The sequence below is a fragment of the Bartonella sp. DB5-6 genome (assembly GCF_000278115.1).
GTDB lineage: Bacteria > Pseudomonadota > Alphaproteobacteria > Rhizobiales > Rhizobiaceae > Bartonella > Bartonella refiksaydamii.
Map to the genome: position 1 here is coordinate 85024 of NZ_JH725118.1, position 57671 is coordinate 142694.

Genomic DNA, 57671 nt, shown 5'->3' on the forward strand with positions numbered 1-57671 from the left:
CATGAAATCTCTTCGCGCCTCCTTTTTTGGTACGATCAGAATCACCGCCATTTACCATGGCGTATTACTCCTGAAAAACAAGCACAAGGCACCCGCTCTGACCCCTATCGGATTTGGCTCTCTGAAATCATGCTTCAACAAACAACTGTCGAAGCTGTAAAACCTTATTTTCAGAAATTTTTGAAACTTTGGCCTGATCTCTTCTCTTTAGCAAAAGCTTCACAAGATGATATCATGAAAGCTTGGGCTGGTCTTGGCTATTATTCACGCGCACGTAATCTTAGAAATTGTGCTAAGCAGCTTATCGAAAACTACGGAGGGCAATTTCCTCAATCCGTACAAGCATTGCGAACTCTCTCGGGTATTGGAGACTACACTGCAGCAGCCATTGCTGCAATTGCTTTTAACCATCCTGTAGCAGTTGTTGATAGTAATGTGGAACGCGTGGTAGCCCGCTTATTTGCTATCGCTTCAGTACTGCCAAAAGCAAAAACAGAAATTAAGGAAAAAACACAAAAAATTATTGCTTTAAAGCGCCCTGGTGACTTTGCTCAAGCAATGATGGACCTAGGAGCAACCATTTGTACACCGCGTAAACCATCTTGTTACCTCTGCCCCCTTCAAAGTTTGTGTAGAGCAGCAAAAATGCAAATGACAGAGTCCTTCCCAGTCAAAGCCCCTAAAAAAGAACGCCCTTCAAAAACTAGTAGTGCTTTTGTTATACTGAATGAAAACAGACAAATTTATTTAGAAAAACGACAAGGGAGAAAACTTCTAGGTGGAATGACACAAATTCCTAACAATATTGGAATAGACAACAAAAACGGACTCCAAAACGCGCCCTTTAGAGCCAATTGGCAATTCAAAGGACAAATTAAACATGCTTTTACTCACTTTTCTTTGAAACTTGACGTTTACTACACCAATAGTATTCACGAAATGAATCATGAAAATGGCTGGTGGTGCGACATTCAGTATCTTTCCGAAGAAGCACTCCCCATTGTTATGAAAAAAGCCATTTCCGTAGCGATTCCCAATTCGTTTAGATTAAAATAACTCTCTTCACTGAAAAAACGAACTTTTTAATTCAATATGTAATGTTTCATTTTTTATAAAATACATTGATTTATAATGATAATTCATCGCTTTTCTGCTTGAATGAGAACCTTTAATATAGTGAGATTCCCTCATGTCAAATTCTCTTATGATGAATTATTAAAAAACGTTCACTTAAACATCACAAGCAGGATTGGTATGTGGATAAAAACATTCAAGAAAAGAATCAATATACTTCTTATGAAACGTCTAAATACAATAACAATATTGAACGTTCGGAAATATAGCGATGATGCCAACTTGCTACTTCACAGAACACCCGTTTTCAACATCTGTGAACGTATTATCATTCTTAAATTATCTATGGACTTCAACCTTCCGTTTTCCTCATAATACCAAAAAGTCCAACCGTTACAGCTTTGTGAATCTTGAGCCTTTCTTCCCATTGCATGAATAGAACCAGCTTCACCACCATGCATGATTGTACCATCAGCTCTTACAATAGCAGATACTTGCTTCTTCCTATCATAAAGAACTTCTCCAGGATACAGTAAACCAGCTTCAAGTAAGCTGTTGAATGCTACACGCGGTTCTGCTTTTTTTCTATCCAAAATTGCCAATTCTGGTTTGTCTAAAGGTTTAACCCCAGCAATCCTCTCACACGCCGCATCTATGTAATCTTGCTCACGTTCAATACCTACAAAATCACGCCCCAGAAGTTTGGCAACAGCACCCGTTGTTCCTGAACCAAAAAATGGGTCAAGAATGACATCACCTGGCTTACTAGAAGCCATAATAATACGTGCTAATAACGCTTGTGGTTTTTGTGTTGGATGTAATTTATGCCCTGCCTCGTCTTTTAAACGTTCAGCACCAGTACAGAGAGGGAAAAGCCAATCTGAACGCATTTGTAAATCTTCATTCGCAGCTTTTAAAGCGTCATAATTAAACGTATACTTTTTATCTTTTTGATCTCGAACAGCCCAAATAAGTGTCTCGTGAGCATTTTGAAAGCGACGTCCTCTAAAATTAGGCATGGGATTATTTTTACGCCAAATGATATCATTAAGCATCCAAAAACCTAAATCTTGTAATGCCGTACCAACTCGGAAAATATTATGGTAGGATCCGATAACCCAAAGCGTTCCATTGGGTTTTAACACACGGCGACAAGCAAGCAACCATGCACGCGTAAAAGCATCATAAGCAGCAAAACTTTCAAACTGATCCCATTCATCATCAACCGCATCAACAAGAGAATGATCTGGACGGTATAAAACACCATCCAATTGCAAATTATAAGGGGGATCAGCAAAAATCATATCAACTGAATGTTTTGGAAGTTTTTCCAGTACGGCAACACAATCCCCTTTGAAAATTTTATTGCGCCATAGAGTCTGTGAGGAAGTACGAACGAAATCTTTTTGAAGCTGAATAACTGTCATGAAAAACCCAACAAAATGAACTGAATTTACCCTATAATCAATCAAAATGGCTTATAGGCCCGCATTATCAGCCTATATTTACAAAATAGAGTAAACGTATCGTTAAATTCCTACGGAATTGTTATTCATTTTTTCTTTTTCAAGAAAAATAAAGGAATTTCATACTGAAAAATCCTTATTTTTCTTCCTTTCAACACACTGTTCCCATATTTTTTATTTCGTCAAATAGATAAGAATCACTTTCAAAACGTATTTTTATGAAATAAAATCGTCTCAATCGCATTTTCATGAAAGTTTTCAAGCTATAAATAATACGTAAAGGAATATCTCATGCCTCAGATAGATCTCATTATTTTTGATTGTGATGGAGTACTGGTAGATTCTGAATATCTCGCAGCAAAAATTGGATCTCAATTACTGAAACAAGCAGGATATGAAATAGCACCTGAGGAATTAAGTAAGCGTTATGCAGGACTCATTTTTTGTGATATTCTTAAACAAGTTGAACAAGAAACAGGAAAGCCAATTTCTGCTCATCTTATTGATCAAATGTCAAATCTTTTTCGGATACAAATGAAAACCGAGTTACGTGCTATTGATGGGATAAGAGAAGCTGTAGAAAATGTTAAATCTCGCTATCCTTACTGCATCTGCTCTAATGCAAAAAGTGTAGATATAAAGGAAATGCTCACTATCGTTGATCTTTATGATCTTTTTGAGGATACAATATTTTCTGCACCTGAAGTTGGGACGAAAAAAACTAAACCTGCCCCTGATGTTTTTCTTTTTGCTGCACAACAATTACATGCCAAGCCCCCAAATACTATTGTCATAGAGGATTCACTTCATGGCGTACATGCTGCAATAGCAGCGGGAATGCGCACCATTGGTTTTACTGGAGGATCGCATAGTTACCTTGGTCACTCTAACGCGCTTGCAGATGCTGGAGCTGAAACGACTATCAACAAACATGCCTATTTAGGAGAAGTCTTAGAAGCAATGGCAGTATGGCAAGACGTATCATAAAAAAGTTCCTTGAACGCATATCAGCTCATAAACTCTCTTAAAAAATATTTTAATATTTCTGCTAGGCAGTTCTTCTTTAAATTACAGTATGCTTTATTATAAATAATTAATATATAACTGCATTGGCTATATATGAAAAATAGCTTGGTATACGCCTATACCATTGTTATAGTCAGTAAATTTTCATCCCTATACAATTTAAGCTCTGCTTCTTGTTCTTATGAAAAAATATAAATTTTGTTTTGTCTCTATAATATAGCTTTAAATTAGTACAAGCACAGATATACATATTCATTCATGTGGTTATGACAGCGTAGAGAAACGTTATAATGGATAATTCTCAAACCATGATTTCTAGATATGGGTCATAGAAACTTTTATTACGGATAATATTCTATCCATAAACTTGGTATTGATAAAGTATATAAGAATCCTATTGATGAATTAAAAGTCAAAATTTTCAGAATGTTTATTACATGCACATTGGGAGCTAAATCAAGCATTCAGTAAATTTATTCTTATCAAAGTTTTGAATTGGAAATTATAGCTGAATATATTTCAAAAAATGCAATATGATCCAAACTACACTATATCATCTGTTTGAATAATTTTAAGTTTTATAAAATAGATAAAATGAATATTTTTTTATTCTATCTATAATTAAATTTTTCTAATTAGCTGCTTATGTTATTATCTAATTATTGATTATCTTTGCTTCATATACCACATACTTGTCTATACCCTGCAAACAAAACATTTCAAAAAATGTATTAAACGACAAAAAATATTCATTCTTTATTATAAAATTATCCTATTATCATAATAATTTTCTTATTCGATAAACTTTTTAAATATGTTGTTTGATTAAGTAAAATACATAATAGAACTATATTATCCATATTATTTTACAAAAAGTATTTTTTAGTTGACAATAAGCAACATAGTGATATATATTGTATGTGCACAATGCAAACAATAAGTGAATTTGATATTTTTAAGTTAACTTATTGTCTCTGTAAGCATGTCTATATAACAATATTAATAACAGAAAGTACTTGAGGTAAAATTATGGTAAAAGTGTTTAAAAATCATGTGTTAAGTATTTTTATAGCAATTGCTTTTTCTCTTACACAGGTTGCGAATGTTAATGCAAACTACTTGAAAAATAGCTCTCAGCAAGAAACTACCTCTCTATCCGCAGTAAAACAAAAAGCAATCAGTATGGCTACTCTCTACGCCCACAGTTTAAATTATGGAGTAGAAAATAAAGCTATTATTGAAGGAAAAGTTGAAAAGGTGGTTGAACCACTCACAATAGGACTTGGATTACTGGCTGCTGGATACGCAATAAGCTTCATAAGTTCAATCATAGGATGGATAAAGGACATGGTATTAATATTCAAATAAAGCGGTTTAGTATAAATTATTAAGAGGTAGCTTCATTATATTTTTGTAACAATATTATAAAACACATAATGAAGCGCCTTCTTACACTGCCAAATAAATATGAGTGCGTGTGCGTCTATCTTTGCATTTACTGAGTATTACTGCATTCGCTTACTTACATCAAAACTAGAAAATATATAAGGTAAAACTATGATGAAGATTTTTAAAAATTACGTGTTAAATATTTTTATAGTATTTGCTATTTTTTTTTCACATGTTATGAATGTTAATGCAAATTATATGAGAAACAACCCTCAAGAAAAAAACGCTTTTATTTCCGTAACAGAACAAGAAAGAAAGAAAACGACATATATGTCTGTTTTCTATATTCCAAGTTTAAATTATGAAGCGGGAAATGAGGCTGCCTTTGAAGAAAAAGTTGAAAAGGTAGTTGAGCCTATTACATTAGGGACTTTTGGTATTGGAGTTGCAATTGGATATGCCACAACTGTTGTAGGTATGTTACTCGGGTGGGTAATAAATCTCATCAAATCTGCAATACGATAGCACCCTTTCACATCTTTTATAGTAGAACTTCATAGAATTTTTAAACAAAACGTAAAGTATAACATCACGCTATATTTATTTCCATTTACAAAAATACATAATGAACTATAATATCGTGAATATTGAAAGCTCTAACTATATCTGTCTCTTTCGGCATGCTCATTGGATTCATCAAAGTGTTTGCCAAATTATATTAAAAATAAAAGTATTTGAGGTAAAATTATGGTAAAAATGTTTAAAAACCATGTGTTAACTATTTATATAGCGGTCGCTTTTTCTCTTACACAGGTCGTGAATGTTAATGCAAATAATGTGAGAAATGCCTCTCAACAAGAAAGTATTCCTGTTTCCATAATTGAGCAGGGAAAGAAAAAGGCTATCAGTATGGCTGCTCTCTATGTTCCAAGTCTAAGTTATAGAACAGAAAATGAAGCTCTCATTGAAGGAAAAATTGAGAAGGTATTTGAACCCATTACTCTAGGATTTTTCACTACAATAGGAGCTCTAGGTTTTGGCATCTTTACAGGAACTTTTATGGGTATAATTACTGGAATACTCGGATGGGCAATAAGTAAGTTTCAAGGAAAAAAGTAAAATAATTTAAAGCCATTAGCTCTTTTTTCTTTGTCAAAGGGAGAGTGATTGAATTGCATCCCGCCTTAAATCATCAGGGGGGATGCCTTTTGTTCTTTCCATGAATGACTTTGCTGAAATTATTAATAAGGCTAATAAATATAATACCTATCAACATAAAAATTGACAATTTATACTGAAAAAACAACTCAATATGCGTAATCTACACGCAATACCCTAAGGTTCTCTGATCAACTCTCTCACATAAATCATAGCTAAAAACTTGATTGTGATGAATCTTTGATTGCGTAAATTAGAACAGAAAACAGACACTCGCCATTGAATTTTTATAAAAGGCTTTGAGAAATACTACTTTGTATCTTCAAAATATTCAAGAAACTTAACAAAGCAGCATAAATTATAAAATAAGCGCCCCTCCAAATAGAATTCTCTACCATAAACAAAAAAGTCCTTCGTTTTACCATTTAAATATTTTTAAAAACATGAAATATAAAATTTTATCAGTTCACTAAAAATAAATGAAAGAAAAGATTCATGAAATATATTAGCACAAGAGGTGAAGCTCCTATTCTAGGCTTTACTGAAACGATCATGACTAGCCTAGCTAGTGATGGTGGGCTTTACCTTCCAGAAAAATTTCCTCAATTATCACCTGATGCATTACGAGCGCTCCGTGGACAATCCTATACTACAATTGCTAAAACCATTCTTTGGCCCTTTGTGAATAATGAGATCGAATATAAACCTTTCGAGAATATGATTTCCGAATCTTATGCCACCTTTCGTCATCCAGTAACCTGTCCATTATTGCAAACTGGAACAGATGAATTTATTCTTGAGCTTTTTCACGGTCCTACTTTGGCATTCAAAGATGTCGCAATGCAGTTTCTTTCTAGACTGATGGATTACGTTCTCACTAAAAAAAATAGACGCACAACAATTATTGCTGCCACATCAGGAGATACTGGGGGAGCTGCAATACAAGCCTTCGCTGGAAGAGAAAACTCAGATATTTTTATTTTGTTTCCTAAAGGGCGTGTATCACCCGTTCAGCAGCGACAAATGACTACCAACCACAGTACAAATATTCATGCTATAGCCATTGAAGGAAATTTTGATGATTGCCAAGCACTCGTCAAAGCAATGTTTAACGACCATAATTTTCGACAAAAAAAAGCGCTTTCGGGAGTTAATTCTATAAACTGGGCACGTATCATGGCTCAAATTGTTTATTATTTTTCATCTGCACTTGCTTTAGGTGCTCCTGATAGAGCTGTTTCATTTACTGTTCCTACTGGAAATTTTGGTGATATTTTTGCAGGTTATGTCGCTGCCCGTATGGGACTACCCCTTGCCAAATTGGTTATTGCAACAAATGATAACGATATCCTCCCACGCACATTAACCAGCGGTACTTATGAAACACGACCAATAATCCATACAACATCACCTTCGATGGATATTCAAGTCTCTTCTAATTTTGAACGCCTACTGTTTGAAAGTGGCGAACGTGATCCTGTATGGATTCGTAATGCGATGGAAAACTTGAAAAAATCAGGATGTTTTAATCTTAGTGAGAAGCAGCTCAAGAATATTCGTTCTCTGTTTTCTGCTGGGAAAAGTAACATGACTGAAACGGCGCAAATGATTGACCATGTTTATAAGGAAAGCGGCTATCTCGCTGATCCACATACAGCTGTTGCGCTTAAAGTAGCGCGCGAAAATAAGCAACCATATATTCCAATGATCGTCCTTGCCACCGCTCATCCTGCTAAATTTCCTGATGCCATCAAAAATGCCTGTGGGATTAATGTCCCATGGCCATCTTGTCTCAATGATTTAATGGAACGTGAAGAACGCTTTATAAGTCTTGCTAATGATGAAAAAATAGTAAAAGATTATATTTCTTTAAAAACACGTGCATCTTATTAATGTTAGTTGCATTAATTTGAATCAAGAATATTCCAATTGCCCTGATAACAAAGCAATTGGCTTGTTGAATGGAGTTGGAGACACATGCGTGTAGATATAAGCCGCCTCAGTAATGGCTTGACTATCGCCACACACACAATGCAACAGCTTGACAGTGTGGCACTTGGAATATGGGTAAAAGTTGGCTCACGCAATGAAACCTTCACACAACATGGTATAGCCCATCTTCTTGAACATATGGCCTTTAAAGGAACAGAAAACCGTACAGCCTTTCAAATTGCAAGCGATATTGAAGATGTTGGCGGTGAAATCAATGCCACGACCAGTACTGAAACAACTGCCTATTTTGCGCGCGTTCTCAAAAGCGATGTCCCCCTTGCTATTGACATTCTAGCCGATATTTTGATGCATTCAAAATTTGAAGACAATGAATTGGAACGAGAAAAACAAGTGATTTTTCAGGAAATTGGTGCCGCTCGGGATGTTCCTGATGATATTGTTTTTGATCACTTTACTGAAACAGCATTTCGTCACCAATCCCTTGGTCGCTCTATTTTAGGCACCCCACAAACAATTCAATCATTTACATCTGCTGACCTCCATAATTTTATGAATCAACAATACAGCGCAGACCGTATGATCGTGGTTGCGGCAGGAGCTGTACAGCATGAGAATTTCCTGCAAGAAGTTGAAAGCCGTCTTAGCACTTTTCGCCCCCATTCAACAGCGCCTCTCACTAACCTTGCAAATTATGTCGGCGGTGATTTTCGTGAATATCGTGATCTAATGGATACACAAGTTGTTCTCGGATTTGAAGGGCGGGCTTATCATGCTCGGGATTTTTATGCTACCCAAATTCTTTCCATTATTCTTGGCGGAGGCATGTCATCGCGTCTCTTTCAAGAAATAAGAGAAAAGCGTGGATTATGCTATTCTATTTATGCTTTTCATTGGGGATTTTCAGATACAGGGCTCTTTGGAGTTCACGCTGCTACGGGACAAGAGGGGCTAAAAGAACTACTCCCCGTGATTCTTGATGAGCTTTCTAAAACAAGCAAAAATATTCATGCCAATGAACTTCAACGTGCACAAGCACAATATCGTGCTAATCTTACAATGTCACAAGAAAACCCATCTAGTCAGGCGCATCTTATTGCCCGCCAAATACTTCTTTACGGTAGACCAATTCCAATATCTGAAACCATTGAACGCTTAGATCTCATTACTCCTGTAAGATTAACTAATTTAGCGCATCGTCTTTTTATCAATTCTACTCCAACACTGGCCGCTGTTGGACCTATCGGCCCCCTTATGAATTTTGATGATTTAACATCAATTCTTTCACACAAAATCAAGTAAGATTAAATAGAATTTTCTCCAAATGCTTTCGTGTATATTGGAGATATAGAAGACTGTTTTAAAAAGCAGTAGCATAACAATATGCTCAGGCTTTACGCTAAAATTTACCACAAAAGTTCTTTTCATTGAATAAGTTTGGGAAATATTCATCAAAGAGGCGTACAAAACTACCTGACTTCCACTTCATGTGATAAAGTATCTTATAAACGAAGGTATATCTATGAAATCTGAAAACTCATGGTTTAATTTTGCCCTACAAAAATATAAAAATCTATCAAATTCAAACTTCATTGAGGCAAGCAGATGTTTGGTTTATTTTTGTATAAAATCGTATAATTTTTCAAAAAAACAACAACCGCTTGTTATGCAGCTAAAACTATAAAAGGTAGACGTTTTTTGTTGAAAATCTAAGTTAAAATTAAACATCATAAAATATTAAGAGTGGGACATTGTGAAGAGTTTGCGTAAAATTATTGACATCATTTACATTGTAATCATCAGTTCTTTTGTCCACCTTACGTCAGCACAGGCAATTGAGCCAGTTAAAATTTCTTCTCAGGATGCTGCTCTTGACCTCTCAAAAGCAATTGAAATTCACCATACAAACAGCTCTATCTTTCAAACAAGTACAGCACCAGGACCAGATGGCATTGTATGGCGCATTGAAGTGCAAGCAAAAAGTGAAAAATTTTCTGGAAACTGGGCAGTATTTTCCCTTGCAAACCCAACAGATGAACAAATAGATCGTCTTATCGTTGCACCCCATTATCGTATAGCTCATTCAGGCTTTCTTTGGCCAGACCTCGGATCAGCGCGGATTCAATCCATAACTCCAAGCGAAGGTTTTTCTCTCGATCGCCACGCCAGTGCGAACTCTGATATTTTTCGTATTACACTTAACCCTGGTGCTGTGGTTACGTTTGTAGCAGAACTTAACTCTGCAAATCTACCACAAATTTATTTATGGCAACCTGAAGCCTATAAAGATGCAATCAATTCCTATACGCTTTATCATGGTATTCTGCTTGGTATATCAGGTCTTTTAGCACTCTTATTAACTGTTCTCTTCGTCGTTCGGGGAACCGGTCTCTTTCCTGCAACAGCTGCCATCGCTTGGGCGGTACTCTTTTATATTGGCATCGACTTTAATTTTTTAAATAAATTCTTTGCAGTGACGTTAACAACGCAACCCATTTGGCGTGCTAGTACAGAAGTAGCGCTTGCCGCTACTCTCTTTATTTTCCTTTTTACTTATCTATGCCTTAACCGTTGGCACTATCACTTCAGTTATGGTGCAATTGTATGGACCATCGCTCTTTGTGGTTTGGGAGCATTTGCTATTTATGACCCGACCAGAGCAGCGGGCATCGCTCGTATGTCATTTGGCCTCACCGCTGTGCTTGGTATCATTTTAATCAGCTATTTTTCACTCCGAAGCTATGACCGCGCAATCATGCTTATACCGACATGGTTGCTCATTAGCTTTTGGTGTGTTGGAGCTTATGCCAGCATAGCAGGGTATTTAAACAATGATATTATCCAGCCAGCATTAGCGGGAGGATTAGTGCTCATTGTTCTTCTTATCAGCTTTACTGTCATGCAACAAACTTTTTCTAATGACGCTTTCCATGAAGGAATATTTTCTGATCTTGAACAACAAGTACTTGCAGCAAAGGGGGCTGGAAATATTATTTGGGACTGGAATGTTGAACGTGACCGCATTGTTGTACATCCAAACATGGCAACCCTCTTTGGTACTGAAACCCATAAACTCAATGGACCTATGAGCAACTGGATTTCAGCCTTGCACTATGAAGATCGTGAACGCTTTCAAGCTATATTGGATATCATTCTTAAAAAGAAAAAAGGACGTATCGATCAAATTTTTAGGCTCTCTTCCGGTGGTGGTTATTATCATTGGTTTTCCCTTCGCGCACGCCCAGCTATGCAAAAAGATGGAAAAATTACACGCGTCATTGGGACGATTGTAAATATTACCAACCATAAAAAATCTGAAGAACGCTTATTGGATGATGCAATTCACGACAGCTTAACGGGACTTCCTAATCAACAAATCTTCTTTGACAGGCTACAAAATTATACCGCTTTGGCTAAAGCAAATATCAAAATTAAACCAACTGTCTTTATGATCGACTTTGATAATTTCCGTCAAATTAATCGTAAATTAGGCATAGCTGTTGGTGATACTGTATTACTCATCATCGCACGCCGTTTAAGCCGTCTTATTAATTTTCAAGATACCTTATCACGTCTTTCCGCAGACCGTTTTGCAATCATTTTACTCAGTGAAACTGAACCACAGAAAATTGCAGCATTTGCAGATCATCTGCACAAAACAATCTCAGCACCTATTTCACTTACAGAAAAAAAAATAACACTTTCAACTTCAATTGGATTAGTTACATGGAGTGAAAGCAGATCGACCGCTAAAGATATTTTAAATGATAGCGAACTGGCAATGATCCGAGCAAAACAAATGGGGGGCAACCATATTGAACCTTTTCACCCCAATTTTCGTACCTTAGGCATTGAGCATAACACTATGAGGAAAGATATTCATACTGCCATAAAACGTAATGAAATAAAAATCCTCTACCATCCTATTCTTAATTTATCAGATGGACACATTATTGGTTTTGAAACAATTGTAGAATGGCATCATCCAAGTTATGGAAATTTAAATGTCTCTGATTTTATCAAGATTGTAGAAAATGAACAAATCGTTATGGATTTGGCACAATTTATCATTGATAACGCCGTTATGGATCTTACAAATGTACAAGAAAAATTTTCCAAACAATCTTTCTTCATTTCAATTAATTTACCAAGTACAGAAATGGTTCATTCTCGCTTTATCAGTCAATTGCGCTCCGCCCTGCTTCGCTACCCACTCAACAAAGGGGCGGTGATGATAGAAATATCCGAGTTTGTCTTAAGAAAAAACCCTGAACAATCAGCACACTTTCTTGAACAAATTAAAGCTCTTGGAATGAATCTTGCTTTAGATAATTTTGGAACAGGTTATTCGTCACTTACTTATCTCGTACGTTACCCATTCGACATGGTTAAATTGGATCGTTCACTTATCTCAATAGACTCTCGTAAGAAAAAGCTTGTTCTCAAATCTATAATTAATATGGCAACTGATCTTAATTTGCAAATCATCGCAGAAGGTGTGGAAAATGAAAAAGAAGCGATCTTCTTACGCCAAGAAGGCTGTAAATATGTTCAAAGCACGCTTATTACTAAGCCAATTGCTATTGAAGAATTAATCACTCTCGTTCAAAATCATTTCCCTTATACAATTAAAACATAATGGGTAGGACAAAACATCATGGATAACACATTGTATAAAATCAAAAACTCGGAAAATACGTGAAACTTTACGCGTGCCCCATGTCAGAAACAAGATAGGTCGGGTTGATTCCCATGCGGGTCAAGCTTTCATCATATTTGCGATTTAAATTGTTTTCAAAAAGAAAACTAGGTGATGTAGAGCTAATCAACCAGCCATTCGCAGAGATTTCTGCCTCGAGCTGTCCGGCTTTCCACCCAGCGTAGCCTAATGCTATCAATGCATGTTGTGGACCTTGTTCACAACTGATTGCTTTTAATATATCAATCGTTGCAGTAAAACAGATCTTATCTGCAATAGAAACAGTTTCTTCACAAGCATAATCATCAGAATGCAATACAAAACCACGTGAAGGATCAACAGGCCCACCATAGCGTACCGGAAATTTTTTTATTGGTTCAGAAAGACATTTTTTTTGACCACTGTTTATAACACCAAGATGAAGCAAAAGCTCTGGAAAATCAATATGATGCAATTGATTGAGAATAATTCCCATAGCACCAGCATCAGAATGTGCGCAAACATAAATAACAGAACGAATAAAGCGTTTGTCATTCATTCCTGGCATTGCTATGAGCAACTGCCCACCCAAAAAGCCATTACACTGCTTCATCAATCTGTTATTCTCCATAATTTACATAATAAAATTCAACTCAGTTCATACAAAAGGAAAATAAAGCTCCAATGAAAAAAATTCAAATACTTATAAACTTACAAAATATCGCAACTTTTTTTTATAAAAAATTTTTAGTTACTTTAATCTTAACATTCATATTTTTAGAATTTTTTAACATCGCTGTCAGTGCTCAAAAAAAACAAAACGCATATCTTTTTTCAACATCTTGGCATGAATCAGATGGTGGTTGTATCAGATTAGCTATTACCGAACCCTCTCTTTCTGGAATAAGAGACGGTATTATTGAAATTCTTCTTAAACCAGGATGGAAAACCTACTGGAGGAATCCAGGAAATTCAGGCTTTGCACCATTTTTTACCTTCAACCAACAAGTTTCTTATGAAATCTTTTATCCCACACCACAGCTTTATGAAACCGAAAATGACTGGTCATTAGGCTATAAAGATAAAGTGGTATTACCCTTCAGTATTTTCGGTTCAAGCAAAAATTTAAGTGGCACTTTAACTCTTGGATTATGTCATAAAATCTGTCTTCCGCTTACTGTTGATTTTGATTTTTCTCTATCCGTTCAAAAAAACAAACACCTCCCGTTATCCCTATTAAAAAAAGCTCAAAATACCTTACCCCATACAACGCATCCTGAATTTAAAATAAGCGCTGAAAAAGAGAGACACACCCTTTTCATCAAAATACAAAATAATAACAAAATCATACCTTCTTCTCTTTTTTTAGACGGAGGAGAAATGCAAATTGGACCAGCAAAAAAAGTGATTGAAAACGCAGAATATACACTCTTTAGTGCTCCCATCTCCTTCACACCAAAGGAAATAAACCAAACAGTTTTTTATACAGTTGCCTTTAAAAATTATGCCTTAAGTGGAACATTCATACTCCATACGCAATCAAACTCTCTTGCTACTCCGTGATAAAAGACAAAGATTATGTCGGAAAGCATCCATTTTCGCGGTATTTGGTAATTGCTTTCCGAGCGAGTGCATCTGCACGCTCATTATCTGGATGTCCCGCATGCCCTTTTACCCAATGCCATCTGATAGTATGATGAGAACAAACATCTTCAAGAGCTTGCCATAACTCCACATTTTTCACAGGATTATTTGACGCCGTACGCCAATGATTTTTCTTCCAACCTTCAAGCCACTTAGAGATACCGTTGCGCACATACACAGAGTCTGTATAGAGATCGACAGAACAGGGTTCTTTAAGCGCCTTCAATGCATAAATAGCTGCCATCAATTCCATTTGATTATTGGTCGTGTGCACTTGTCCACCATAAAGTTCACGTTCATGACCATTCCAGCGTAAAACTGCTCCCCATCCTCCAACTCCAGGATTACCAGAGCAAGCACCATCTGTATAAATTTCCACGACTTTTTGTTGATTTAACATAAAATTCAAAAACCCAATTCACTGAGTGAATCTATACTACTGAAAAAACATAGCTTGTGCCAATATTCACGTGGGTCTTTCTTAATCACAAAACTATCCGGCGGTGTATTAAACCAATCATAAAGGCGTGTGAGAAGAAAACGTAAAGACGCACCACGTGCCAATAAAATAATCGCCTTTAATTCTAAGGGAAGCAATGGCCTTATTTTTTGATAGCTTTCCAATAACTTATGTGCTTTTGAGAGACTATAGGAATGATCTTGTTCAAAACACCAAGCATTCAAGCAGATTGCTAAATCATAAGCCCAAAAATCATTACAAGCAAAATAAAAGTCTATAATACCAGAAAGATGGTGATTCAAAAAAAACACGTTATCATTGAATAAATCAGCATGAATAATGCCTGTTGGCAAATCTGACGGCCAATTTTTGTGTAAAAAAGCCAATTCCATATCAATTTTTTGCCCAAACTCCTTTAACAATGCATCTTTGCTCATTTGGCAATGTTTCCACAATAACTTCCAGTCCATAACAGAAAGGGTATTTTTACGGCTGAGTGTAAAATCCCGTCCTGCTAAATGCAGCTGCGCTAAACTCGTTCCAACTTCACCACAATGGCATATATTGGGCTGACGAATCCACATCCCTTCCAAAAAAGTAATAATAGCTGCAGGGCGTCCTGCTAGTTCACCAATCGTTGTCCCATCACTTTGTACCACTGGTTGAGGACAAGGAATTCCACGCCGGCTTAAATGCTGCATAAGGCTGCAAAAAAAGGGTAAATCATTTTTTGAAATACGTTTTTCATAAAGTGTGAGAACAAACCTCCCTTCTGTTGTATACAGTATGAAATTAGAATTTTCTATTCCCTCCTCTATCCCTTGATAGGACAAAAGCGAACCTATCGAATAACGTTTCAAAAATACCTTCAAATCATTTGGATGGATATTTGTATAAACTGCCATTATTTTGCTTTCGTCATAGGCATGTGTGTATTCTGATTTTCATTTTTCAGCGTCTTAGCTCGACCATTAACAAAAGTCATATCTTGAGGTGTTAAAGTGATATCACGTAATTCGCGACTCACCAAAAATGTTTCTGTTTCCACCACTGTTTCTGCTAATTCTATTGTAACGTCATAACGCTCACGAAAAGCTGAAATGATTTCATCAATAATAATTTCGGGAGCAGAAGCCCCCGCTGAAAGACTTACAACGGAAAGAACTCCCAGACGATTAAAATCAATTTCATTAGCACGCTGAACTAAAACAGCCCGTTGCGCACCAAACCTTTCAGCAACTTCTACCAAACGTCGCGAATTAGAGGAATTGGGCGCTCCAACAATCAAAAACAAATCACTCCCCAACGCTGCTGCCTTAACAGCATCTTGTCTGTTCGTAGTAGCATAGCAAATTGATTCAGCAGCTGGAGCTTCTAATTTAGGAAAACGCCGTTGTAGTACAGCGAGAACCTCTGCTGTATCTTCAACAGAAAGTGTCGTTTGTGTAACAAATCCTAATTTATCTGGATTATTTGGTTGATAATGTAAAGCATCTTCAATCGTTTCAATTAATGTCACAGCTCCTTTTTCAAGCTGTCCCATTGTTCCTATCACCTCAGGATGACCAGAATGACCAATCAATATAACGTGACGTCCATGACGTTGATGCCGTATTGCTTGTTTATGAACTTTAGAGACCAACGGACATGTTGCATCGAGATAAAACAAATTATAGCGACGTGCCTCTTCTGGTACAGACTTCGGTACGCCGTGGGCAGAAAATACAATAGGTTGACTGCGGTGTTCTTCTGGAATCTCATCAAGTTCTTCAACAAAAACAGCACCATGTTGCTGCAATCCTTCAACCACATAGCGATTGTGCACAATTTCATGACGAACATACACTGGAGCACCATATTTTTTTAATGCAAGAAGGACAATCTGAATAGCACGATCAACCCCAGCACAAAAGCCACGCGGACCGCAAAGACGTATTGTCAAAGGAGGAAGTACATACATAAACTATCCTTAATATCTATACCTTTAACCATATGTTCAAACGGGCTATCTTTATGCACTACACAAACAGTGTAAAGAGAAAAACCGTCACTATCACCCTCTTCTACAATAGTACACCATAGAAAGCACTCTTATGACATTTTCTTCAGGCAAAAAGCTTTTTTAATTGCTCTCTCTTTCATTGTATTAGAGAATAAAAAAGTACCATACAAGAGATTCAATCAAAAGAATTCCAAAAAGAGAAGCTAAATAAAATAGCGAAAAGAAAAACATTTTTTTTGCCATTAAAATAGTTTCATCATGCCTATCAGTTTTCCACAAGCGGTAGGCAAAATAAACGAAGATAATGCTCAAAATTGTCGAAAAAATACCATAAAAAATTCCTGCAAAACCTATAATGTAAGGGCCTGCAGCACATATTGCCATAAGCACAGTATAAAATAAGATCTGTTTTTTTGTTGAATGCTCACCTCGTACATTAGGCATCATAGGAATGCCTGCTGCATTATAATCAAGAGAGGAAAATAAAGAAAGAGACCAAAAATGCGGAGGAGTCCACATAAAAATGATCAAAAATAATAAAAAGCTCTCAATACTCACTGTACCCGTTGTCACAGCCCATCCAATCATTGGTGGGAAGGCACCAGCTGCACCACCAATAACAATATTGTGCGGCGTGATACGTTTTAGCCAAATCGTATAGATAACAACATAAAAGAAAATTGTGAACGCAAGCAAAAGTGCTGCAAACCAATTAATGAAACGCCCCATAATTAATACAGAAAGTATAGAAAGAACCATGCCAAAAATAAACGCCTTCTTAGGGCTGATTTTGCCAGTAGGAACGGGGCGATTTTTGGTACGTTCCATCATAGCGTCAATGTCAGCATCATACCACATATTAAGTGCTCCCGCACCACCACCACCTATAGCAATACACAATATTGCTAAAAAACCATAAAATGGATTCACAGAAACAGGTGATATCACAAGTCCAACCAAAGCTGTAAATACAACAAGTGACATCACCCGTGGTTTTAATAACGTGATATAATCACCAATACTGGATTTTGGTGGAGTTGATCTACCACTTGCAGCCGATAATTCTCTTAGAACAGACATTCCACTCAAAAGCCTTTTTCATTTCTGTCATCCACAAGACAAATACTATCTAGCATGCGCGAATGACCAATTAATATCATAGTGTTTTGAAAACATATAGGATACCTCTCTTGTACGTGTCCCCTAAAAACAGATGAAAATATTCGCAACAAAAATACATTTTTTCAATACACATTATTTATTATAAAAACGTACCGTAAAAATAATCATACCAAACATTATAAAGCAAAGCTAATAACCTTTTCTGCTATGACATTTTTGCTACTTTTTTATTTCATGCATATGGATTAATATGTTTGGGCAGATAATGATTTTGTGTTATAATTTCGGCTCGAGAACTTATTTTATGTAGAGCTACGTATAATAATGCAGTGTTGATATGGTTGGGACTTTCTGTGGTACTTTATAAATTGCTCAAAAAAACTTTCTTTGTTTGTGTTGTTATTTACACGCTCTATAGTGCTTCTATCAATCATGCACTTGCACAAACATCTCATGAACAAAATGTTCCTGCTCCACAAAATTACGGTGCATGGACAAAAATTTGTTCTCTGCCTCCAGGTACACCTAATATGCAATGTGAAGTTGTACAAAATGTACATACACAAAATCGTCATGACATCACTCTCCGTGTTACGTTTTATAAACTCCCTAAAAATCAAGGAGCTTTGATGCGCGTTTTTGTTCCAATCCGCGTTGAATTGCGCCCTGGTATTGGTCTTAAAATTGATGATAAAAATATGGGAAGAGTAGAATATCGCCGTTGTCTTGGTGATAATTGTGTTGCTGAAGCTGTCCTTAGGGAAGATATACTACAGCTCTTTTTTAAAGGTAAGATGGCAACTTACTTTATTTTTACAACTCCTGAGCAAGCAGTTGGAGGACCTGTTGATCTCCATGGTCTTAGTGATGCCTATGCAACTTTACCAACATAATAAAATTTACGCACATTAAATGATTACAATCTCATAGCATACTTTACAACTTCTTAAAAAAGCCAAATAGGAATTTTCCAAGTTCCCATAAAAATAGGGTAACCACTATGAAATCACTGATTGACTATTTTGATATTGCCTCGTCTAAAGTGCAATCACTTGTAAAAGAAACGCTTCATCACGCTGATGATGGTGAACTTTACCTAGAATATACAGAAAGCGAAACGCTTTTATTTGACAATGGACAGCTTAAAAACGGCTCCTTTCATCAAGATATGGGGTTTGGTCTGCGTGTTGTTGCTGGAGAAGCTACCGGATATGCACACTCTAGTGAATTATCAGCTGCTGCACTCAAACGTGCCAGTGAAGCAGCGAAAGCTGTTACTTATAATAATCATGCAGGACCTTATAATGCAGCACCTCAAAGAACAAATAAGAGACTTTATCAACCTCATAACCCCCTTGTTGCTCCATCATTTGAGAAAAAAAGTGCACTTTTGCAAAAAATTGATGCTTATTTACGAGCAAAAAATGATAAATTGCATCAAGTTACTGTTTCTCTTTCCGGTTCACTACAGCATGTCGAAATTCTACGTGCAGATGAACATCTAGTTCGTGATATTCGCCCTCTTGTGCGGCTTTCTATATCTGTAGTTGCCGCTGATGGTAATCGGCGTGAAAATGGCTTCTATGGATGTGGCGGGCGGCAAGCCTTTGACCAATTCATTAGTGAAGAAAATTGGAAAAAGGCTGCTGATGAAGCCTTGCGTATGGCTCTCATAAACTTAGAAGCAGAAGCAGCACCAGCCGGAACATTTGATGTTGTCTTAGCCAATGGATGGCCAGGCGTTATGCTTCATGAAGCCGTAGGACATGGTTTGGAAGGGGATTTTAACCGCAAAAAAACATCTGCTTTTGCTGGACTCTTGGGAAAACAAATTGCCGCAAAAGGTGTTACCGTTGTTGATGATGGTACAATTCCTCAATGTCGTGGCTCACTCACCGTCGATGATGAAGGCACACCTTCAGGATATAATGTTCTTATTGAAGATGGAAAACTTGTTGGTTACATGCAAGACAGACTCAATGCTCGTCTTATGGGGGTTACTCCAACCGGAAACGGACGTCGTGAATCTTATGCACATGCACCAATGCCGAGAATGACAAATACGATCATGTTAGGAGGAGACAAAACACCTGAAGAAATTCTATCCTCACTCAAAAATGGTATCTATGCTGTTTCATTTGGCGGTGGACAAGTTGATATCACTTCTGGAAAATTCGTCTTTGAATGTACCGAAGCTTACAGAGTGGAAAATGGTAAAATTGTAGCCCCAATCAAAGGGGCAACACTTATCGGGAATGGGCCAGATGCTATGAAGCGTATTACAATGATTGGAAATGATAGCAAACTTGATAATGGTATCGGTATGTGCGGAAAAGCCGGACAAAACGTTCCTGTTGGAGTCGGGCAACCTCACTTGCGAATCAATAATATGACAATTGGTGGGACAGCTCTTTCATAAAATATACCAAATGAACTTGGTTTTAAAATTTCTCAAATAAATTCAGGAAAGCTTGTCGATTTAGGCTAAAGCTTCCAACTTGTCTTTACTTTGCGCTTGCTCAAAACAGCAACAATTTCAACATGTGGCGACCATAAAAACTGATCAATCGGTATGATTTTTTCTACTGTATAACCACCTGCAACAAGAAGAGATAAATCACGAGAAAATGTAATAGGATTGCACGAAATAGCGACGACACGTGGTATTGTTGCCTTAGCCAACTCACGTGCTTGCTCTTCTGCTCCAGCGCGTGGAGGATCAAAAACAACACACTCAAAATACTCAAGTTCCTTTACAGAAAGTGGGCAGCGAAAAAGGTCACGTTTTTCACAAGTTACTGTTTTTAAACCAGCAGCAAAACGTGCTGCTGAATCTAAATGTGCTAATGCTATTTCATCATTTTCTACCGCATGAACATTCATTTTCTTAGCCATCCGCAATGCGAAAGTTCCAACTCCTGAAAACAAATCGGCAGCATTTTTTGCTTTTTTAAAATGAGTCAAAATAATATTGCTTATAGTATTTTCTGCTTCAAAAGTTGCTTGAAGAAACCTACCAGCCGGAAATTCAACACACACATCTCCAAAGTAAATCAATGGTTTTTCTTGTTCAACCAAAACTTCCCCTTCGACAGACAAACGTGTAATTCCAGACAAAATGGCTGCACGCACCATTTTCTGACGAACAGAATCGTGTCGTATAACACAACCGCTTAAAGCAACATCAAAACCATTTTCAACGTGTGTTATCGTGATATGAAACCGTTTTACATGATTGCTTAGAAAAGCACATAACCTCCTCACATCATCCAACTTAGATATAAGCTCTGAGCGACTCACAGGACATTCTTTAAGAGCCACAATATCATGAGAAAAATGACGATTAAAACCAACTCTCTGACCTTGTGGTGTCATAGATGCTGTTAAAGTAATTCGTCGGCGGCTATAGGGTTTACATTCAATTAAAGGTGAAATGGTAACATCAAGTCCATATCCTTTGAGCGCATCGACTACTAGCTGTCGTTTCCATATGCGATAAACATCGGCACGCCAATGCTGAAGTGCACACCCCCCACATTCTCCAAAATGCTGGCAAAGGGCATCAATACGTTCTGGTGATTTTTCCTTTAATGCTACGAGTGTAGCATATTTTCCATGAACAGCGATTTCAGCAAATTCTCTTGGTAAAGTAAAAGGAACATAAACAGATCCATGAGGTGTGTTGGAAACACCATGACCGTTCGTTTCAATATGGTCGATTATGACATTATCATTCACTCTTTTTTTCCCCGAATAATAAATATTCTAAATTACCATCACCACCAACAATGGGTGAGGGAAGCAAACCTTTTGCACTCCATCCTATTTGCATATTCAACCAATTAAAAAGTTCTTCAGCAACTTGTTTAGCCTTTGATGGATCTTTCAATATCCCTCCCTTACCAAGATGCTTACGGCCAATCTCAAATTGAGGTTTTACCAATAAAATAGCTTGTGCTCCCTTTTTGGCCAAAGATAAAACAGGAGGCAATGCAAGCTTGAGAGAAATAAAACTGACATCCGATACTATGAGATTAATTTCTCGGCCGTCTAAATGTTTTTGTTTCAAATCTCTCACATTCAAACCTTCTAATAAGGTTATAGCACTATTGCCTGATAAACGCACATCAAATTGATTATGACCAACATCAATGGCAATGACATGAGCCACCCCACGTTCTAAAAGAACTTGCGTAAAACCACCTGTTGATGCACCAATATCAATGGCAGTCACTTTATCGGTGACAATCGGAAATGCATCAAGTGCACTGATCAATTTTAACGCTGCACGTGAAACATAATTCTGTGCTGGATCGCAAACTATAATTTCCACATCATTAGAAATAATTTGCCCAGCTTTAACAACTATTTCGCCGTTAACCTTAACTGTTTTGCGCACGATAGCATCACGTGCTCGTGAGCGCGTCGTAAAAAAGTTTTTTTCAACTAAGAAAATATCAAGCCTTTTTTTGACGTACATCTCATACTCGATTTTTCTGCACTATCCCAACTTCACGTCCCAAAGCAGTAAAAACCGTGTTGATAATACCAACAGCATCAAGTCCTATACGTGAAAGAACTTTCTCTGGTGAACCATGACTTAAATATTCGTCAGGGAGTTTTAATGTACGGACTTTCAAACCATGCTCTAAAAGCCCTTCTTGTGCAAAAAACTGCAATAAATGCGCTCCAAATCCACCCATTGCGCCTTCTTCAATTGTCACTAATACTTCATGTTCACGTGCCAAACGCCGCATCAAATCCTTATCCAAAGGCTTTGCAAACCGTGCATCCGCAACTGTCGTAGACAACCCTTCTGCTTCTAACATACTAGCAGCCATCAACACTTCCGACATCCGCGTTCCAAAACAAACCAAAGCTATCCTGTTTCCTTCACGCAAAATACGCCCTTTTCCAATCTCTAATAACTCACCACGCTCAGGCAAATCCATACCAACACCTTCACCACGCGGATAACGAAAAGAAAGTGGCCCCTCATCATAAGCTGCAGCAGTACGTACCATATGCATCAATTCAACTTCATCAGAAGGCGCCATAACAACAAATTCAGGAAGAGTTGTCAAAAAAACAATATCAAAACTGCCAGCATGCGTCGCACCATCTGCCCCTACAAAACCTGCTCGATCAATCGCAAAACGCACCGGTAATTTTTGAATCGACACATCGTGGATAATCTGATCATAAGCGCGCTGTAAAAAAGTAGAATAGATCGCGACAAAAGGCTTATACCCTTCACAAGCAATGCCCGCAGCAAAAGTTACAGCATGCTGTTCAGCAATACCAACATCAAACATTCTTTCCGGAAATTTTTCAGCAAAAGCATCAAGACCAGTGCCTGTAGGCATTGCCGCCGTTATCCCTACAACCTTATCATCATAACTGGCTTCCTCTATTAAAGCCTTAGAAAACACCTTGGTATAGGAAAGAGATTTACTTTGTATCTTAACCTGTTTGCCTGTAACAATATCAAAACTATTAACACCATGATATTTATCAGATGATGCTTCCGCAGGTGCATAACCCTTACCCTTATGGGTTACTACATGCACCAAAACAGGACCATAAGGATATTCACGAACATTTTTCAAAACAGGCAACAGATGCTCTAAATTATGACCATCTATTGGTCCAACATAGTAAAAGCCAAGTTCATCAAATAAAGTTCCTCCAACCAAAAAACCACGTGCAAACTCCTCTGAACGACGTGCCTTCTCCCCAAAAAACTTTGGCAATTTTTTGCTGAGCACTTTTACCCGTTCACGCAAACTACGGTAAGCGGGACGAGAGACCAACCGTGCAAGATGAGCACTCATAGCACCCGTAGGAGGCGCAATAGACATATCATTATCATTAAGGATAACAATCAAGCGAGCATCCAAAGCACCAGCATTATTCATCGCTTCATAGGCCATACCAGCAGACATAGCACCATCACCAATTACAGAAATAATATTTCGTTTTGTTTCCGCCTTCAAAGCACTCGCCATCGCCATCCCAAGTCCAGCTGAAATAGAAGTAGAAGAATGACCAGCTCCGAATGGATCATATACACTTTCTGAACGCTTCGTAAAACCTGACAATCCACCCTCTTGACGCAATGTGCGAATTTTATCTCTACGCCCCGTCAAAATTTTGTGGGGATAGGCTTGATGACCAACATCCCAAATAATTCTATCCTCAGGTGTATTAAAAACATAATGCAACGCAACAGTGAGCTCAATAACACCGAGCCCTGCACCAAGATGACCACCTGTTACGGAAACCACATCAATTGTTTCTGACCGCAACTCATTAGCTAATCGTACTAAATCAGACTCAGGCAATGCCCGCAAATCTTGTGGAACACAAATATAGTCAAGCAATGGCGTTAATGGCCTAGACAAAAGAAACTCCTTATATCTATTTATCAAGAGAGCGAGATGAAGCTACACACCTTTCCTTACTTTGTTCACAGTGTGTTCTATTTTTTACTGAAATACTTTATCTGTTTGAAATTATCTACAGATTTTCCTGTTTCTAACCCATTTCATAAAAAAGGAACTCCTAAAATCTGTTCTTTGTAAATGAAGGTTTTCTCCCTTAATAACCCAACAAATACAGAAAAAATTACTGAATATCATTCAGAATCTAGAGGCTCTACACCTTTCGGAATACCTTTATCTGAAAGCTGAATCTTTTCAACTTTAGCTTCAGCTACCTTCAAGAGTTTTTCACAATGTTTTTTAAGAGCTTCACCACGCTCATAAATATCAATTGATTGTTCTAAAGGGACATCCCCACGTTCCAAATTTTCAACTATAATCTCAAGTTGCTTAAGTGCTTCCTCGAAACTTAATGCAGTAACGTCTTCCTTTTGTATCTCTTTTTTCATACAAACCTCATAAGATATCTGTTCTGGATATGCGAATGCCAAAACCCTCTAAACCAACATAATGACGTTCTTTAGAAGCATAAACAATAACAGAACTAATCCCTAAATGTTTTAGAATTTGCGCTCCTAAACCAATTTGGCGCCATTCTTCTTCGCGTTCAATCGCCTGCGCGTGGTTTTCTAAACCTCTCATTGCCATTGTCTGACCGTTAATAACTGATTGCACACCAATGGATCCTTCACGCAAATAAACAAACACACCACGTTTCTCTTCTTGCACCATACGCCGCATGATAACTGCAATCTCTGAAGAGTGACCAAAAACATCGTTTATAATATTTTCGCGATGCAGACGCACAGGAATATCTTCACCGTCACGGATATCACCAAAAACGATTGCAATATGCTGAACATTTTCCCAAGGAAGTTGATAACTTTGAAGAACGGCTGCCCCCGCTAATGTTTCAATAGGTATTTCTCCAACATGCCTGATCAACATCTCTTTACGCTGGCGGTAAGCGATAAGATCAGCAACCGTAATCACATGTAATTTGTGATCTTGCGCAAATTTCGTAACTTCATCCCCATGTTTAACACTGCCATCGTCATTCACCAACTCACCAATAACGCCAACTTGTGGTAAACTAGCTAATTTACATAAATCAACAGCGGCCTCCGTGTGGCCTGAACGCATAAGGACTCCCCCTTCATGTGCAATCAAAGGAAAAATATGTCCTGGACGAATAAAATCGCTCGCACCAGCATTCGAATTCGCAAGATTACGGACCGCTAATGCGCGATCATGTGCTGAAATACCTGTAGTTATTCCATGTTTAAAATCAACAGTAACAGTAAATTGGGTACGGTGCGCTGAATTATTATCTGATACCATAGGCGCAAGATTAAACCGTTGTGCTTCTTCTTTTGGCATAGGCGCACAAACAATACCCGTTGTGTGACGAATAATAAATGCCATTTTTTCTTCTGTACAATGGACAGCTGCAACTGTTAAATCACCTTCATTCTCACGACCGTCATCATCTGTAACCACAATGATCTCACCGCGTTCAAAAGCCCTAAGGGCAGAAACGATTTTTTTCTGATCATACATCATCACGTTCCTTTTAACCACAACCAACCTGACCACGATGTCTCAGATAATGATCAGCAATAGCACAAGCGACCATCGCTTCCCCAACAGGAACAGCACGAATCCCAACACACGGATCATGACGCCCTTTCGTGATAACATCTACATTATTACCATCAATATCAATGGAACAACGAGGCGTTAAAATTGATGACGTAGGCTTCACAGCAAAACGTGCTATAATTGGCTGTCCACTCGATATTCCACCTAAAATACCGCCAGCATGATTAGATAAAAAAAGTGGTTTCCCATCATTTCCCATACTCATTTCATCTGCATTTTGTTCTCCTCGCAAGCGAGCTACTGCAAAACCATCCCCTATTTCGACACCCTTCACCGCATTAATTGACATGAGTAACGATGCAATATCTTGGTCAAGCTTTGCGTAAATAGGTGCCCCTAACCCCGCTGGAACATTTTCTGCAACAATCTCAATAAGAGCACCAACTGATGAACCAGCTTTCCGTAATTTATCGATATAATCACTAAAAACATGCACTATTTCTGCATCAGGCGTAAAAAAAGGATTGTTATCAACTTCTAACCAATCCCAATGATTGCGATTAATATTATGAGGACCAATTGCTATCACCGCTCCCCGTACAATCAAACCAGGAACAATTTTACGAGCAACAGCACCTGCCGCAACACGTGCTGCCGTCTCACGCGCTGAAGCCCGCCCTCCACCTCGAAAATCACGGATACCATATTTCACATCATAAGTATAATCTGCATGACCTGGACGGTACTGATGAGCAATTGAGCCATAATCTTTAGAACGCTGATCCATATTTCGAATCAAGAGGGAAATTGGCGTACCCGTTGTCACCAATGTTAGCCCATCATCTTGAACAATAGTTCCTGAAAGTACTTCTACTTGGTCTAGTTCTCGACGCTGCGTTGTATATTGAGATTGTCCTGGTCTACGTTTATCAAGATAGGCTTGAATTTCTGAAAGAGTAAACGTAATTCCCGGAGGGCAACCATCGATAACGCACCCAAGAGCAGCGCCATGACTTTCACCCCATGTCGTTACACGAAACAAATGACCAAATGTATTATGCGACATAAAAAATGATCTGCTCCTCCGTCAAATATACGCCACTACAGCCTTTTTTAAAGAATATCATAGCCGTTTTAAATTCGGTCAAGTCACCGTTGTAAAAGAAAATTTTGTAAAAAACTTTATTCTTTAACGACAGAAATGTCTGGCGCATCGACAGCTTTCATACCTATGATATTATAACCTGAATCCACATGATGTACTTCACCCGTAACAGAACGAGACAAATCTGAAAGAAAGTAAAGCGCAGAATCACCTACCTCTTCAATTGTCACCGTACGACGTAAAGGAGCATTATATTCATTCCATTTTAAGATATAACGGAAATCACCAATCCCCGAAGCAGCCAACGTTTTGATTGGCCCAGCAGATAGAGCATTAACACGAATATGCTGTGGTCCTAAATCCACTGCTAGATATTTTACGCTTGCTTCAAGAGCTGCTTTTGCTACTCCCATTACATTATAGTTAGGAACAACCTTTTCTGCACCATAATAGCTCAGTGTTAAAATGGAGCCTCCATCCGACATCAATTTCTCTGCACGTTTTGCCAAAGCCGTTAAGGAATAAACGGAAATATTCATGGTCATCGTAAAATTTGATTCGCTAATATCAATATAACGACCGCTTAATTCATCTTTATCAGAAAAACCAATAGCATGAACTAAAAAATCGAGCTTGCCCCATTTCTTTTCTATTACTTTAAAGACTGCATCAATAGTTGCACTATCAGAGACATCACAATGACCGCAAACTAACCCTTTTACTTGCTCAGTCAAAGGCTCAACACGTTTCCTCATCGCCTCACCCTGATAGGTAAAAGCAAGCTCTGCTCCTGCAGCGCTTGCCGCTTTAGCTATTCCCCAAGCGATAGAGCGATTATTGGCTAATCCCAAAATTAAACCACGCTTGCCGTACAATAAACCATTACCCTTAGCCATCAGCATTGCCCCATTGTTACCTAAAATTAATATTATTTATCTGCCTATGACATAGGTCAGCTTTTTCTTCAAGCAATTGGTTTCAAATCAAACAAAAACTATGCTTTTATATAATTAAAAAATTAACCTTTTCGCATCTGCAGGAACTGTTCTAATGCTGCATCTCTACCTTCCGGCAACATGACACGAACATGCACATAAAGATCATCTCTTTTGCCGTTTTTTAAACGAAGCCCTTTTCCTTTCAACCGTAAAACACGATCAGAGCTTGACCAAGCTGGAATAGTCAAAACCACACGCCCTTCCAAAGTCTCAATTTCTTCTTTTGCTCCCAGAACAGCATGTGTAAGAGAGACTGGTAAATCAAGATGGAGTGCCCTTCCTTCAACCCGCAAACGAGGATGTTTTTGAATATATATAGTTACCAACGCATCTCCTGCTTGCCCATAAGCCACCTCTTCTCCTTGTCCTTTTAAGCGAATAATTTGACCATCTTCAACATAATCTGGAAGTTTAATTTTTAATTTTTTTCCATTAGGAAAAATTGCTTCCACCTTTTCTGCACCAACCATTTGCTCCAATGTAACGGAAAGATTGGCACGAACATGCGCCCCTTGTTGAGATCGATCATATTTTGCAGAATTTGAAAAACCTCCTCCTCTCCTAAATAGATCGCGAAAAATATCACCCGCATCAAAACCTGCACTGCCTGAAGAACCAAAATCAAAACCTTTTGCTCCTCCTGAAAAAGGATTGTGACTATTTCTAAAATTTTCACCAGCACCATAGGCTTGATACAGTGGTTTTCCTTCCATATCAATTTCACCACGGTCAAATTGTGCTTTTTTGTCTTTATCACCTATAATTTCATAGGCTTGATTAATTTCAGAAAACTTTTCTTTAGCCTTTGCATCATCCATATTGTGATCTGGATGATATTTCTTTGCTAATTTTCTGAATGCCGACTTAATCTCTTGCGGTTTTGCGGTACGTGCCACACCCAGAATCGTGTACGGATCACGCATATTGCCCTCTTTTCAATTTTTGTGTTTTCAAAATATTAACTGATATGTTTTTCAATATTCCTCACAGCTTCATCAATCTCTTCTAAAGAATGATTTTCTCTCTTTATATGTCTATAAAGAAACTAAAATACCAGATAAAATAAATATTTTATTTAATATAGCGCATTGTTTTCTACGCTAATAACAAAAATGATTAAGATACCATCCTACATAGGATATAATAGCATTGGCTTTTTGAAATAAGAGAAAAACAGCGCTTTATTCCTTAATGACAAAGTAAGTTAAAGAGCTTCTCAGTCATACTTGCCGACATTTGGAGATCCTATGAACAATAAAATACAAACAGACGACGATTTTATGCAAATGCAAAAACCTTTTGCGCTTTTTGAAAAGTGGTTTGAAGAAGCAACATTAAGCGAAATAAATGATCCTAATGCTATGGCATTAGCAACAGTTGATGAAATGGGCTTGCCTAATGTTCGCATGGTTCTTCTCAAAGATTACAATCCCCAAGGCTTCGTCTTCTACACCAACTATGAAAGCCAAAAAGGACAAGAAATTTTAAAATCAATGAAAGCATCCTTAGGTTTTCATTGGAAATCGCTCCGTCGGCAGATCAGAATTAGGGGAGTTGTTGAAAAAGTCAGTGATCAAGAAGCAGATGCGTATTTCCAATCACGTCCACGAGGTAGCCGAATTGGAGCATGGGCGTCCAAACAATCTCAACAATTAGAAAACCGTTTTGTCCTCGAAAAAGCAATTGCCCAATATACCGCGCGTTATGCAATAGGAAATATCCCGCGTCCACCTTATTGGTCTGGATTTCGCGTTAAACCCCTTTCTATCGAATTCTGGCGTGATCGCCCATTTCGTTTACATGACCGCTTGCTTTTTACACGTGATTCTGTCGAATATGATGATTGGAAAAAGCAAAAACTTTATCCCTAATTTTTCAAACTTTAATTATTGTTGAAGACTTCGTTTTTATAACAATTAAAAAAACTCTTTGCGAAATGAAGAATAGATCTTTGTTATGAAACTTGACTGATAACCACTTTTTCCACTATGCTCTCTGGAAAAAGGTTATAATTACAAACTCATCCAAGCAAAAGTGTGTATTCTGTGAAAAAAACGGTAAAGTGTCACCAATAATATTATAATGGAGCATAAGAAGATAACATGATCTTGCACGTCTCAATCCTGATGAAATTAGGTAAAAATGCATGATTTGAATTAAGATTAAGAGTGGTTGATTCACTTACTCTTACTAAGGTCTGTTTTCAGTTTATCTGATAAAAACGAGGACTTCGACAAAATTGCAATTTTGTTATTGAAAAGAGCTCTAAAGCTGAGATACATAGCTTAGCTATAAATGCAAACAGACAAAAAAACTGCGAAAATAAGAAATTTCATCCTTGGCTTTTTATTTTCTTCTCTTCCAGCGTCGCATAGCATATGACTTTACTTTTAATTTATTGTAACTAAACAAAAGAATAAAGCATCTTCCATATACCACCGCATATCAAACCAACAAAAATTATAAAACCAACAAATGAATTTGATTTAAAAAGCTTCAGGCATTGTGAACTATCATTTATATCAATCTCTTTAATTTGAATAAACATGTGGATGCTTGCCATAAAAATTCCTAAGAAGCTGAGAACAGGAACTTGCGCCAAATAAAATGCTAAGCTAACGAGCACCACAAAACTACCATACAAAAATATTAAAGCACGCCTAGTACCTTCATCAAAAAGAAGTGCCGTGGAACGTACACCAATCGTAGCATCATCTTCCTTATCCTGATGCGCATAAATTGTATCATACCCTATCGTCCAAAAAATAGATCCCACATAAAGTAAAATTGGTGCCCAACTTAAGCTTCCAAACACAACTGCCCACCCCATTAATGCTCCCCAATTAAATGCGATACCTAAAAAAAACTGCGGCCAATATGTCACACGTTTCATAAAAGGATACACTGCAACCGCTATCAATGACGAAATACCTAGAAAAAAACTGAACTTATTAAATTGCGATAAAACAGCTAAACCAACCAAACATTGCAAGAGTATAAAAATTTTTGCCTGAAATCGGCTCACATGTCCTGTTGGCAATGGACGAGAACGTGTTCTCTCCACCTGAGAATCAATTTTATGATCAATAAGATCGTTCCAAGTACACCCTGCCCCCCGCATAGCTACGGAACCTAGAAAAAAAAGAAAGAGATACCAGAACCAATGAAGTAACATTGTTAAAAAAGGATATCGATGCATTTCATAAGAGAGAAAAGCCATTGTTGTTGACCAAAAACAAGGCCACATCAATAACTGCCATCCGATAGGCCGATCCCAACGTGCCAATTGAGCGTAAAACCACAATGAACGGGGAAGAAAATTGTAGACCCATTGTTTGGAGGATGCATCCATTACCCTTCCCTGACTTTCACAGGATTGAATATGTGCAATATCTTTACTTTTTTTCATCACATAATTTTACCTTTAGTCTTGCGATAGAGGCATTTCATTCTTATGACGAGAAAACGCATTTAATCATCTTCTGTAATAGGAGCAAGCAATGAACATTCTTCTTATCGGCTCAGGTGGACGAGAACACGCTTTAGCATGGAAAATAGCAACATCACCACTACTAACAAAATTATATTGTGCTCCGGGGAATCCTGCAACAATGGAACTTGGTGAAAATATTGATTTGAATATTGATGATCATCCTCTCGTTATTGATTTTTGTAAAGCACATTCTATTGATCTCGTGATTGTTGGACCAGAAGCTCCATTAGTGGCGGGTATAACAGACTCTCTTAATAGTGCCAATATCTGTGTATTTGGACCTACTCAAAAAGCTGCTCAATTAGAAGGTTCAAAAGCTTTTACAAAGGATTTATGCCGTAAGAATAATATTCCTACTGGAACTTATCAATGCTTTAATGATGCTACAAAAGCCAAAGCCTATATTCATCAACAAGGTGTTCCCATTGTCATTAAAGCTGATGGCTTAGCTGCCGGTAAAGGTGTTGTTGTTGCAACGACTGTGGAAGAAGCATTTAACGCAGTTGATGCTTGCTTTAAAAGTACATTTGGCAATACAGGAGAAAAAATTGTTATAGAATCTTTTCTTGAAGGTGAAGAAGCAAGCTTCTTCTGTCTTTGTGATGGTAAAATTGCTCTTCCTTTTGGATCTGCTCAAGATCATAAACGTGTAGGCGATGGAGATACTGGAGCAAATACCGGTGGCATGGGAGCTTATTCACCAGCTCCCATCATGACCAAGGAAATGGTTAGTCGTACCCTTAAAGAAATTGTTGAACCAGCTCTACACAGTATGAACAAAATGGGGGCTCCCTTTAAAGGTATCCTCTTCGTCGGATTGATGATAACGCAAAAAGGACCTGAATTAATTGAATTTAACGTACGATTCGGCGATCCTGAATGTCAAGTTTTAATGATGCGATTAAAAGATGACATTCTTCCACTTCTTCTTGCCGCAGCTCAAGGGAATCTTGAAAATAAAACCCTTCAGTGGTCTGAAAAAACTGCCTTAACCGTTGTTATGGCCGCTAATGGTTATCCAGACTCTCCCCAAAAAGGTACTGTTATTCGTAATCTTGATAAAGTGAACGCTTTTTCTGATGTAAAAGTTTTTCAAGCCGGCACAGCATTACACAATGGAAAACTCATTGCTAATGGTGGACGCGTTTTAAATATAACAGCAATAGGGGAAACCATTACCCAAACGCAAAAACGCGCCTATGAAGCTGTTGATTGTATTGATTGGCCAGAAGGTTTTGTCCGCCGCGATATCGGATGGCGAGCTATTGCACGAGAAAGCTAAATCGTTTGAGTAGTCTTTTTCATAATTTCACATAATAGCATAACGCACACATCTGCTTACTATTCTATATTGTTCATGATTTAAAAAAAATACTGACTATGCAATTTTGATTGTAACCCCGTGATTATCTTGTTGCTTATCTAAGCTTGGAAACAAGTACCATGCGCTGTCATTGCCTTTGCATAGAGAAAACCTGTGAAATTTCCTCTATTATAACTTACCAACGTATGTTGTCAAACAGAGCTCTCACACAGCTAATAAAATGTAACATATAACGATACAGTAAAAATAAATGCATCTAACAGCACAATAATAAAAAATGAATGTGCGCCAATACTACTGTAGCGCAACTCGATTTGCGATCACCAAACGTAAACCTAATGGATTGCTACAACGAAGTGAAAAATACTTTTGTTTAGAATGCATCGTCGTACCCAAAAAACGACGTAAATCAGAACGATCTTTGACAACCATAACACGATTATCTTCATTGATCATAAGCATAGGAAGGCCATAAGTATCCGCCCATAATCGCCAATCTAGAAGAACATTATTCAAATCTCTAGAAACTAAAAGCGGGATGCAAGTTTCCTCATCTGCATGAAACAACTCTAATGCAACAGCTTTTTCTCCTGAACGCGTTTTTACAGCGCGCGCCGCAATTCCTTTAAAATGATAAGACGGCACTAAACGTGATAAACTCGAGAGAGTATCCATTTTAAAAAAAACACCGCGCTCATTTAACGAACAAATTATTTGATTGCCTGTTTTTGATGAAAAATATGCCGTTGTTTGTGGCAAATGGCACGGATCTAACCGAAACTCAAGCACCGCTTTTGCCTGATTAAAGCATTGATTAGCCATATATAGTGTCCCAATTTATTTTAAATAATATACACCCTTTAACAGCTTTTCCCCACTGGATTATTAAAAGATTGAATAAAAAACAACTGATTTCTTTTTTGGTTATTGAATTCTAAACAAAAACACGAGATAAAATTTATCTTTCTCGAATTATAATATTTTTCTAGGATTCATAATCCCTAAAGGATCGAGCATTTTCTTAATCCCTTGCATAATATCCAACGCAACAGGTGATTTGAAAGCGCGAAGTTCCTCACGCTTAAGTTGACCAATTCCATGCTCAGCAGAAAATGCACCTTGATAATGCATTACTAGACTATGAATCCGGTGATTCATTTGTGACCATAATTGCAAAAACGCTGCAGTATCAGCTCCAACAGGCTGCGTAATATTGTAATGAAGGTTCCCATCGCCCATGTGTCCAAAACAAACCACCCGCGCTCCTGGAGCAATATCTTCAACAATATGTGCTGCCTCAGCGATAAAATCAGGAATAGAAGCAAGAGGCACCGCAATATCATGCTTAATAGACCCTCCCGCTAACTTCTGTGCAGATGATATACTTTCACGCAATTGCCAAAAAAAATCTTGCTGCTTTAATGATTGCGCAACAACTGCCTCTTCTATCACAGCATTCTTTAAAGATTCTTCCAAAATAACACTTAGTACTGATAATGCCTCTGCATCGCTCTGCAATGATGCAATATTAATCAATACATACCATTCATGCTCACGCTCAAGAGGAAGCTTCTTACACATCTTGTAGTTTAAAGCCATTTGCAAGCTAATTTTTCCCATAAGCTCAAAGCCAGTTAACATCCCTCCTCCATGACATTGAGCAAGAGATAAAAGAGCTAGAGCCTTCGCTGGACTATCCAAGCCTACCAAAGAAACTGCTTTTCCTTTAGGCCTTGGAAAAAGCTTTAAAACTGCTGCTGTTATAATGCCTAAAGTGCCTTCCGCACCAATAAAAAGGTTTTTCAAATCATAGCCGCTATTATCTTTCTTTACAAAACGCAAATCATCCAAAATACGGCCATCAGGCAAAACAACTTCTAAACCAAGACAAAGCTCACGCATATTGCCATACGCTATAACAGCGGTCCCTCCAGCGTTAGATGAGAGGTTTCCCCCTATCTGACAAGAACCTTCTGAAGCCAGAGAAAGAGGAAAAAAACGACCAGATTCATCCACTTTTTTCTGTAAATTTTGTAAAATAACACCAGCTTCCACCACAGCAAAATTACCCTCAAGATTAAGACATCTAATCTTATTTAATCGTTCCATAGATAAAAGAACGCCACACCCTTTTTCATCTGGCAGTTGACCACCTACGAGACCTGTATTCCCCCCCTGAGGTACAATCGGCGTGTGTGTTTGGTTAGCTAGTCGCATAATTGATGAGACCTCCGCTGTGGAAGATGGGCGTAAAAGCAACTGTGTTTTTCCATGAAAAAGCCCACGTTCATCAATCAAATATGGTGCGATCAATGCCTGATCCGTTACAGCATGTGCCACGCCAACAATTTTTCTAAAGCTCTCAATTAGCTCCTGCTCCATCTTCATTCCTCCTTTGGAGCTGCAGCACGTATTAAACGATCATTAATAGCCTCACCTAATCCATATGACGGAATAGGCTCCACTGCAATACATCTCACCTTGAGTGCATCCAATTCCTTCATGTATTGAAATAAATGACAAGCAGCTTCTTCCAACTTCCCTCTTTCGCTAAGATTTAAAACAGAAACGGCGTTTTCACTATGTGCAATGCGTTTAGGTCCAAATGCTAAAAGTGCTTCACTACTTTCTACCTTTTGCACATTCAAACGCACCGCCGCATTGGGTGCATAATGCGATTTTAACATACCAGGTGCCTCAATCGCAGCTCGTTGATCTATCCGCTTCAGCGATTTTTCTGCAACTTTTTCAATCTCTTCAGCCGGAAGCCCTCCAGGACGTAAAAGATAAATACTTTCATTACAAACCTTAATAATCGTTGATTCAAGCCCTATTTTAGAAGGTCCTCCATCAAGTATCAGAGGAACAGATTCCCCTAAAGATGCAAAAACAGCTTCAGCCGAAGTGGGACTAAGACATCCTGATCTATTTGCACTAGGAGCAGCGAGAGGTCGACCAAAACATTGTACAACTTCTGCAAAATGGCTATCTGGAAAACGAACAGCCAATGTATTCAAACCAGAAGTAGTTAAAGGATGGATATTATGCTGTGTCTTTAAAGACAGAACTAACGTTAAAGGCCCTGGCCAAAATACCTCCATCAATCGACGCGAAAGAAAATCAATTTCAACGTAGCGTTCCGCCATGCTAATACTGCTTACATGCGCAATAAGAGGATTAAATTGTGGTCGCCTCTTTGTAAAAAAAATAGAAGACACGGCCCTCCCATTGGTTGCATCACCTGCCAGTCCATAGACAGTTTCTGATGGTAGAGCCACTAACTTCCCTTGTTTAAGAAGTGCAACTGCCTCTTTTATCGAAGCACTATTGAGAGGCAGAATCGTCATAACCTATCATCCCTATAGCGCTCTTTGCGTGATATTATACTCCTTTTCATTCATATATCCCATTGATTTTTATATTTTTTCAAGGTACAGGGTTCGTAAATAAAGGTTAGGGAATAGTTTTTTTCCAACATGCCTCTACAAAACATATCTTGTTTTGGCAACTTCCTCCATTATTTTTTTGAATTCTGCTAAGTCCTCTTGTGAAAAAACATTTAAAATTCTAACAGACATGTTAACAATTTCATAACTCAAAGAATTTAAAGGCTTTATTGCAAAACTCTCACGACAAATATGTGCTTCTTTTTTCATAGAGAGAAGCAGTCTCATTGTAGCTTGACGGCACGTCTTGCATAATTTGCCACTAGGTTATGCAGAAATTTATTTTTTTCACAGGGTTTTCACGGGAGTCTCAAAGGATCTTCAAAGGTCCTTCAAAGTATTTTCCAAGACCTTTCAAAGCCTTCTCTCATTTTTAGCACTAAATTCCGATTTTTACGATTTTTCACTCTTTTTTGCAATTTTTGGTGTCAAAATTTCTTTTGAAAAAACGCGCATTTAATGGTAAAAAAATACGCATAAAAACAACAAATTACCACCTATTCTTAATTAATCCCACCTCTCCCCACTTAGTACAAAACCTACTGTCAAACTACACTTATACTTCCTAAATCCAAAACCGGTAAACTTGTTGAAGGGTCATTTGCATGGCTGCTTAAACAGTATTTTAACAGTGTTCATTGGCATAACCTTGCTAAAGTCACAAAAAGACAGAGAGAACTCATCCTTATGAAGGTGTGTGATACTATAGGAAATATTCCATACCAAGCAATCGAAAAGAAACATATCATAGCCGGTGTTGAACGGCGCAAAGAAACACCAGCAATGGCTGTAAGTTTTCTAAAAGCGCTTAAAGGGCTTTTTAAATGTGCAATTGAACAAGATCTTTTAGAAAATAATCCAACTTTAGGGGTCAAAAGACCTGCGTGCAAAAAAACAAGCGGCTTTCCTGTTTGGACAGAAGAAGATGTTGAAAAATATTATAAACAATGGACTTTAGGTACGCACGAACGCGTCTGGATTGACGTCCTTCTTTACACGGATTTGCGTCGTGGTGATGCGGTACAAATTGGTTGGAAAGATGTCAAAGATAATATCATTCATCTCAAGACAGAGAAAAGCAAATATTAAACAGATGTTTTTCTCCCAATTTTGCCTGAATTAGCAGAAACTCTTAAAATTGGTCCTATTGGTGAAGAAACATTTATTTGTAGCAAATGCGGAAAAAAAACATCTAAAGATAACTTTAGCAAAATGTTTTATAAAGCATGCAACCAAGCAGGTATTAAAAAATCAGCACATGGTTTGAGAAAATTAGCAGCAACACGTGCTGCTAATTCAGGGGCAACGGTATCACAATTGAAAGCACTTTTTGGTTGGACGGACGACAGCATGCCACCCCATTATACAAAGAGCGCAGATCGTAAAAGATTAGCACTAGAAGCGATAAAAAAGCTCCAAAAAAGTTAGGGATTGAGGCAAAAAAACATAATAAAATCAATAACCACTAAATCCCTTGCTCTTATAATAAGTTATTGATTTTAACCATATTTCCTACCCTTTGAGTGGTGCAAAACTATAACGATGTAATCCCACAACTGGCCCATATTTATTAAGAGCCGCACGATGCGCTGGCGTTGCATAACCTACATGCTTTTCTAAACCATAATCTTTATAAACTTGTCCTGCACATTCCATCATCCGATCACGCGTCACTTTGGCAATAATAGATGCTGCTGCAATTGAAACCGAACGCTGATCACCTTTAATCAAAGCTGTTGCCGAACATGGTAGCTTGGAAGGAATATCACGTCCATCAATGAGTGCATAATGTACTGGAATTGCTAATCCTGTAATACAACGACGCATCGCTTCTAAAGTTGCTTTTCTAATATTAGACTGATCAATCGTACGGGCACAAAGACTAGCAACTGAAATCGCTAATGCACTTTGCAAAATTTTATTATATAGTTTCCTGCGTTGTAGAATAGAAAGTTTTTTTGAATCATTTAGCCCATCAGGAATATGGTCTTTATCCAAAATGACTGCTGCTGTTACTATAGGCCCAGCGAGAGGTCCACGTCCGACTTCATCAACACCCGCTATATAAAAAAAACCCTGTTTCTGCAAATCCAATTCACGTGAAAAATTTGGCTGAAGCGGTAAATTAAACATCTTTCATAAATCACAAATACAATAAAACCACATTTTTATAGCCTGCCTCTTTTCTGCAAGCCCTACAGGGTAAAAAGCTTACCAAACATCTTAGTGAACTCTTGCACAGACATAAAAACAAAAAAACTCAATACAGAATACCCTGCACTGCATTTGATTCCTCTTTTAGCGTATTAACCTAGCATGTACTAACTTGATCTGAAAAATAAAAAATGCCTACTCTCTTGCTTAATCTCTCTATTATACATAACAGAATCTTTATTAAGCAAATCTTTTACCTTTATATTTGTCTCTTAAGTCTTTCCTAAAGTCATGATAGGTTTCACAAACCAATTTGGATGCAGTGATTTGATAAAAAAAGCTGCCTTTTGGGCTGCTTGTTGATCTTTAAAAATACCAAAGCAAGTTGCCCCCGTCCCAGACATACGAGAAAAAAGAGAGCCACATTCATCTAATATAGATAACACTTGTGTTAATTGAGGTGCAATTTTTAAAGCAGGAGCAAAAAGATCATTACGCGTTTCCCTCAAAGCTTCAACTAATGAATCAACAGTCTTTAAGGCTACGGGATCAATTTTCAGAGGAGAATGATTGCAATTTTCTAAAGCCATAAAAACAGCTTTCGTTGCAATTTGCTGACCATGATTAACCAATACCATTGCAAGAGAACAAGCGTCTTTTAGTCGTGTAATATCCTGCCCAATTCCTTTCACAAAAAGTGACTGCTGATATTCCAATGCAAAAAGACACATTGGCACATCAGCGCCAAGCTCTAAACTCATTTTTGCTAATTCTTCACAAGAACAACCAAGATTCCACTGCTGACGCAATAGACTCAAAACAGCGGCTGCATCACCCGAACCACCACCAATTCCTGAAGCAACAGGTAACGTTTTAACAAGTTGAAAAAAGATAGGTTTAGCACTTTCAGGAAAATTTTTGCGCATAAAATCATGTGCGCAAATAACTAAATTATCTGAATCAGAAGCAAGCTCATCCGCAAAGGGACCTGTCAAAATGAAGTGATCCCTTATAAAAGGTGCACAACCTAAACAATCACCGCTAAGACTAAAATAAATCAAACTTTCTATTAAATGATAACCATCAGAGCGCTGTCCTACAACATGTAAAGCTAAATTCAATTTAATGGGTGTAAATACATAAGAATGTCCTCTGAATGGAGCTTGTACATCCGATATCATCTGACGTCATATTCGCCTGTATAAGGATCCTTTACCAATGTGCTCCTTTTACCCGTATTTTGCGTAGCTTCTACACGGTAAATACCCCGCAATCGTTTCCTCAAAAAACAATAAAGAAGGAGGACTATAATACAAAACAAACTGAATGCAATTCGTATCATTTCAAGGCTTTTTACCTCTCACCACTGCTATTTCAGTAAAATTATTAATTAAATTTAGCATATTATAGAATCACTATTCTAATCATAAACCATAACGCTGCCAAAGCGCCCGCTCTTCCACCGCTGCCAATGCACTATCAACTGCTGTATAAATTACATCAGCAGTAACTCCTGAAGGAATTTTAGGCCCCAGAAAACTTTTTGGAGGAGCAATTAATCGCAGTTTGGTATCATCTCCAAAACGCTCTTTAATAACAGAGCGTACATCATTCAATCCGTCAACGAGACCAAGTTCAAGGCCTTTCTTTCCACTCCAGAACATTCCTGTAAAAATATTTGAGTCGTCTGATAATTTTTCTCCACGCCGTTCCTTAACTAAATCGATAAAAGTTTGGTGAACTTCGAGTTGTAGAGATTTTAAATGCTCAACATCCACCTTTTTCTCTGGCTGGAAAGGATCTAATGTAACCTTGTTCTTTCCTGCTGTATAAACGCGCCGTTCGATGCCAATCTTCTTCAAAAGCTCAGTAAAACCAAAGGAAGCCGAGACAACTCCAATGGAGCCAACAATTGAGGAAGGATCAGCAAAGATTTCATCCCCAGCACAAGCGATCATATAACCACCCGATGCTGCAACATCTTCAATGAAGACAAGAACTTGTTTATTCTTTTTCTCAGCTAAATCACGAATACGCTTAAAAATAAGACGCGACTGCACAGGTGATCCACCAGGAGAATTAACAACGATGGCAATAGCTGGTGCTTTTTTGTAAGAAAAAGCCTTGTCTAAAAGATTGGCACACCTGCCTAGCGAAAGTGTACGCGATATTGATGCCGTTGAAGAATCCATAATCGTCCCCTGAAGACGCACGACAGGAATTTCAGGTTTACTGGAATAAAAACGGCTTGGAATAAGACTTTTGATAAAATCCATCAAAATAGGCTTTCCTTATAAGTTAGGGAAAAAGACAAGGGAATAAAAAAGGGAGAGCATAACTGCACAGCAAAGTGCAGAAACAGCTCCAAAATGCAAACTCACAGCCGATTTCATCCATAATAAAAATCTCCTAAAAAGCTAAAAGTTTAACCCGAATTTAAATAATAAATTGAAAAACACAAGATATTATTTAAAAAATTCCCACAAACTTATGCGTCCATTATTAATAGCATCAATCCAAGGTGAAAAAGCATGATCACCACTCTCATGCATAACTAACGCCGGCAATACAGATAGATTCGCTTTGCTTCCTCGTTTTGCATAAAATAAAAAGCGAATTGCTGCCGTTGCAGCGCGTGCGTGAATAGGAATTATACATATACCACCAAAGCGCCCCTCTGAAGCACGCAATACGTCAATCAACGATTGCGGACGTGCAATTAGCCCTAAATACCCGCCCGGCTTGACAATCGCCGCTGCACCCCGCAACCAATTATTAAACATAGCCTCAGGCATAACATGTGCCTCAAGCTTTTGTTTATCGGGTGTTTTGCGATCAGAAGGACTATTAAAAGGTGGATTCATAATTGCAAAATCAAAAGAATTATCCGCCAATCCTGCTTTTAAGCGTTCTTTGCCTTTAAAAGTAACATCTGCTTCTAACAAGCACACTCGCTTAGCAAGTTTCTTATTTTGTTCTAGCGTAAGCGTTTTTTTAGCGTAAGATGCCATAAAATCTGACCGCTCAACCAATGTAACATGAACCTCTAAACAACGCGAGGCGACTGCTAATCCAGCTGCACCAGCCCCAGCCCCTAAATCAACAACCTTACCCTTAAAATCATTGGGCACTAAACTGGCCAACAACATAGCGTCTACGCCAGAACGATGACCATATTTACGTGGTTGAACCAAATAAAAATTTCCACGATGAAAACCGTCAATTGTTTCATCATTTTGATTCGCTATTTCGTCCATTTAAAAACCTAATGTCCATCTTTATAAACTGCACTTTTTACTATCAATTGCTGTTAAAAAACTGTTTCAAATTTTTCCCACAACTCCATTACAACAATATTACACAAGTTTTTAAAATATTCCTTGCCAATATCAACCAAGACTTCTGCTTCAAAATAACCATCAAAAGCTTGAGTCAAAACAAAAGCCCCTTTATGCTAGTAGACAAAATAGAATTCATATATGTCCATTGCAATACTCTAGGAGCAAACACATTGAGTGTAGCCACAAAAATAAATCAAATAAGAAATAATCAAATATCCCTCCAATCCCTTATTAATCTTACCCAACATGATATGGAGCGCGTAAATCAATTTATCCTCTCTATGGCAAAATCAGAGGTTGAAATGATTCCTGAAATTTCCAACCATCTTATTTCATCAGGTGGAAAGCGATTACGCCCAATGATCACATTAGCTTCCGCTCATATGTTTGGTTATCAAAGTGATGGGCATATAAAACTTGCAACAGCTGTTGAATTTATGCATACAGCAACCTTGTTACACGATGACGTGATTGATGAAAGTAATTTACGACGCGGAAAGTCTACTGCTCGAATGATTTGGGGAAATCAAGCAAGCGTACTTGTTGGTGATTTCCTGTTAGGACAAGCTTTTAAAATGATGGTTGATGTTGGCTCTATAGAAGCGCTTTCTGTCCTAGCGAACGCTGCTGCAATCATTGCTGAGGGGGAGGTTATGCAACTTTCTGCAGCAAAAAATATACAAACCAGTGCTTCAGACTATCTCAAAATTATCAATGCAAAAACAGCAGCACTTTTTTCAGCTGCTGCTGAAGTCGGACCAATTATTGCAGGCTATAAAGATAAAGAGCGTTCTGCATTACGTGAATATGGTACATTGTTAGGACTAGCTTTCCAATTAATTGATGATGCGCTTGACTATGGTGGCACAGCTAAACATTTAGGAAAAAATATAGGGGACGATTTTAGAGAAGGTAAAATCACAATGCCTGTTATTCTCGCATACGCACGTAGTAATACAGTAGAAAAAGCATTCTGGGAACAAGCTCTTGAAAACGGCAATAACAATGATGAAGCTTTCGCACATGCGCAATACTTAATAGAAAAATATGATAGCCTCTCAGATACAATAGAGCAAGCACGCATCTATGGAACACGTGCAATCGCTGCTCTTGCCTCAATGAACAAAAGCCTCGCTCACAATGCACTCGTCGAAACTGTTGATTTTTGTATTGCACGCGTAAACTGATTATTTGCAAGAATCATAATATTTTTCAATAAAGTAATCGGATATAATCTACAAACCACAAAATCTATTGATTATCTTAAAAAGGACTAGCTCTATGCACAGTGCGACAATATCCCGCTTTTTTACTCTCTTTATTGCGGGTATCATGTTGATGACTTCAGCTACCTACAGCAAAATAAATGCCGCTATAAATACCACTTCATTTGCAGGCGCCTATTTAGCTGGAAGGGTCGCAAATCATGAAAATAAAACAGATCTTGCTATCAGTTATTTTAAACAAGCACTTGCTCATAAACCTGATAACATTGAAACACAAAAAGAGCTCCTTGAAGCCATGCTCTCCATGGGAATATTCAAAGAAGCTGTTCAGCAAGCAAAAAAATTAAAAGAACAAAATATTATAACTCCCTTTGTTTCCTTAACGTTATCGGTAGAAAGCCTTATAAAAAAAGACTACAAAAATGCCAAGCTTCTTTTGCAATTAAAAGCACCTCCAGCATCCAATAATCCAATAATTGAACTCATTGGTGCGTGGATTACATTCGGATCTGGACAAAAATCTCAAGCAATTGCTGATCTTGAAAAAATCAAAGGGCCTGATTGGTACAACCTTTTTATACATTATCATCTCGCACTCATGAGCGATCTTGCAGAACGTACACGAGACGCAAAAAAATATTTTATTCAAGCACTCAATAACAAACAGGGAACTCTTATCGCCCCTAATACCTATGAACGTATTATAATAGCCTATGCTTCATTTCAATTGCGCCATAAAATGCGTAACCAAGCTCTTCAAACTCTCAAACATGGAGAACAAAAGTTGTCAGGCCGAGAAACACTCAAAAACATACGAGAAAAAGTTGAAAAAAGTGCTTCCTTAGAAAAGTTCGTAAAAACACCTCAACAAGGAGCGGGAGAGGTATTGTACAACTTTGGAACAGCTCTCAACTACAAAAACTCAGGACAAATTGCACTTATTTTCAAACAGTTATCTTTCGCCTTGTACCCTCAAAATGACGCAACATTATTTCAATTGGCAAATATTTCTACTAAATTGGGGAATCCTAATCAAGCCATTAAACTTTACCGCGCCTTACCGCATCAATCCCCTTATTATAGAGATGGACAACTTCAACTTGCATTTCTCTTTGCAAATGATGATAATTACAATGAAGCTATCAAATTACTCTTGTCATTAAAGAAAAAATTTCCCAACGATCGCTCCATTTTGATAACGTTAGCCGCTTTTTATATACAAGATAATAGATTTGTCGAGGCTATCCAAATTCTGAATCATGCCATTGCAAGGATAAAAAAATTTCAACGAGATGATTGGAAACTTTTTTACCAGCGCGGTATCGCTTTCGAACATTCGCAACAATGGACAAAAGCCGAAATTGATCTGCGAAAAGCACTTGAATTTTTCCCTGATCAACCGCAAATCCTTAACTATCTAGGCTATTCACTTGTTGAACGTGGTGAAAAGCTTGAAGAATCACTCCATATGTTGCAAAAAGCCTCTACATTACAACCGCAAAATAGTTACATCCTTGATTCTCTAGGATGGGCTTATTACAAACTTAAACAATATAACCAAGCTGTTCAAATACTAGAAAATGCTGTCAAATTACATCCTGAAGATCCAACATTAAATGATCATTTAGGTGATGCCTATTGGCAAGTTGGACGCAAACGTGAAGCAATATTTCAGTGGAATCATGCAATTGATGGGGACGCAAAAAACGCGAAGGAAATCCAAAAGAAATTGAAATTTGGTTTGCAATAAATAACGATGCTTGACCATAACCCTATGAGACAATAGACAAGTATAGAAACTGAAGTTCCTTTCGTTTTTGTCTATTGATTAAATATTAAAGAGTATAAAGCGTGAAACTACCTGAACATCTTAATCCAACACGTTCTTTTCAGGGGCTTATCTTAACTTTACAAAATTATTGGGCTCATTATGGATGCGCAATTTTGCAACCTTATGATATGGAAGTCGGGGCTGGAACTTTTCATCCGTCTACAACACTACGCTCATTGGGTCCACGCCCTTGGAAAGTGGCATACGTTCAACCTTCTCGACGCCCAACAGATGGTCGATATGGTAAAAATCCAAATCGTTTACAGCACTATTATCAATTCCAAGTTCTTCTCAAGCCTTCTCCCCCCAATTTACAAGAACTTTATATAAAGTCACTACAAGCCATTGGTCTTGATACAAAACTTCATGATATTCGCTTTGTTGAAGATGATTGGGAAAGTCCAACCTTAGGAGCTTGGGGGCTTGGGTGGGAATGTTGGTGCGATGGAATGGAAATTTCTCAATTTACTTATTTTCAACAGGTTTGTGGCATTGAGTGTGCTCCAGTTTCAGGAGAGCTCACCTACGGGCTTGAACGTCTAGCAATGTATATACAGGGTGTTGATAATGTCTATGATCTTAACTTTAATGGCTTAGATGACGAAAACAAAATAAGTTACGGGGATATTTTTTTACAAGCAGAGCAGGAATATTCATACTACAATTTTGAGTTTGCTGATACCAAATTGCTACACCAGCATTTTATCGATGCAGAGCGCGAATGCATCGCACTTCTTGAAGCTGGAAAACCAAATCAAGAAAATGGTCTACATCTGTGTGTTTTTCCAGCTTATGACCAATGTATTAAAGCTAGTCATATCTTTAATCTTTTGCAGGCACGTGGTGTTATTTCTGTGACTGAGCGACAAAGTTATATTCTTCGCATTCGTGATCTCGCACGCCGCTGTGGAGAAGCTTTCTTGCTCACAAAAGCCGGTCAAATACCCCCTAAAGGAGAGGCCTAATGTCTGATCTTCTTCTGGAACTTTTTAGCGAAGAAATTCCTGCTCGGATGCAACGCAAAGCTGCTGCCGACCTCAAAAAGTCTGTTACGGATCAACTTGTAAAGGCGGGATTAACCTATAAAGCTGCTCGTGAATATTGGACACCTCGTCGGCTAACATTAGACGTACGTGGAATTTCTATGCGCTCAAAAGATATCTATGAAGAACGCAAAGGACCCAATATAAAATCACCACAGCACGTAATTGATGGCTTCCTACGCGCGACAGGACTGAGCAACATTTCTGAGGCACACATTGCACATGATCATAAGAAAGGCGATTTTTATATCGCTAAAATCATCAAAAAAGGTCGGAATGCAGAAGAAATTATTGCCGATATTTTACCAAATATTATTCGCAACTTTCCATGGCCGAAGTCTATGCGTTGGGGTAAAGATTCAGCAAAAAGTGGAGTACTAAAGTGGATTCGATCTTTACAAAACATTCTTTGCGTTTTCGGACCAGAAATTGGTGAAACACATGTTATTCCATTTACAATTGATTCTCTCAAAAGCAATAATCTGACCTACGGTCATCGCTTCTTAAGTGAGGAGAAACCACTCCAAATTCGCCGTTTTGATGATTATATCGCCCAACTTGAAGCTCATAAAGTTATTCTCGATGCCGAAAGGCGAAAGAATATTATTTTGGCTGATGCCCAAAATCTTTGCTTTGCAAACGGTTTAGAACTGGTTCAAGATAGTGCTCTCTTAGAAGAAGTTGCTGGACTTGTTGAATGGCCTGTTGTTCTTATGGGTAATTTTGACAAATCTTTCCTTGATATCCCTCCAGAAATCATTCGCTTGACCATTCGAGCCCATCAAAAATGTTTTGTAACCCGTAAACAGGGCGAAAAGAACAAGCTCTCTCATCATTTTATTCTCGTTGCTAATATCCTTGCAAATGATGAAGGCAAAGAAATTTCTAAAGGAAATAGTAAAGTTGTCTGTGCTCGTCTTTCCGATGCGCTCTATTTTTGGCAGACAGACCAGCATAATTTGCCCGATATCAAGCAATTGGAATCTTCTGCAAAAAAATTTGATCTTGATTTAAAGAAACCTCTCGATCAAAGGATGGCACGACTTGATCATTTAAATGTAACTTTCCATGCAAAATTAGGTACACAAGGTGCAAGAGTAGAACGAATTGCTATCATGGCACAAAAAATTGCTCCTTTAGTGCAAGCAAATCCTCTCTTAGCTAAACGTGCAGCAGTACTCGCAAAAGCTGATTTGCAAACAGAAGTAGTTGGAGAATTTTCTGAACTGCAAGGACTCATGGGACGAAAATATGCTCTTCTTCAGGGAGAAAATCCTCGCGTAGCTGAAGCAATCGAAGACCACTATAAACCTCTAGGACCAACAGACCGTGTTCCACAAGAACCTCTTGCTATAACAATTGCTCTGGCTGATAAAATTGATACGCTCATTGGTTTTTGGCTCATTAATGAAAAACCAACCGGTTCAAAAGATCCTTATGCGTTAAGACGAGCAGCATTAGGAATTATTAAGCTTGTGCTTTCGCGTGACTGGAAAATCAATCTTATGCCACTGTTTAATTTGGCAACAAATCTTTTTTTACAACAAAAAATAAAACATGAAATATCCCCAATAGAAACTGAACAGTCGCAGAATATACTTCCAGAAAAAGTACAATATGTTTTAACAGACTTGTTGTCCTTTTTTCATGAACGTTTGAAAATCTATCTAAAAGAAGAAGGTGCCCGTTATGATGCTATTGAAGCAGTCTTAAACAAAGATGCTGATGACTTTTTATTAGTCACGCGTCGTGTCGAAGCACTTATTGCCTTTATCAATACAAGTGATGGAAGCAGCTTTTTGGCCGCTGCAAAACGCACTGTAAATATTCTTGAAAATGCATTCCCAAAAGGCACAATAATAGCAAACGAAATTACTCCTGAACTCTTTATTGAAACAGAAGAAAAACAGCTTTATCAAGAAATCATTGAGGTAGAAAAAAAAGTTCGTGATCACATCAATACAACAAATTTATCAGGTGCACTCACTACGCTAGCGCCACTTGGGAAACTTATCGATATATTTTTCGAAAAAGTATTGGTGAATGATAAAAATCCTGATATTCGCGCTAACCGCCTTACTCTTCTCAAACGTATCCATACCATTACAGAAGCAGTAGCAGATTTCTCAAAACTTGTAGTCTAAAATTTAAACATTCTCTAAATAAAAAATGATGAAGATAAAATTTCTCTACTTGCTGTTATTAAATATTAAAAAATATTATGGGAAAATTCCAGCATGAATTTTGGTACAATTCTAAAAGCAGTTGTAGAATTTGTAATGTAAATATTACTTTATGATAACTGCTCAAAAAGTTGTGTAATTATCAAACAACAAGATATTGGCTTATAATGGTATTTCATCGTTTTACATATTCTATGAGAAACATCAAATATAGTAAGAACTCCCTATGAATAACAAAACGTTTATTTTTACTTCACAGCAGCGCATAGGGAAAAACTATTTGAAAATAGCAAATACACTTCCCATGAACCGCTTAAATGCAAGAACAGCCACAACATTTCAAGCTAATAAATTAAAATAATGATACTAACTTGTAGTATTTATGAGCATAAAAAATAATAGCGTCCTACAGATCTTGCGTTATACCATCCATGACAGTGTCACAAGATAAACTTGAGGACAAGGTAGAGCATTTCTCTAAACTAAGTGCGAAAATTAGTAGTACGAGAAAAATCTGAAAAAGATAAAACACCCAATATTAAAAAGGCACTATGCTGTTAAAATTAAATACTCCAAACTGCCATTAATCATTAATTAAGATATGCTTTCATTTTGGTAAGAAATTCTTCACCAAGAGACTCTTTAATAAGTTCATTCGCTTTATTAGAATCTAATTCTTTTGCTATAAGTGTACGTGCAGCAGAAACTGCTAAATCGATAGCAGATGAAGAAACCATACGTATTGCATGAGCTTCTGCTTGAGCAATTTTTTGCTCTGCTAACTTATTGCGATTCCTTACATATTCTTCCGTTTTTGTACGAGCCTGAGCGATAATAGCTGCAACTTCATGCTTAGCTGCTGCAATAATCTCTTGGGCATCCTTCTCTGCTTCTGCGTGTTTGCGCTGATATTCAGCCAGCACCTCCTGTGCCTCTTCACGAAGACGCAGAGCTTCATCAAGCTCCTCTTTGATACGCTTTGCTCGTGCATCAAGATGGTGTACAATCATCTGTGGAATTTTGAAATAAACCAAAAGAGCTAGAAAAAGAATTAACCCAACAAAAGCCCAAAAAGTATCAGTCATTCTTGTATCCTTCAGTAATCAGCAACTTTAATAACTGAACGAACAGCCTCTTTGCTCATATTAACATCAGTCAATTTTTTCACGATTTCAAGAGCTACTTCTTCGGCAATAGAGCCAACATTTTGCATAGCCTTATCACGAATCTTTATTATCTGTTTTTCAGCATCTGCTAACTTTTTTCCTAAACTTTCTTCAATTTCCTTTTGTTCAAGCTCTATCTTTTCTTTTAACTCTTCACTCGCCACTTGCGCTATATCATGAGCCCGCAAACGAGCCTCAGCCAATTTCCGCTCGTAAATTTCAACTACGGTATCTGCTTCCTGCTTCATACGCATTGCCTGATCTAAATCAGATGCGATTCGATCTCGACGTATTTCAATAACACCACCAATACGCGGTACAATTACACGAGAGATAAAGAGATAAAAAAAACCAAAAGAAATTGCCAGCCAAAAAAAGTGCGAACCAAAATACACAAAATCAAAAGGCGGAAACACACGATCCGCATGCTCTGCCATATTCTTGATATGTTCTATAGGCGTTTCAGTAGTCTGTGCATAAGCGTTGGAAACAAACATTTTCTTTCATCTTTCAAAAAACTTATTAAAGCCCCCCAACAACCGATGACAATCAACTAACGCTCTTTCCGTTAAGAAAAAAGGGGGATACCTGCCTCTCTTTATAGAAAACAAGAAACCCCTTAAGACAATAATCAAACCCCAAAAAGAAGCAACAAAGCAATGAGCAATGAAAAAATACCCAAAGCTTCCGTCACAGCAAAACCAAAGACGAGACGACCAAACTGACTATCTGCTGCTGATGGATTGCGTAATGCCCCAGAAAGATAGCTACCAAAAATATTTCCAAGGCCCAAAGCTGTCCCCGCCATACCAAAGCAAGCGAGACCAGCGCCAATATATTTTGCTGCAAGCACTAATTCCATATTATTCTCCTTTTAGCGAAATTATACTATTCGACGGAAAACCGCCAATTTCATTAATGTCCTGGATGAACTGCATCATTAAGATACATACAAGTCAGAACCGTAAAGACATAAGCCTGAAGAAATGCAACCAAAAATTCAAGAGCAGTAATCGCTACGGTCATGACAAGCGGCAAAACCGAACCACCAACACCTACAATCCCTACCCCAATCATTGAAACAATAAAACCAGAAAATACTTTGAGAGTAATATGACCAGCAAGCATATTAGCAAAAAGACGAAGTGAAAGACTAATAGGACGAGAAAGAAACGAAATAACCTCAATCATCGTAACCAGAGGCAAAACCACAACAGGCACACCACTGGGAACAAACAATCTCAAAAAACTGACTCCATGCTTATAAAAACCATAACCAATCACTGTCAAAATTACTACCATAGCCAATGAGAACGTAATCATAATCTGAGAGGTAATTGTATAAAAATAGGGGAAAAGACCAATAAAGTTAGCAACCAAAATAAAAGTAAACAAGGAAAAAACTAAAGGAAAAAATTTCATTCCCTGCACACCAGATGATTCTCGTAAAGTCGACGCTACAAATTCATACGCAACTTCTGAAAAAGACTGCATTCGCGTTGGAACTAGCCCACGACTTGATGATGAAATGAAGAGAAAAACTGAAGTTACAACAACTGTAGCTACTATAAAAAATGATACATTTGTAAACGATAAATCCATATCTCCTATGGAAATCTTTATCAGCCGCGAAACCTCAAATTGATGGATAGGATCTGGAGCGTGTGATGTCACTTCAACCTCATTTATCGGACCTCTTATCGGTCCCTTTATCTGGGCGCAATACGCCTTTTTTCCTTAATCGACTGTAAGGGATATACCCCACAGTTCGAAGAACACTCAATACACCAGCAGCAAATCCAAGAAAAAGAAAAAACACCAACCCCCATGGTAATGAACCTGCTAACTTATCAAATCCCAACCCCAAAACAACGCTTACAATAATACTCGCCAGAAACTCACTGGAAAGCTTAATCGCATGCGCTACCCTCCCTTGTGACTCTCCTCCCTCATTCTCGCACTTCTGCTTCTCTAATGCTTTCTTACGCATTAAAGCTCTACCTAAATTTTCACTCCGACATTCTAAATCCTCTGAATGAAAGCGCCCCCCTTGCTCTTTTTCTTCAGCTCCTTCCCGTGGTACAACGGGCTCACCGCCCTCCACCATAATTGGCTCCTTAGTCAAAAAGCAAAGTAAAAACGTATCTCATAAAATCTTGGACATCATATTGTTCCTGAATTTATTCGTCAAGACGCTAAAAGAAATCTATCACAATTTATCGCATGAATAACGTATCTTTCAATTTTATACATCCAATTACTAATGCACCTTAAAACAATCAGTCTCACCTGCAAATAATATGTTTCCACCTTACCTCTAGCAACCCATATCTGCTCTCACGCCGCAGCTCTAAAAACATTCTGGGAAAATATCCTCCTCAACAAGCCAAATATTGTACATTTCATCCATCATTAGTAAATAGACTATCATCGATGATGACTTCTACATCTTTTAATGCATAACATAGCTCTACAATTTAATATCCGTTATACAGTAAGATTACGTAAATAGGATTTTAAACACAAGTTCTAAACTACTTTGTATAACTGTAATCAACTTTTTCAGTCCTTCTCCTTGTACTTGAAATATTAATAAATGAAAAAATAGTTTTGTTTTTTATTTGCATAGTCCGCCGCAAATTAGCATCTGACCTACAATTTCATAGATATTAAGTTTTCCTTTACGCAAGCCAGCAAAATATTCTTTGCTTGGCGCTAGTTGTTATAACTACTCTTGCATTAGGATAATTCATGTCTTTCCGGAGCGTGCTGCAAAAGGATTATCAGATGCTCGTAATGATATGCGAATTGGTACACCAAACATATCAAATGTATCACGTAATTCATTGGAAAGGTAACGTACATATGATTGAGGCATTACCTTTGGTCGTGAACAAGAAATCACAAATCCAGGAGGACGTGTTTTAACCTGTGTTATATATTTAACCTTAAGGCGGCGCCCCGAAATCGCAGGTGGTGGGTGATGCGTAACAACCGTTTCAAGCCATCTGTTTAATTTAGCCGTAGAAATACGGCGGTTCCATACACAGTGCATTATCATGACATTTTCCATCAGTTTATCAATGCCTTGACCATATTGACCCGATAAAGGGATAGCTCTCAAACCACGAACCTGAGGGAGAAGACGAGTACATTTTTCATGCAAATCAATTAATGTTGCCTGCCTATTTTCAATAAGATCCCATTTATTAAAAGCAATAAGCGGAACCCGTCCTTCACGAATCACAAGATCAACAATTTGTAAATCCTGCTTTTCAAAAGGCGCAGTTGCATCAAAAACGATCACTACAACCTCTGCGAAACGAATTGCACGTAAAGTATCCGCAACGGAAAGTTTTTCTAATTTTTCTTGAATTTTTGATTTTCGACGCAAGCCTGCAGTATCAAAAAGCTTAACATGACGACCGTTCCATTCCCAATCTACAGAAATGGAATCGCGTGTAAGCCCCGCTTCAGGCCCTGTCAACAAACGATCCTGTCCTAACATCCTATTGATGAGGGTTGATTTTCCTGTATTTGGACGACCAGCAACCGCAATTCGGATGGGTTTACTTTCATCGTAAACAGAGTCCTCTTCCTCAAAATCATCCACATCATAACCAACAGATACAGGCTGTACAGCAGTATGTTCTTCTTTGATCCTACTCTTTAAAGCTTTCTCTTTACCAATAGCATCGATAATTGCATCACGAAGATCTGAAAGACCTAAACCATGTTCAGCAGATATTGGGCAAGGTTCCCCCAAACCTAATGACCACGCTTCATACTCTCCTCCCATGGCTGCTTTTGATTCGGACTTATTAGCAACAAGCACAATCGGTTTTCCTGACTTGCGAACCAATGAAGCAAAATTTAAATCACTCGGCGTTACTCCACTCTTTGCATCAAACATGAATAAAATGAGATCCGCTTCATCAACGGCAACCTTTGTGTGAGAGCGCATACGACCTTCAAGTGTATGATCACCTGCTTCTTCCAGCCCAGCCGTATCAATTACATCAAAACGCAGATCTTGAAGTTTTGCCGCATGAATACGCCTATCACGAGTCACACCTGGCTTATCATCAACCAAAGCCAATTTTTGCCCAACCAAACGATTAAAGAGTGTTGACTTCCCAACATTGGGGCGACCAACTATAGCAATGGTAAGGCTCATAAATTTATTCCTTATTTGCCTTGCCTTCAGCTTGCATAAGCTCAAGCATAATCCGAGCTCGATCTGTTATTTTTAATCCGAGCGCACCTTCTTTAGAAATCTTTCGAAAATAATCAACTGCCTCATCTATTTTATCCGCTTTATATGCTGCTAAACCCAAAACCTCTCTAGCAGACATCCGCATAGGATCAATATCATTTTCCATATCTTTGACGCGCTTTTTGACATCATCTAAGGTCCCTGTATCAACCAAAATATAAGCTGCCCGAATTTTTGCAACTTTCCGCAAAATTTGCGGTGCTTTTTCATCGTCCGCGACAGAATCAAAGACCTCCACTGATTTGACAACATCACCTTGTTCCATGAGTAAAGAAGCCTCACGCAAACGAGCCAGAAAAGGATACCCTCCAAAGTTAGAGACTTTAACACTTTCCAATTGCTTCATAGCTTCATCAAAATGACGTGTATCCGCAAAATCAAGGCTTTTTACAAATGCATCACCAATATATCCAGCTTTCTTTATTTGCTCATGATGATAAATTTGATAAATGACGATCATCAGGACAAAAATAATGGCAGCAACAACAACCGAAATACCATAACGTCTCCAAAACGCAAGAGCTTTTTCCTGACGAAATTCAGCATTAACTTCAGCAATAAAACTATCATATGACATGGTTCATACCTTGGAAAAAATTTACTTTCTGTGCTTTTACGCGTAAATAGACAAAGATGGTAGCCCTAATCAACCAAAAAACCTAAAATTACGAGCTCATTAATTTCAAATAGATGCATATCTGAATCGCTTGAACTTTTGCAACTGTATCAACAAAAAACGATATAATTGCTTTTTAGTTCATATTATAGTTTTTACATCTCTTTAAAATTTTGTAAAAAAATTATCACAGCCTTAACATCCACCATACATACTTGCCTATAATCTCAAGAGCTATTTGTGCTCCCCTCCTCGTTGTATGACAGAAATCTCTCTTTAAAAATCTTAAAAGCAATGATTACATTGTACTTTTCAAAATTCTCAGTTGTATAATTACTTAAACAATAGGAAACCAATTCATAAAAAAATCTTTTACAAGAAGTGTATCTCTGCAATTTAGCTTCATTCGATTGACAACCTTTTGTAATTGATACTTACGGTATCTGAAAATGTTTTATTGTAATGGCCAAATCCACATGAGCATTGGAACAGCAACGATAACTATCAATACTGCCAATGGAGCCCCAAAGCGTGGGTAATCACTAAAACGATATCCCCCTGGTGCCATCACTAGCATATTACTTTGATGCCCAATAGGTGTGAGAAACTCACACCCTGCACCAATTGCAACAGCCATCAAAAAAGCTTCAGGCTTATAATGAAGAGAATGAGCAAAACTTGACGCAATGGGAGCTACCATCATAACTGTCGCTGCATTATTCAAAAATGGTGTTACCAACATGGCTGTAATTAACATAAGTGCTAATGCACCAGATGGTGGGAAAAATACCGCCAATTGGCTAAGCCATTGACCTATGAGATCTGTGCATCCTGTCTTTTCTAGCGCTTCACTTACGGGAATAAGTGTTGCTAATAATACTAATATTTGGCCATCTAATGCTTGATATAAATCACGTGCTGGCAAAATTCGAAAGATAACCATTGCTGCTGCTGCAGAAAAAAAAGAAAAGGCAACTGGTACGATATGAAAAGCTGTAAAAATGATTGCTATAAAGAGAATAGCTAAAGATACGAAACCATGTCGTAAATTGCCAAATACAATATTACGTTTTGCTAAAGGTAAACATTTCAACTCCCGTAATAAATTTGGAATAACCATATCCTGTCCCTGCAAAACAATCACATCTCCAAGATGGAAAACAATATCACCAAGCCTTCCCCGTACCCTTTCATGCTGACGACTTAACGCAAGCAAATTTACATCATAGTGATCAAATAGCAAAAACGCTTTCGCACTGATACCAATAAGGGGGGAATTGTGTGTAATGACAGCCTCAATAATATCGATATCACTATCCTTATCACCCGTAGAAATAATTCGCCCCGTAGAAAATTCTAAGCGAGCAAAATTCATAACACTTTCTAATCCTGTATGCGAACCTTCTAGCAAAACAATATCGTTTTCAGATAAAATAAAATCTGGTAATGGCGATATAGATACTGCATTTCTGATGATTTGAATTACCATCACATCTCCACCTGATGGTTTAACGAGATCAACAATAGTTTTTCCCACAATCGGTGAGTTCGTTGGAATGTGTACTTCCGAAACATAGTTACGAATATCGATAGCATCATCAAAAGATACACCTGAACGTACACGCACAGGTAAACGCCAAGAAAAAAAGACCAAATATAATACACCAGCAGTAGCAACAGCTGCACCAACCGGTGTAAAATCAAACATAGTAAAAGGAATCCCAGTTAGACGTTCTCGCATAGCTGAAATGACAACGTTTGGAGAAGTCCCTATCTGCGTCATAAGACCGCCCAACAAAGAACCAAATGCCATGGGCATTAAAAAGACAGAAGGTGAAACCTGAGAACGACGAGCAAATTGAAAAGCAATCGGAAGCATGATAGCTAAAGCACCAATGTTTTTAACAAACATCGATAAAACCACTACAGAAATAACTAAAAAAGCCAATTGAAAACGCACTGACTTCACATCTGCCCATATCCGTTGAATAATAAATTCCATTATACCAGAACGCGATACAGCCGTACTAACAACAAACACACTTCCTACAATAATAACAATATCATTACTAAAACCGCTAAACGCCTCCTTCGGACTGACAAGGCCAACACTACAAGCAATCAATAATGTACAAATAGCAACAAGATCATAACGGAATCGATCCCAAATAAAAACAATCATCATAAGACCAATGATAGAAAAAGCCATTATTTGATTTTCTGTCATGACTCCCATCTCTCCCCGTTAGATTACAATAAAAAACATCCATTTTATATTTTAACTGTTCCTATAAACAGCAGCAAGATAAAAGCAGACATGGGTACACTTGAGAATGTTTTAAAGCGATAAAAAATTATGATCAGCATATACTTCCCTTATATCTGTGAGTAATTTTTATAAAATACCAAAACCAAAGAAAATTGGTGACAGTTTATAAAAGCATATTGTAAAAAATATTAGAATGCCTCTACATGTAAAAGGATTAGAAGTAGATAACTGTTGAAACTGGTGCACGCATATTTTAACCTTTACATTGCTTAAAGAAATTTATCTCCACTTCTCATAAAAAATGATAAAAGCGAAAGAAAAAATGATGGGCAATCTTAACAGTGGGTATCGAGAAAAACTAAAATACTGGCTAACTTGTATTATTGGATTTATTGCTATTCTGGCAATTATAGTTGTTGGTAGTTTTTATATGGCAAAACCTTATATAGACAGTTTTGTAAGACGAGAAATAGCCCGCCGTTCAATAAAAGCAGAGACATCAGAAGTCAGTATTATAGGCAAAGTCAATTTAACAAACGTTACACTACCAGCCCCTGCCGGCATATCACTTAAAATTGGTGCCGTTTCTGCCCGCCCTCCTATTTCCTTTATTCCTGGGACTTTTACTCTTTATAATGTTGACCTACAGCATAATAATATTCATATACAAATTCCTCAAATTTCTCTTAAGGGTGTGTCTTTAAAAGAAAAAAACACTGCGATCACATCACATCTCTTACAATTAATTACGCGTATTGAACTTGCATCAATTATTGCTCCAGATATACTGCTTTCTATAAAAAATAAAAATAAACTAACCGAAAAAGTTGAAATAAAAGATTTTCAGCTTTTTGGCTTTAAAAATGGTCATATCCGTTCTGTTGGCATAAAAAATATGGACCTTACTACGACAGCCGCAAATGGTGGTAAGCAAATGCATCTTACCGCCAAAAGCAGTACAATGAAGGCTCATGATATCGACATCAATTACGCTTATTCTATCATTTTCGGAAAGAATACTGCTCTCAATCAAGGAGAAGCTATTACAGGTCTCATTTCTCTAAATAATATAATAGTTGATATTTTTGAAGATACAGAACAAAATGCCTCTTTTTCTCTCGGCCAATTTAAAACATCTGGTCTAAAGATGAAGCCACTCGAACAAACACCTGAAAAATTGTTCAAA

50 protein-coding genes and 1 pseudogene (2 of these 51 only partly in view) are annotated in these 57671 nt (G+C 37.8%); 19 read left to right on the forward strand and 32 right to left on the reverse strand.

The window, feature by feature from the left end; genetic code table 11:
- Positions 1–1056: the 3' portion of an A/G-specific adenine glycosylase gene (gene mutY / locus MCO_RS05220; RefSeq protein ID WP_007553072.1), read on the forward strand. It extends 51 nt beyond the left edge of the window; the window shows 1056 of its 1107 coding nt (coding positions 52–1107); its start codon lies off the left edge, out of view; it ends in the stop codon at positions 1054–1056.
- 308 nt (positions 1057–1364) lie between these two features.
- Here the strand turns inward: mutY and MCO_RS05225 are convergent, their stop codons facing one another.
- Positions 1365–2501 (reverse strand): site-specific DNA-methyltransferase, encoded by a 1137-nt coding sequence (locus MCO_RS05225; RefSeq protein ID WP_007553074.1) that lies wholly within the window; start codon positions 2499–2501, stop codon positions 1365–1367.
- Between the two features lie 330 nt (positions 2502–2831).
- On the opposite strand from MCO_RS05225, the gene MCO_RS05230 reads away from it, so the two are divergent.
- From MCO_RS05230 to MCO_RS05260, 7 genes are all read left to right on the forward strand, one after another.
- Complete coding sequence (locus MCO_RS05230; RefSeq protein ID WP_007553075.1) at positions 2832–3527, forward strand: HAD family phosphatase; 696 nt, start codon at positions 2832–2834, stop codon at positions 3525–3527.
- 1068 nt (positions 3528–4595) lie between these two features.
- Positions 4596–4934 carry a hypothetical protein gene (locus tag MCO_RS05235; protein WP_007553076.1) on the forward strand — a complete coding sequence of 113 codons (339 nt, stop codon included), beginning with the start codon at positions 4596–4598 and terminating at the stop codon, positions 4932–4934.
- A 189-nt stretch (positions 4935–5123) separates the two neighbouring features.
- Positions 5124–5480 carry a hypothetical protein gene (locus MCO_RS05240; RefSeq protein WP_007553077.1) on the forward strand — a complete coding sequence of 119 codons (357 nt, stop codon included), beginning with the start codon at positions 5124–5126 and terminating at the stop codon, positions 5478–5480.
- Positions 5481–5702: 222 nt separating this feature from the next.
- On the forward strand, positions 5703–6074 hold the full coding sequence (locus MCO_RS05245) for a hypothetical protein (protein ID WP_007553078.1): 372 nt from the start codon (positions 5703–5705) through the stop codon (positions 6072–6074).
- 534 nt (positions 6075–6608) lie between these two features.
- Positions 6609–8006 carry a threonine synthase gene (thrC, locus tag MCO_RS05250; protein ID WP_007553079.1) on the forward strand — a complete coding sequence of 466 codons (1398 nt, stop codon included), beginning with the start codon at positions 6609–6611 and terminating at the stop codon, positions 8004–8006.
- A gap of 84 nt (positions 8007–8090) precedes the next feature.
- Complete coding sequence (locus tag MCO_RS05255; protein WP_007553080.1) at positions 8091–9365, forward strand: pitrilysin family protein; 1275 nt, start codon at positions 8091–8093, stop codon at positions 9363–9365.
- Between the two features lie 451 nt (positions 9366–9816).
- Entirely contained in the window at positions 9817–12702 is a 2886-nt protein-coding gene (locus tag MCO_RS05260; protein ID WP_007553081.1) for an EAL domain-containing protein, read from the forward strand.
- Between the two features lie 67 nt (positions 12703–12769).
- On the opposite strand, the gene MCO_RS05265 is transcribed toward MCO_RS05260, so the two are convergent.
- Complete coding sequence (locus MCO_RS05265) at positions 12770–13354, reverse strand: YqgE/AlgH family protein (protein ID WP_007553083.1); 585 nt, start codon at positions 13352–13354, stop codon at positions 12770–12772.
- A gap of 71 nt (positions 13355–13425) precedes the next feature.
- Between MCO_RS05265 and MCO_RS05270 the strand changes: the two genes are divergently transcribed.
- Complete coding sequence (locus MCO_RS05270) at positions 13426–14304, forward strand: protein-disulfide reductase DsbD domain-containing protein (protein ID WP_007553085.1); 879 nt, start codon at positions 13426–13428, stop codon at positions 14302–14304.
- A gap of 13 nt (positions 14305–14317) precedes the next feature.
- Here the strand turns inward: MCO_RS05270 and rnhA are convergent, their stop codons facing one another.
- The 4 genes from rnhA to cyoE form a co-directional block, all read right to left on the reverse strand.
- Positions 14318–14785, reverse strand: a complete 468-nt coding sequence (gene rnhA / locus MCO_RS05275) for a ribonuclease HI (RefSeq protein ID WP_007553086.1) — start codon at positions 14783–14785, stop codon at positions 14318–14320.
- Between the two features lie 5 nt (positions 14786–14790).
- Positions 14791–15750, reverse strand: a complete 960-nt coding sequence (locus tag MCO_RS05280) for a homoserine kinase (RefSeq protein WP_007553087.1) — start codon at positions 15748–15750, stop codon at positions 14791–14793.
- Positions 15750–16805 carry a 4-hydroxy-3-methylbut-2-enyl diphosphate reductase gene (ispH, locus tag MCO_RS05285; protein WP_007553088.1) on the reverse strand — a complete coding sequence of 352 codons (1056 nt, stop codon included), beginning with the start codon at positions 16803–16805 and terminating at the stop codon, positions 15750–15752. The genes MCO_RS05280 and ispH overlap by 1 nt, the downstream gene beginning before the upstream one ends.
- A 186-nt stretch (positions 16806–16991) precedes the next feature.
- Positions 16992–17927 (reverse strand): heme o synthase, encoded by a 936-nt coding sequence (gene cyoE / locus MCO_RS05290; protein ID WP_007553089.1) that lies wholly within the window; start codon positions 17925–17927, stop codon positions 16992–16994.
- Positions 17928–18322: 395 nt separating this feature from the next.
- Between cyoE and MCO_RS05295 the strand changes: the two genes are divergently transcribed.
- Complete coding sequence (locus tag MCO_RS05295) at positions 18323–18862, forward strand: invasion associated locus B family protein (protein ID WP_007553092.1); 540 nt, start codon at positions 18323–18325, stop codon at positions 18860–18862.
- 107 nt (positions 18863–18969) lie between these two features.
- Positions 18970–20388 carry a metalloprotease TldD gene (gene tldD, locus MCO_RS05300; protein ID WP_007553093.1) on the forward strand — a complete coding sequence of 473 codons (1419 nt, stop codon included), beginning with the start codon at positions 18970–18972 and terminating at the stop codon, positions 20386–20388.
- Between the two features lie 65 nt (positions 20389–20453).
- On the opposite strand, the gene MCO_RS05305 is transcribed toward tldD, so the two are convergent.
- The 8 genes from MCO_RS05305 to MCO_RS05340 form a co-directional block, all read right to left on the reverse strand.
- Positions 20454–21707, reverse strand: coding sequence for a class I SAM-dependent RNA methyltransferase (locus MCO_RS05305; protein ID WP_007553094.1), 1254 nt, complete (start codon positions 21705–21707; stop codon positions 20454–20456).
- Positions 21700–22449, reverse strand: a complete 750-nt coding sequence (locus tag MCO_RS05310; protein ID WP_007553095.1) for a TlyA family RNA methyltransferase — start codon at positions 22447–22449, stop codon at positions 21700–21702. The genes MCO_RS05305 and MCO_RS05310 overlap by 8 nt, the downstream gene beginning before the upstream one ends.
- Before the next feature lies 1 nt (position 22450).
- A complete protein-coding gene (gene dxs, locus MCO_RS05315; RefSeq protein ID WP_007553096.1) occupies positions 22451–24373 on the reverse strand; it encodes a 1-deoxy-D-xylulose-5-phosphate synthase in 1923 nt (640 codons plus the stop codon).
- A 233-nt stretch (positions 24374–24606) separates the two neighbouring features.
- Positions 24607–24861 (reverse strand): exodeoxyribonuclease VII small subunit, encoded by a 255-nt coding sequence (locus MCO_RS05320; RefSeq protein WP_007553097.1) that lies wholly within the window; start codon positions 24859–24861, stop codon positions 24607–24609.
- Positions 24862–24868: 7 nt separating this feature from the next.
- Positions 24869–25975: a 3,4-dihydroxy-2-butanone-4-phosphate synthase gene (gene ribB, locus MCO_RS05325; protein WP_007553098.1), complete on the reverse strand. Its 1107-nt coding sequence runs from the start codon at positions 25973–25975 to the stop codon at positions 24869–24871.
- A 10-nt stretch (positions 25976–25985) separates the two neighbouring features.
- On the reverse strand, positions 25986–27080 hold the full coding sequence (aroC, locus tag MCO_RS05330; RefSeq protein ID WP_007553099.1) for a chorismate synthase: 1095 nt from the start codon (positions 27078–27080) through the stop codon (positions 25986–25988).
- Positions 27081–27196: 116 nt separating this feature from the next.
- Positions 27197–28015 (reverse strand): enoyl-ACP reductase FabI, encoded by an 819-nt coding sequence (gene fabI, locus MCO_RS05335; RefSeq protein WP_040298912.1) that lies wholly within the window; start codon positions 28013–28015, stop codon positions 27197–27199.
- 122 nt (positions 28016–28137) lie between these two features.
- Positions 28138–29040 (reverse strand): DnaJ C-terminal domain-containing protein, encoded by a 903-nt coding sequence (locus MCO_RS05340; protein WP_007553101.1) that lies wholly within the window; start codon positions 29038–29040, stop codon positions 28138–28140.
- Between the two features lie 324 nt (positions 29041–29364).
- On the opposite strand from MCO_RS05340, the gene pdxH reads away from it, so the two are divergent.
- The gene (gene pdxH / locus MCO_RS05345) at positions 29365–29988 is read left to right on the forward strand and encodes a pyridoxamine 5'-phosphate oxidase (RefSeq protein WP_007553103.1); all 624 of its coding nucleotides are present in this window, start codon (positions 29365–29367) and stop codon (positions 29986–29988) included.
- 533 nt (positions 29989–30521) lie between these two features.
- Here the strand turns inward: pdxH and ubiA are convergent.
- Entirely contained in the window at positions 30522–31526 is a 1005-nt protein-coding gene (gene ubiA, locus MCO_RS05350) for a 4-hydroxybenzoate octaprenyltransferase (RefSeq protein ID WP_007553104.1), read from the reverse strand.
- Between the two features lie 91 nt (positions 31527–31617).
- Between ubiA and purD the strand changes: the two genes are divergently transcribed.
- A complete protein-coding gene (gene purD, locus MCO_RS05355) occupies positions 31618–32892 on the forward strand; it encodes a phosphoribosylamine--glycine ligase (RefSeq protein WP_007553105.1) in 1275 nt (424 codons plus the stop codon).
- A 336-nt stretch (positions 32893–33228) separates the two neighbouring features.
- Here purD and MCO_RS05360 read toward each other — a convergent pair whose 3' ends face one another.
- The 4 genes from MCO_RS05360 to MCO_RS10590 form a co-directional block, all read right to left on the reverse strand.
- The gene (locus tag MCO_RS05360) at positions 33229–33756 is read right to left on the reverse strand and encodes a DUF6101 family protein (protein WP_007553106.1); all 528 of its coding nucleotides are present in this window, start codon (positions 33754–33756) and stop codon (positions 33229–33231) included.
- A gap of 150 nt (positions 33757–33906) precedes the next feature.
- Positions 33907–35316, reverse strand: a complete 1410-nt coding sequence (locus tag MCO_RS05365) for an FAD-binding oxidoreductase (RefSeq protein WP_007553107.1) — start codon at positions 35314–35316, stop codon at positions 33907–33909.
- Positions 35317–35318: 2 nt separating this feature from the next.
- Positions 35319–36281, reverse strand: a complete 963-nt coding sequence (locus tag MCO_RS05370) for an L-threonylcarbamoyladenylate synthase (RefSeq protein ID WP_007553108.1) — start codon at positions 36279–36281, stop codon at positions 35319–35321.
- Positions 36282–36416: 135 nt separating this feature from the next.
- Positions 36417–36590, reverse strand: coding sequence for a hypothetical protein (locus MCO_RS10590; protein ID WP_007553109.1), 174 nt, complete (start codon positions 36588–36590; stop codon positions 36417–36419).
- A gap of 345 nt (positions 36591–36935) precedes the next feature.
- Here MCO_RS10590 and MCO_RS05385 point away from each other — a divergent pair.
- Positions 36936–37808: pseudogene (locus tag MCO_RS05385) on the forward strand (tyrosine-type recombinase/integrase); the annotation flags it as partial.
- An 84-nt stretch (positions 37809–37892) separates the two neighbouring features.
- Here the strand turns inward: MCO_RS05385 and MCO_RS05390 are convergent.
- From MCO_RS05390 to MCO_RS11500, 5 genes are all read right to left on the reverse strand, one after another.
- On the reverse strand, positions 37893–38513 hold the full coding sequence (locus MCO_RS05390) for a ribonuclease HII (protein WP_007553115.1): 621 nt from the start codon (positions 38511–38513) through the stop codon (positions 37893–37895).
- 293 nt (positions 38514–38806) lie between these two features.
- Complete coding sequence (locus MCO_RS05395; protein ID WP_007553116.1) at positions 38807–39715, reverse strand: 4-(cytidine 5'-diphospho)-2-C-methyl-D-erythritol kinase; 909 nt, start codon at positions 39713–39715, stop codon at positions 38807–38809.
- 243 nt (positions 39716–39958) lie between these two features.
- Positions 39959–40810, reverse strand: a complete 852-nt coding sequence (locus tag MCO_RS05400; RefSeq protein WP_007553117.1) for a S49 family peptidase — start codon at positions 40808–40810, stop codon at positions 39959–39961.
- Between the two features lie 189 nt (positions 40811–40999).
- Entirely contained in the window at positions 41000–41791 is a 792-nt protein-coding gene (locus MCO_RS05405) for a tRNA1(Val) (adenine(37)-N6)-methyltransferase (RefSeq protein WP_007553118.1), read from the reverse strand.
- A 53-nt stretch (positions 41792–41844) separates the two neighbouring features.
- Positions 41845–41970: a hypothetical protein gene (locus MCO_RS11500; protein WP_256364618.1), complete on the reverse strand. Its 126-nt coding sequence runs from the start codon at positions 41968–41970 to the stop codon at positions 41845–41847.
- Between the two features lie 15 nt (positions 41971–41985).
- Here MCO_RS11500 and MCO_RS05410 point away from each other — a divergent pair, with 15 nt between their 5' ends.
- From MCO_RS05410 to glyS, 4 genes are all read left to right on the forward strand, one after another.
- Positions 41986–43062: a polyprenyl synthetase family protein gene (locus MCO_RS05410; protein WP_007553119.1), complete on the forward strand. Its 1077-nt coding sequence runs from the start codon at positions 41986–41988 to the stop codon at positions 43060–43062.
- Positions 43063–43156: 94 nt separating this feature from the next.
- Positions 43157–44851 (forward strand): tetratricopeptide repeat protein, encoded by a 1695-nt coding sequence (locus tag MCO_RS05415; RefSeq protein WP_007553120.1) that lies wholly within the window; start codon positions 43157–43159, stop codon positions 44849–44851.
- Positions 44852–44952: 101 nt separating this feature from the next.
- Positions 44953–45897 carry a glycine--tRNA ligase subunit alpha gene (locus MCO_RS05420; RefSeq protein WP_007553122.1) on the forward strand — a complete coding sequence of 315 codons (945 nt, stop codon included), beginning with the start codon at positions 44953–44955 and terminating at the stop codon, positions 45895–45897.
- Positions 45897–48119, forward strand: coding sequence for a glycine--tRNA ligase subunit beta (gene glyS / locus MCO_RS05425; protein ID WP_007553124.1), 2223 nt, complete (start codon positions 45897–45899; stop codon positions 48117–48119). The genes MCO_RS05420 and glyS overlap by 1 nt, the downstream gene beginning before the upstream one ends.
- A gap of 629 nt (positions 48120–48748) precedes the next feature.
- Here the strand turns inward: glyS and MCO_RS05430 are convergent.
- The 8 genes from MCO_RS05430 to MCO_RS05465 form a co-directional block, all read right to left on the reverse strand.
- Positions 48749–49243, reverse strand: coding sequence for a F0F1 ATP synthase subunit B (locus MCO_RS05430; protein WP_007553125.1), 495 nt, complete (start codon positions 49241–49243; stop codon positions 48749–48751).
- An 11-nt stretch (positions 49244–49254) separates the two neighbouring features.
- Positions 49255–49821 (reverse strand): F0F1 ATP synthase subunit B, encoded by a 567-nt coding sequence (locus MCO_RS05435; protein ID WP_007553126.1) that lies wholly within the window; start codon positions 49819–49821, stop codon positions 49255–49257.
- A 134-nt stretch (positions 49822–49955) separates the two neighbouring features.
- Positions 49956–50186 carry a F0F1 ATP synthase subunit C gene (locus MCO_RS05440; RefSeq protein ID WP_004860748.1) on the reverse strand — a complete coding sequence of 77 codons (231 nt, stop codon included), beginning with the start codon at positions 50184–50186 and terminating at the stop codon, positions 49956–49958.
- 53 nt (positions 50187–50239) lie between these two features.
- On the reverse strand, positions 50240–50998 hold the full coding sequence (locus tag MCO_RS05445) for a F0F1 ATP synthase subunit A (protein WP_007553128.1): 759 nt from the start codon (positions 50996–50998) through the stop codon (positions 50240–50242).
- 7 nt (positions 50999–51005) lie between these two features.
- Positions 51006–51431: an AtpZ/AtpI family protein gene (locus tag MCO_RS05450; protein WP_007553130.1), complete on the reverse strand. Its 426-nt coding sequence runs from the start codon at positions 51429–51431 to the stop codon at positions 51006–51008.
- A gap of 642 nt (positions 51432–52073) precedes the next feature.
- A complete protein-coding gene (der, locus tag MCO_RS05455; protein WP_007553132.1) occupies positions 52074–53501 on the reverse strand; it encodes a ribosome biogenesis GTPase Der in 1428 nt (475 codons plus the stop codon).
- 4 nt (positions 53502–53505) lie between these two features.
- The gene (locus MCO_RS05460) at positions 53506–54177 is read right to left on the reverse strand and encodes a tetratricopeptide repeat protein (RefSeq protein ID WP_007553133.1); all 672 of its coding nucleotides are present in this window, start codon (positions 54175–54177) and stop codon (positions 53506–53508) included.
- Between the two features lie 493 nt (positions 54178–54670).
- On the reverse strand, positions 54671–56443 hold the full coding sequence (locus tag MCO_RS05465) for an SLC13 family permease (RefSeq protein ID WP_007553134.1): 1773 nt from the start codon (positions 56441–56443) through the stop codon (positions 54671–54673).
- 367 nt (positions 56444–56810) lie between these two features.
- Here MCO_RS05465 and MCO_RS05470 point away from each other — a divergent pair, with 367 nt between their 5' ends.
- On the forward strand, positions 56811–57671 hold the 5' portion of the coding sequence (locus MCO_RS05470) for a hypothetical protein (protein ID WP_040298954.1). The gene runs 831 nt beyond the window's last position; the window shows 861 of its 1692 coding nt (coding positions 1–861); it begins with the start codon at positions 56811–56813; its stop codon lies beyond the right edge, outside the window.

Coding starts and splice junctions, on each gene's coding strand:
- MCO_RS05340 (WP_007553101.1), bottom strand. CDS start 29,040: ATGCGTGATCCGTACACGATTCTGGGTGTGGCACGTACCGCAAAACCG.
- thrC (WP_007553079.1), top strand. CDS start 6,609: ATGAAATATATTAGCACAAGAGGTGAAGCTCCTATTCTAGGCTTTACT.
- glyS (WP_007553124.1), top strand. CDS start 45,897: ATGTCTGATCTTCTTCTGGAACTTTTTAGCGAAGAAATTCCTGCTCGG.
- MCO_RS05320 (WP_007553097.1), bottom strand. CDS start 24,861: ATGAAAAAAGAGATACAAAAGGAAGACGTTACTGCATTAAGTTTCGAG.
- MCO_RS05225 (WP_007553074.1), bottom strand. CDS start 2,501: ATGACAGTTATTCAGCTTCAAAAAGATTTCGTTCGTACTTCCTCACAG.
- MCO_RS05390 (WP_007553115.1), bottom strand. CDS start 38,513: ATGTTTAATTTACCGCTTCAGCCAAATTTTTCACGTGAATTGGATTTG.
- MCO_RS05430 (WP_007553125.1), bottom strand. CDS start 49,243: ATGACTGATACTTTTTGGGCTTTTGTTGGGTTAATTCTTTTTCTAGCT.
- MCO_RS05415 (WP_007553120.1), top strand. CDS start 43,157: ATGCACAGTGCGACAATATCCCGCTTTTTTACTCTCTTTATTGCGGGT.
- MCO_RS05230 (WP_007553075.1), top strand. CDS start 2,832: ATGCCTCAGATAGATCTCATTATTTTTGATTGTGATGGAGTACTGGTA.
- cyoE (WP_007553089.1), bottom strand. CDS start 17,927: ATGTCTGTTCTAAGAGAATTATCGGCTGCAAGTGGTAGATCAACTCCA.
- MCO_RS05370 (WP_007553108.1), bottom strand. CDS start 36,281: ATGACGATTCTGCCTCTCAATAGTGCTTCGATAAAAGAGGCAGTTGCA.
- MCO_RS10590 (WP_007553109.1), bottom strand. CDS start 36,590: ATGAAAAAAGAAGCACATATTTGTCGTGAGAGTTTTGCAATAAAGCCT.
- fabI (WP_040298912.1), bottom strand. CDS start 28,015: ATGGCTAAGGGTAATGGTTTATTGTACGGCAAGCGTGGTTTAATTTTG.
- MCO_RS05235 (WP_007553076.1), top strand. CDS start 4,596: ATGGTAAAAGTGTTTAAAAATCATGTGTTAAGTATTTTTATAGCAATT.
- MCO_RS05265 (WP_007553083.1), bottom strand. CDS start 13,354: ATGAAGCAGTGTAATGGCTTTTTGGGTGGGCAGTTGCTCATAGCAATG.
- MCO_RS05395 (WP_007553116.1), bottom strand. CDS start 39,715: ATGATATCGGATGTACAAGCTCCATTCAGAGGACATTCTTATGTATTT.
- aroC (WP_007553099.1), bottom strand. CDS start 27,080: ATGTCGCATAATACATTTGGTCATTTGTTTCGTGTAACGACATGGGGT.
- MCO_RS05280 (WP_007553087.1), bottom strand. CDS start 15,750: ATGGCAGTTTATACAAATATCCATCCAAATGATTTGAAGGTATTTTTG.
- MCO_RS05435 (WP_007553126.1), bottom strand. CDS start 49,821: ATGTTTGTTTCCAACGCTTATGCACAGACTACTGAAACGCCTATAGAA.
- MCO_RS05450 (WP_007553130.1), bottom strand. CDS start 51,431: ATGGTGGAGGGCGGTGAGCCCGTTGTACCACGGGAAGGAGCTGAAGAA.
- MCO_RS05365 (WP_007553107.1), bottom strand. CDS start 35,316: ATGGAGCAGGAGCTAATTGAGAGCTTTAGAAAAATTGTTGGCGTGGCA.
- MCO_RS05465 (WP_007553134.1), bottom strand. CDS start 56,443: ATGACAGAAAATCAAATAATGGCTTTTTCTATCATTGGTCTTATGATG.
- MCO_RS05360 (WP_007553106.1), bottom strand. CDS start 33,756: ATGGCTAATCAATGCTTTAATCAGGCAAAAGCGGTGCTTGAGTTTCGG.
- MCO_RS05310 (WP_007553095.1), bottom strand. CDS start 22,449: ATGTACGTCAAAAAAAGGCTTGATATTTTCTTAGTTGAAAAAAACTTT.
- ribB (WP_007553098.1), bottom strand. CDS start 25,975: ATGATGTATGATCAGAAAAAAATCGTTTCTGCCCTTAGGGCTTTTGAA.
- MCO_RS05460 (WP_007553133.1), bottom strand. CDS start 54,177: ATGTCATATGATAGTTTTATTGCTGAAGTTAATGCTGAATTTCGTCAG.
- MCO_RS05440 (WP_004860748.1), bottom strand. CDS start 50,186: ATGGAATTAGTGCTTGCAGCAAAATATATTGGCGCTGGTCTCGCTTGC.
- MCO_RS05245 (WP_007553078.1), top strand. CDS start 5,703: ATGGTAAAAATGTTTAAAAACCATGTGTTAACTATTTATATAGCGGTC.
- tldD (WP_007553093.1), top strand. CDS start 18,970: ATGAAATCACTGATTGACTATTTTGATATTGCCTCGTCTAAAGTGCAA.
- MCO_RS05405 (WP_007553118.1), bottom strand. CDS start 41,791: ATGGACGAAATAGCGAATCAAAATGATGAAACAATTGACGGTTTTCAT.
- MCO_RS05400 (WP_007553117.1), bottom strand. CDS start 40,810: ATGGATTTTATCAAAAGTCTTATTCCAAGCCGTTTTTATTCCAGTAAA.
- ispH (WP_007553088.1), bottom strand. CDS start 16,805: ATGTATGTACTTCCTCCTTTGACAATACGTCTTTGCGGTCCGCGTGGC.
- pdxH (WP_007553103.1), top strand. CDS start 29,365: ATGAACAATAAAATACAAACAGACGACGATTTTATGCAAATGCAAAAA.
- MCO_RS05255 (WP_007553080.1), top strand. CDS start 8,091: ATGCGTGTAGATATAAGCCGCCTCAGTAATGGCTTGACTATCGCCACA.
- ubiA (WP_007553104.1), bottom strand. CDS start 31,526: ATGAAAAAAAGTAAAGATATTGCACATATTCAATCCTGTGAAAGTCAG.
- MCO_RS05270 (WP_007553085.1), top strand. CDS start 13,426: ATGAAAAAAATTCAAATACTTATAAACTTACAAAATATCGCAACTTTT.
- MCO_RS05410 (WP_007553119.1), top strand. CDS start 41,986: ATGCTAGTAGACAAAATAGAATTCATATATGTCCATTGCAATACTCTA.
- rnhA (WP_007553086.1), bottom strand. CDS start 14,785: ATGTTAAATCAACAAAAAGTCGTGGAAATTTATACAGATGGTGCTTGC.
- der (WP_007553132.1), bottom strand. CDS start 53,501: ATGAGCCTTACCATTGCTATAGTTGGTCGCCCCAATGTTGGGAAGTCA.
- purD (WP_007553105.1), top strand. CDS start 31,618: ATGAACATTCTTCTTATCGGCTCAGGTGGACGAGAACACGCTTTAGCA.
- MCO_RS05240 (WP_007553077.1), top strand. CDS start 5,124: ATGATGAAGATTTTTAAAAATTACGTGTTAAATATTTTTATAGTATTT.